The organism is Paraburkholderia fungorum, from assembly GCF_900099835.1.
GTDB classification, from domain to species: Bacteria; Pseudomonadota; Gammaproteobacteria; order Burkholderiales; family Burkholderiaceae; genus Paraburkholderia; species Paraburkholderia fungorum_A.
Genome location: NZ_FNKP01000003.1, coordinates 1,268,178 through 1,325,848, shown reverse-complemented (window position 1 = coordinate 1,325,848; position 57,671 = coordinate 1,268,178). Strand labels below are relative to the sequence as shown.

Genomic DNA, 57,671 nt, shown 5'->3' with positions numbered 1-57,671 from the left:
GTTCGATGTGATCGTGCTGGGCGGCGGCCCCGCCGGCGCGCAGGCGGCTATGGCGGCGGCCTCTACCGGATTGCGCGTCGCGCTGTTCGATGAAAACGTATCGGCGGGCGGCCAGGTGTATCGCGCGCCGATCGCCGGCGTCGCACCGACGCCAGGCGCAGATCAGGCCGCAGGCGATGCATTGCGCAGCGAGCTGGCGGCGAGCAATGTCACCGCTTTCTTCCGTCATCCGGTTTGGGCGGTGACGGGCAACTATCGCGTCGATGCAACCGGCCCCGACGGTCCGCTTCACTGCACCGCACGCGCGCTGATCGTCGCATCCGGTACGACCGAGCGTGTCGTACCGTTCGAAGGATGGACGACGCCCGGCGTCATCGGTCTCGCCGCGGCGACGATCCTGCTGAAGTCGCAGCACATGCTGCCCGGGCGTTCGACGCTGGTCGCCGGCTGCGGCCCGCTGCTGGCTGCGGTCGCCGCCAAGACGCTGGAAGGCGGCGGCAAGGTCGAAGCGATCGTCGATCTCGCCAGCACCGGCGACTGGGCGCGCGCGATGCCCGCGATGCTCGGGCGGCTCGATCTGCTTCGCCAGGGTTTCAAATGGTGGAACGCGATTCGCCGCGCAGGTACGCCCCGTTACGCACGCCATACGATCGTTCGCGTCGAACCGGCCGGCGACCGCCTGCGTGCCACGCTTGCCCCTTGCGACGCCGCTGGCCGGGTGATCGACGGCGAGCGCAAAACCGTGTTGAGCGACTGCATCGCGGTCGGCCACGGTCTCACGCCTTCCAGCGAAATCACGCGTCTGTTGCGCGCCGAGCATCGTTATTCACGTGCGGCCGGTGGCTGGGTTGCCGTAGCCGACGCCGACGGCCGCACCTCCCGTCCTCTGCTGTATGTCGCGGGCGACGGTGCGGGGATCGCCGGCGCCGCCGCGGCCGCAACCCACGGCATGCTCGCTGGACTCGCCTGCGCGCGCGATCTCGGCGCGAGCGGAGCTATCGCCGCCAAACGCGTCGCCGATCTGCGCCAGGCGCACCGGGATGCCTCCCGTTTCGGTCATGCGATGGCGAACCTGATGGCGTTGCGCGCTGGTCACGTCGACAGCATCGCGCCCGATACCATCGTCTGCCGGTGCGAGGACGTCACGCGCGCGGAGATCGACGCGGCCTGCGATGCGGGCGCACACGATGTCAATCAACTCAAGGCATGGACGCGCTGCGGGATGGGCCCGTGCCAGGGGCGCACGTGCGGCGACGTCGCAGGCGAGCTTCTGATGCGTCGCATGGGTGCGAACTCGCGCGAAGACGTCGGCTGCTTTTCTGCCCGTACGCCACTGCGTCCCGTGACGGTCGAAGCCCTGACTGGAGCATTCAAATACGACGACATTCCGATCCCGAAGGCGGCACCGCTATGAACGACCGGAACATGTCCTCGCTCGACACGCTGCACAAACCGATCGACGTCACCGTCATCGGCGGCGGCGTCATGGGCTGCACCACCGCGTTGTTTCTTGCCCGGGGCGGCATGCGGGTCACACTGATCGAACGCGATGCGCTGTGCCGCGCTGCCTCGGGCGTCAACGCAGGCACGCTGACCCTGCACATGACGCGCGCTGCGCTCGTGCCCTATGCCATCCACGCATGGAAGATGTGGATGGAAACCGACCAGTGGCTCGGCGAGGGCGTGCTCGCGACCGCTGCGCCCGGACTGTCGCTGGCATTCACTGAAAACGAACGCGACCTGCTGCGTGCGCGTGCCGCCGCGCGCCGCGAATATGGCGCGGAGATCGATCTGCTCGATGCCGAAACCGCGCTGCGGATCGAACCTGGTCTTAATCCGGCGATGCTGGAAGCCGCACATTGCACCACCGACGGCTTCGCAAGCGCGTATCTCACTGGTCGTGCCTATCGCGCCGCATTAAGCGCGGCCGGTGTGCAAATCATCGAAAACACCGCGGTGACACGCATCGAAAAGTTGAACGGGTGCTATCGCGTAGATGGATCGCAGGCGGGCAAGCAACCACTCGTCATCGACTCGACGCGCATCGTGATGGCAGGCGGCGTCTGGCTCGAACCGCTGCTCGACATGCTCGACATTCACATTCCCGTCAAAACGCTGGTCAACCAGCTGATCGTGACCGAACGGATGCCGCCCGTCATGCGCACCGTGCTGAGTATTGCCAACGGTCTTCTGTCGATGAAGCAGTTCGCGAACGGCAGCGTCGTCATAGGCGGCGGCTGGCAAGGTGTCGGAGATCGCGAACGTGGTCCGGTCGAGACCATTCCGCAAAACCTGACTGGCAATCTGCGCCTCGCACAGCACGTGATCCCTGCTCTCGCCAAAGCCCGCGTCGCGCGGATCTGGCTCGGACTCGAATCGGAAACCGCCGACGCCATGCCGATGATCGGCGCGCTGCCCGGCCTCGATCACGCCTATGTCATCGGCTGCGTCCATTCCGGTTATACGAGCGGCCCCTACATGGGCAAGCTGCTCTCGCAGGCAATCCTTGGCGAGACGCCCGAGTTGCCCCTGTTCGATCCCGCGCGGCTAATCGCGCCAACGTCCGCACACGATGCGCCAGCACTTTCCCCTCGAGAACACACGCAATGATCCCCTCGCACGACGCTCCTCTTAACGGCGTTTATGCCGCCGCACTGTGTCCGCTTGATGCACACGGCCGCCATCTCGACGAAGCCGCATTGGCGAATCATCTGGATACGCTTGCATCCGTGGACGGCATCGCGGGCCTGCTGATCAACGGTCATGCCGGCGAAAACTTCGCGCTGTCCCGCGACGACAAGCGACGCGTGCTCGACATTGCGCATGAGGTGTGCGGCGATCGTTCGATCATCGTTGCGGGCGTGAACTCGGAAGACAGTTTCGAAGCACAAGCACATACCGACGATGCCAAAGCCGCCGGCGCCGATCTGACGCTGCTGTTTCCGCCTTATTCGTGGGCTCTGTCGACCGATCTCGCGACCGTCGTCAATCATCATCAGATCGCCAACGCGAACGCACACTTGCCGATGATGCTCTATCAGGCCGGCGTCGGCACCGGTGCGATGGCTTATACCGCTGACATGCTGTCGGCGCTGGTCAAGCTTCCCGAGGTCGTCGCGATCAAGGAAGGCAGTTGGGAAACCGCCCGATACGAAGCGAACCGCCGCCTCGTGAAGGCTGCCGCACCGCACGTCGCCGTGATGGCCTCGGGCGACGAGCATCTGTTCACGTGTTTCGCGATCGGCACCGAAGGCAGCGTCGTCAGTCTTGCGGCGGTCGTGCCCGAACTGGTCGTGGCGCTATACCGCGCGTTGCAGGAGCGCAATCTTGCCGAAGCACAGCGGTTGAACGAACACGTTTATCCGCTGGCAAAGGCCATTTACGGCACCGCGCCGGGCTCGCATGCGAACGCGCGGCTCAAGGCCTGCCTGCATTTACTCGGCAAATTTCCGCATGCGTGCGCACGTCCGCCGATTCCGACCCTCACGGCAGCAGAGACTGCGCAGCTCGACCAGGCGCTGTCATTTGCCCTCTCATTTGAACTTGCGATTGACCACGACCGGAGCGACTCATGACGCAAACCACGACCCGCACGCTGATTCGCGGCGGCCGCCTGATTACCGCCATTGACGACTATGTCGCCGACATCGTTATCGAAGGCGAACGGATTGTTTGCATCGGTCATCAGATCGAAGCAGGCCCGGATACCAAAGTGATCGATGCAACAGGATTGCTGGTATTTCCCGGCGGCGTCGATGCGCACACGCACATGGAAAATACTTTCGGTCCTTCTGTCACGTGCGATAACTTCGATTCCGGCACGCGTTCTGCTGCATTCGGCGGCACGACGACGATCATCGACTTTGCGTTGCAGGACGCCGGCACGGGTCCGCTCGACGCGATCGCGCGTGCGCAGCAAAAGGCCGGCTCGGTCTCGCATATCGACTACGGATTCCATGTGATCGTCACCCGGGTCGACGATCAGGTGCTCGCCGACATGCAACATGCGATCCGGCACGAGGGCGTATCGAGCTTCAAGATGTTCATGGCCTATCCCGGCACGGTGATGTCCGATGATGCATCGATTTTTCAGGCGATGCGGATGGTCGGTCAGCACGGCGGCATGATCGCATTGCACGCGGAAAACGGCACGGTCATCGACCTGCTGATTCGCGAAGCACTCGCGCAAGGCCATACATCGCCGCGCCATCATGCGCTGACACGTCCCGCGATCATGGAAGGCGAAGCCACGCATCGCGGCATCAAGCTAGCGGAACTCGCGGAGGCGCCGGTCTATTTCGTCCACCTGTCCGCGAAAGAGGCGCTCAAACATGTGATCGAAGCGCGCGATCTCGGCATTCCGGTGTTTGCGGAAACCTGTCCGCATTATCTGTTCTTCGACGAGACCGCTTACGCCGACGATAGCTTCGACATGGCGCGCTATGTGATGAGTCCGCCGCTGCGCTCGAAAGAAGCGCAAAACGCGTTGTGGACCGCGCTGAAGACCGACGACCTGCAATTGATTTCCACCGACCACTGCCCGTATTGCATGAAGGAAGGCCATCGTGGCAACGTGAATCAGAAGCCGCTCGGTGCCGACGATTTCTCCAAGATTCCGAACGGCGTGCCGGGAGTCGAAACGCGCATGACGGTGGTCTATGACGGCGGTGTTCGTACCGGTCGCATTTCGCTGAACCGTTTCGTCGAATTGACGTCGACAGCGCCCGCCAAACTGTTCGGACTGTTTCCGAAGAAGGGCACACTCGCGATCGGCAGCGACGCGGATATCGTTCTGTTCGATCCGCGCGAAGCTCACACCATCAGCGCAGACACGCAACATAGCGATTGCGATTTCACGCTCTTCGAAGGTCACGAGGTTACGGGCCGCGTGAAGAAAGTACTGTTGCGCGGCGAATTGCTGATCGACGACGGCCAGTGGGTGGGACGCAGCGGCGGTGGTCAGTTCGTTGCGCGCGGCGAACTCGGCGCTCATTTCTGACGCTCGCCACGCCATGCCGATCTACAACTACCGTTGCGAAACCTGCGGCGTATTCGACCAGATACGCCGCGTCGCGTTGCGCGATGAACCTGCGCCGTGCCCGCAATGCGGTGCGTCATCGGCACGTTCGCAGAATGGCTTGCCCATGCTGCTCACACGCGGCGACGAGACCCCGGTCGAGAATGACGGCGCTTATTTAGGCCGGCACGCGAAAAGTTGTCTCTGCTGCGTTTAACGCGCGGCGCCTGTCGCGCTAATGCGTAGGCGCACTTTTTCCGCTTTATCAGCGGTGCCAGTGCAATCGTCAGTCTGAACGGCTTTGCAATAGACGAAAATAGACGAAGGGCGCTGTTCGGTGAACAGCGCCCTTCGGGATCTTCAGGAACTTCAGATCGCTTCGAACGTGATGTCTTGTGCACCTTCCCACAATACCTTGACGCCCAGTTCGCGAAGATTTTCCTTACCTTCGACGATTGTCAGGAAGTGATTGCCTGCGAGCTGCCCCATCTTGCTTGCGAACAGGCACGATCCGTACGCCATGATGATTTCGGTTTCGCTATAGCCGCCCGGGTAAAAAAGAATGTCGCCAACCGACGGGTGACTCGTGTGATTCTCGAACCCTACTTCTACGCCGTCATTTTCGAGTTTGAATTCGCCGAGCGGCACCCAGCAGCCCTCGCCGCTCCAGCGTACGTGAATGATTTTTTGCGTGTACGGAAGCAGCTTCATAAAAGCAGCAACAGTTTTCGGTGCGTCGGGATTGGCTTCAGCAATAAAAGTCAGGCCGCAGGATGTAATACGAAGTCGAGTCATGGGAAGGTTCTGTTGAGAATGGCTGAAGGGATGTAGACCGGAACCCTCAGCACGTGAGCATGTGACAAAGCGCAGATTGATGCGATGGTCGTCCGGTCGAATGGAGAACATTTTGTCGACGCCACTTATACATCGACATGGACAATTAATTCGGATTCCGTCAGGCCAGTTTCACAGGCATTCCCGTTAAACAAACACTTCAAAAATCGACGCTCCCCCGCTTATCCATCTACGTAACAATGCTTCAACTCGCACATGCCTTGACCGACGATCCCGATTTTGCAAGGCCGATCCATATTGTCACGAGGCTCAAAAGTGTCATGACGAAGGCGAGCATCGCGGCAACATGCAGGCCCGCGGCAAGATCGCCGGACTCGGGGCGCACGAGTGAACCGAACACGCCCACGCCTACGACCCCGCCGATCTGCCGCGCGGTGTTCAGCACGCCCGAAGCGATGCCGATAGACGACGATTCGACATGCGCGAGCACGGCGGTATTGATCGACGGCACCGCGAGCGCAACACCTGTTCCGACGGCCAGCAAGGGTAATGCGATGGCGAGCGTGCCGCTGTCGGCGTGAATGAATGCCAGCGAGACATAGCCGAGCGCTGCCAGCAACTGGCCGACGACCATCGGCAAGCGATGACCGAAGCGTGCGGTGAGGCGGCCCGATACGACGTTCGCGATGGTCACGACAGCGGTCATCGGCAGGAACGCGATGCCGGTTTCGAGCGGCGTGTCGTGACGGGCATTCTGGAAAAACAGGCTCATCGCGAACATCAACCCGTAATAGCCGAAGTTCAGCGTAAAGCCCGTGATCGAACTGACGTTCAGCACGGCGTTGCGGAACAGCGCAAGCGGCAACAGCGGCTGCGCGTGACGCGCCTCGACGGCGATGAACAACGAGCCCGCCACTAGCATCGCCGCGAGGCTCGTCATGACCGTGGCACTCATCCAGCCGAGGCGGCCGCTTTCGATGACGGCATACGTCAACGCAGCCAGCGTGACGATTGCAAGAAGTTGCCCGGCCAGATCGATGCGGCGCGCCGCGCGACGCACCGTGTCGGGCGCATGCCTGAGCGTGAGCCAGATGCCGGCGATGCCGATCGGCACGTTGATCAGGAAGATCGACGGCCAGCCGAAACGATCGACCAGCACGCCGCCGACCAGCGGACCGGCGCCGAGCGCCAGCGCCGCAGTGCCGGCCCAGATGCTGACGGCCCTGGCGCGCGCATGCGGGTCCGGAAATGCCGCGCCGAGCAGCGCCAGCGACGAGGGCACGCACAGCGCCGCGCCCACGCCTTGCAGTACTCGCGACGCAACGAGCATCGCCGCGTCGCCCGAAAGACCGCAGCCGATCGACGCGCAGGTGAACACCACGAAGCCGCTGACGAACACCCGACGCGCGCCGAAGCGGTCGGCGAGCGCGCCCGCCGTGAGCAGCAGGCACGCGAACGCGAGCGTGTATGCGTTGACGACCCATTCGAGCGCGGTTGCGTCCAGCGCGAGGCTCGCGCGCATGCGGTCGAGTGCGACGTTCACGACCGTCACGTCGAGACAGATGAGGACGAAACCGAGGCTCGTCGCCAGCAGGGCGAGCCGCGATGACTGTCGCGGCGTGGGGTGTTGTGTACGCATAGGTCCTTGCGGGAAATGACGCGCGCGAGCCGGACAGAACCGTGCAAGTCGTCGCGAAGCCCGAACTGTATTCCATAACCTACGCTTGATAAACGCAGGTGTATTTGACACAGAACCCGGTATTATTGAGGAATGGATCTTCTCAAGACGATGACGGTGTTTGTGCGTGTGGTCGAAACCGGCAGCCTGACGGCGGCGGCGGTGGCGTGCGACCTGTCGCCGACGATGGTCGGCACTCACCTTCAGGCGCTCGAAGCGCGGCTCGGTACGCGGCTCATCCATCGCACCACGCGCAAGCAGCAGGTGAGCGCATTCGGTCAGACGTACTACGAACGCTGCGTCGAGATACTCGGCCTGATCGACGATTCGGAGCGGCTCGCGCACGATCATCTCGCGACGCCGCGCGGCCGCTTGCGCGTGACGGCGCCCGTCATGTTCAACAACGAGTGTCTGATTCCGGTTATTGCCGAATACTGCGAGCGCTATCCCGAGGTGAAGCTCGATATCGTCGCAACCGACGCAGTCTCGGATCTCGTCGACGACGGCTTTGAGGCAGCGATCCGCATTGGCACGCTGGGTAATCCCGATCTGGTCGCGCGGCCGCTCAAGCCGTATCGGCTCGTGCTATGCGCTTCCCGAGCCTACCTGAAGGCGCACGGCACGCCCGCGACGCCCGACGCGTTGCGCACGCATCAGTGCCTGACCTACGCGTATCCGCCGCGCTCCGAGTGGTACGCGGCGCAGCCCGAGTGGGTGCTGCATGGTGCGGAAGGTCGCGTGGCCGTGCGTGTGGATGGGCGCCTGAAAATCGACAACTCCGAAGCGCTGCGGCGCGCCGTGTTGCGCGGTCTGGGCATCGCGATGCTGCCGGCGATTCTGGTGAACGACGATCTGCGCGCGAAACGGCTGGTGGAAGTGCTGCCTGCCTATGCCGCGCCCGAGCGGCAACTGAATCTGCTTTATTTGAGCGAGCGGCACATGTCGCCAAAACTGCGCAGCTTCATCGATTTCGTGGTCGAACACTTCGGTGCGGAAACGACGACGGATCTGGGTGATTGAACGGAAAGCGGCACGAAGCGGTTGTGCGTTATGACGCAATTGGATGGCTCGTAGCCGACTAGCGTCCGCCGACAGCGCGGCAGCTGAAATCCCTCCATACGTTCAAGTACTCACGGCGAGACGCTCTCGAAAATCGGTTAGACCCACGCAATAGACCTTCCCGATTGATCGATTTGAGCATTGGCTGCGGATATAGCGGCTTGCTCCATGGTCGTTGCTCCCTGTGGTGCCTTGAGGCGCCCCGTCGTGGGGTCCACCGCCGAGTCATGGTAGTGAAGCAACGCGATACCGGCACGTTCATCGAACCACCGATGCTGTCCTGAAAAATGCAGGTAATAGTTGGCGTTAGAAGGTGCGTGTCGGAACGGAATCTGCGCTACGTGAATCGCCAGCCACATGGCCACCTGGTCGACGTGCGTTTGTTTTTTTGCTCTTTTTAGCGGTTCGATGTTCTGCAACAGCCAGAGCGCCCAATGCCGCCATGCCGTGTCTACCTGCTCGACAAGGTGTTTGGGGATGCCGTACATGCCGCCGTTGCAATTCCCCAGGAACGTCAGATCCTGCTCGGCATGTCTCCTGGTGGACCCTACCAAGTCTCGCAGCATGAGTACCGGTTTTCGCAACAGACGGATTATTCGCCCCTTGGGCGTGCGGTCAGCGTGTATGTCCAGACGCGTTCCGCCATTGCCACTCCCTGCGAGCCCCAGTCTGCCAGACGCATCGACTTCAATCAGGCGCGGCTCTTCACGCATTCCGGCAAGCCGGGCCACCTCTCGCAATACCGGCAGCGGCGGGTTCGGACCGTCGACGACCTTAGCCGTCAACTCCGTGTTGCTGAGATGAGGGCGTAGATCATCCAGAGCGATCATGTCGGTATCGAGCAGGACAATGATCGAAAAGTCGAGGTCCTTCAGATTGCTCAACTGCGCCAGCTTGTTGCAATAGCGACCGTCGCCGAATGGCTTGATCTGGTGCGTCGTGCAGCCCAGCTCTTCGAAGCTGCGCCTGGCTTCGTCCGGCACGCTTTCCGTGAACTGGACGTGAATATCTGCTGGGTCATCGCAGCTATGCTGGCGCAGAGACAGCGCCAGTTGGTACCCCATGGAGGCGAACTTGGGGTGTCGATCGACAACGAACGAAAACAACGTCTTCCCGGCGATGTTTGGTTCGCGATAGTGGTGCGCTAAAGATGACATGGCGAATGCGTGGCTCGTCGAATTTCAGCTAGGGCAAGCGAACTGCCCGTACGGCGCGCACTGCGGCCGAGATAAATTTCGAGATCGGCTGAACCGCCGCTGGCGTTCGCGTCGGTGCCTGTGCTGACAATACGTAATGCTCGGCGTCTGTGAGCGCCGAAACCAGCGCAGGCCAGGATTCTTCCGCCTTGTGTGAAAGCGTTGCGCACAATGCCTGGAACAGGCGTTGGGCGAGTTGCGGCGCGGTGTGCGCGGCGTCGAGTTCATCAGGGGTAAATTGCCAATGCCGAAGGCGATTGTCCAGGAACTCTTGAGCATAGACAGCGACCCGCTGGGCGTTCAACGCAAGCCCCAGGCACTTGGAGACACGCGTGAGTTCCGCGACCGGCGCATCGATAAGCGTGTCGTAATCGACGAACACCCGCCGCCGCCCGTCTGTTGCGCGAATCGCGGGGGCCATGTGAGCGAGCCACAACCGGCACGATTTCTCAAGGCTGAAGCGGTCCCGGCGTTTCAGCGACCGGGCCACGCTGATCGGATTTCTGATTGCAATGACATAGAAGATGCGTAGACCGGAACGTTCGAACACTGGCATCCAGAATGGCAGCAATCGCGAAATGCGAGGGTCTTTGAGCGCGAAGATCTTCGTTCGACACTTCTCGATCAGCACCGAAGTCGCGCGCTCCCGAAAGACATCGAGCATCGCTGGAGCAATCCGATCGAGGTCGACAGGGGCCAATGCGTCCCAACTCGACCCGGCTGCGTGAAGAAGCTCGACGTTGATGCGGTGAATATCGAGATCCTCGAAAAAGCCCTTGTCGTTCTCCCCTGCAACCGGCTGACCAAGATTGGCGCCGAAATCGGCACCCATCGTCTCCATTGCCCGAGTAATGGCGCTAGTTCCGCCTCGATGCATACCTAAGACAACAATGAGCGTGGATTCGGTGTGCGGACGATTGACCGCGAGAATGTCATTTTCTAGAAGAGGATATGGATGCGAATAGACTTCCGTCACGATAAGCCCTAGTAGTGCATTAATGCGAGTCACCACGCGATTCGAGCCGCGAGACGCTTAACACAGTCATGCATAGGCCGAAGACGACTCAACGCAGAAGCGAAAGAGGTGCGGAAACCGTGGTCAAATTGAGGTGGCTGAATAGCTTTAACCATCATAGCAGCGGATCGGGCCATGAATCGTCGAATCACGATGTATAACGGTTTATTGGCGCAAGAATTCGATTACCGAATATTCGAATACTGACGGCAATATTGAATTACAGAATATTTCGCGCATCACTACAAGAAGCAAAGTGTTCCTGAAACGCCGCAATGTAATTTTATTCATGATCAGTGGGCAGATTGAATAGAGCGTTGTCTGATACTTCGAAAGATAGCGGGGTCTCATATCCGATGCCTGAATTGCCGGCTATACCGCTGATAATCCTTGCGCTCCACATCGCCCAGACTATTGAGCGTCGCTCAGGAGAGCACCGACGACATCACAGTCACGCTTTCCGTTTGCCTCGCAGCGAGACGCCTGAATTCTTCGACCCATTGCGCGACTGCGGGACGACTAAACCTCACCGGCTCTGCGATATCCGCTGCACCAGAACCGCCGCCCGCATCGTCGGCAATCTCTCATCTCCCGATCTCGCTCAGCGCGACACATAGGGATCGGCGTAAGTCGATTGCCAGCCGCCGCCGAGCGCCTTGCAAAGCGTGATCAGATTCGCGTCGGCCGTCGCCTTGCTCTGTTCTAGGTTGCTCTGCGCGTCGAGCAGTTGCTTCTGCACGTTCAGCACGTCGAGATAGTCGAGCGCGCCGCCCTTGTAGCGCTGCTGCGCGATCGAGAGTGCCCGCTGATTCAGTGCGACTACAGCGGACAGCCGCTCCTGACGCAACTGCTCCGCGTCGTAGACGACGAGCGAATCGTCCACCTGGCGCCAGGCGTCCAGCACCGTGTGCCGATAGACAATGGCCGCCTCCTGCTGCTGCGCCTCACGCAGTTGCAGCGTTCCCTTCAGACGCCCGCCCTCGAAAATCGGCATCGTGATGGATGGCCCGACTACGAACTGCCCCGACGCCCAGTTAGCAAGACTCGAAAGCTGAAGGCTTTGAAAACCCGCGCTGCCATTGAGCGATATACGCGGATAGAAATCCGCTTTCGCCATGCCAATCGAAGCGGTGGCCGCATGCAACTGCGCTTCCGCCCTTCTGATATCGGGTCGGCGTTGCACGAGTTCCGACGGAAATCCGATTGGCACTTGCGCCGGGAGTGCCGGCACATCGTGCGCGTCGCCGAGGGTTTGCTGGAGCGCTCCCGGTTCTTTGGCGAGCAGCACGCCAATCGCGTTGATCGTGGTTTCGCATCGCGATTCCAGTGTCGGGATCAGACTTTCGATCGACGCTGCCTGCGCGGATGCATTCGCCACATCCAGATCGGTGGTCACGCCCTCCTTCGCGCGTATTTGTGTGAGCTTCGCCGTATTGCGGGCAATGTCGAGATTCTCTCTCGCGATCCGCAGAAGCGACTGGGTTTCGCGCAACTCGATATAGTCTCTCGCGAGTTCGGCACGAGCCGAGAGCAGAACGGCGTTCCGATCCTCGTATGAAGCATCCGCTGAGGCCGACGCGGCCTCTACACCACGCCGGACGCCGCCCCAGATATCGAGTTCCCACGATGCGTCGAAGCCAGCCTGATGGAGGTTGTAAGCGGGCGAACCCGACGACCCCGGCAGCGGCGCGACGCCAAGCGGCGTGCTCCCCGATGCGGATTGCGATTGACTCCCGTTCGGGCTAACCCCGAGCAGGCCCAGAATCCCGTTGGGGCTGCCGCGCTCGCGGTTGTACGACGCAGCGCCGTCGAGCGTGGGATATTCCGCCGCGCCCGCTACGCGCTGCTCGGCGCGGCTTTGCCGCAGTCGCGCCGAAGCCGCGGCCACATCGAGATTCGCATCGGCCAGTTGTTGTTCCAGCGCGCTCAGCGTGGGATCGTCGAACAGTGTCCACCATTGCGTGTCGAAATCGGATTCGACCGGCTTGCTGGCCGCCTGCGCCGCCTGGGTCCGATCGAAAACCTGCGGCGTGGCCGACACCGGGCGTTCGAAATCCGGGCCGACGGTGCAACCCGCCATCACGAGACAGGCCAGCAATTCGAGTGCGATTGCGCGGAAAGAATAGTCGGTCGGGTTCATTTTTCGGCACCTCCCTTTGTATGCGCGTCGCTATTACGCCCGACCGCCACTTCAGTTTCGACAGACAGCCCCACGCTCAACCCCGACGCCGCTTCCTGGCCTGGATTGATAGCGATCTTTACAGGCACGCGCTGAACGACCTTCGTGAAGTTGCCCGTCGCGTTATCCGGCGCGATGGGTGCAAAGGCGACGCCAGTTGCGGGCGCGAGACTGTCGACATGACCGTGGATCGTCACCCCGGGAAAACTGTCGACCTTGATGCTCACACTTTCTCCCGGCCGTATGCGGGTAATCTGGTTCTCCTGAAAATTGGCGACGACATAGGCGTTGGAAAGCGGCACGATCGCCAGCACCGGCGTGCCGGGCGTGACGAACGCGCCCACCCGCGCCGAGCGCCGCCCGACCTTGCCATCGACCGCCGCGCGAATCTCCGTGTATGACAGGTTCAGCCTTGCCTGATCGAGTGCCGCTTCGGCACGCGCCTGCGCGCCCGCCGCCTTATCGCGCTGCGTATTCAACACGTTCAGGTTCTGCTGGGTCGATGCAAGCACGGCGGCATCGTGCGCCTGCTGCGCCAGCTCTCCGGCGAGCGTGCTCGACGCGTGCTGCTGTTCCTGAGTTGTGCCTGCGCCGGCGTCCGAGAGGTTCTGGTAACGCGCGGCATTGGCGCGCGCGAAGCCGAGTGATGCATCGTCGGATTTGAGCGTGGCGCGCGCCTGCTCGACGAGCGAAGGCTGCCGCGCAATCTCGGCGTCGTAGTTCGCGACGGATGCTTTCGCCGCGGCCACGTCCGCTTCCGCGCTCGACAACGCGGCCCTGAAATCGCGGTCGTCGATACGCACCAGTAATTGCCCGGCTTTGACCGACTCGTTGTCTTCGACGAACACGTCGGCAATCTGGCCCGCCACGCGCGGCGCCACGAGCGTGAAATCGGCTTCGACGTACGCGTCGTTCGTCGATTCGGTCGTCGAGCCATCTGTCAGACTGGAACAAGCCCACACGCCGACACCGATCGCAACAGTGGCAGCAGCCACGGAAATAATCCTGAGAGGAAATCGAGTAACGGATGACATGATTGCCGTCCTTAGCGAGAAGAAGGGGGCGTGGTGCACCACGGCGGATAAATACGCACGGGCAACACGGGCACGAGAAAGAGAAGAGCAATGGCGACCCCGGCCATCACCCGATAGAGATCCGCCGACGTCAACACCACCGCCTGCACATGGACCCGATGCGCGAGTTCGGCGAGGCTATGCGCCGCGTCGATACTTTGACTGGTCACGAGCGAGTGATTGCCCAGCTGATCCACGAGCATGTTCGAATGGAGACGTTCGCGATCCGTACCCAGTCCTTCGATAAGACCCGTTGCCACGGCGGCGGAAAACGTCTTGAGCGAGTTGAACATCGCCGAAGCAAACGGGCCGTCCGTGGGCGGCAAACCGGTCGTCACGCCCATCAGGACCGCCAGGATCACCATGGGTTGCGCGATGATCTGCAATGACTGGAGCCAGTAGAAGTTGTCGCGGATCCACTCGGACGTGATGAAGCTACCCATCGCGCACGTGGCGATCATCAGACACAGACCAACGGCCATGACCCAACGATGATCGACGCGGCGCAGGTTCAGAACCGCCGCCGTCAAGGGAAGCACGAAGAGCAGCGGCACGGCCACCAGCAACGACAAAGGCGCGGTTTGCAGCGGCCTGTAGCCGTGAACCTTGGCGAGATACTGGCCTGGTATCGCGGCCACGCCGACCAGCAGGATGACCGCGCCCGCAAGGGTCGTGAGTCCGTGAGCGAAGTTGCGGCGCGACAGCATCTGCAGCTTGAAAAACGGCAGCGGGTGAAACCACTCGTTAGTAAGGAATGTCACCAGCAGAATCCCGCCACCCGCAAACATCACGCGAATCAAACCGGAATCGAGCCCGTCGAGACGATCACCTTGAAGCAAGCCGGTCACCAGCATGGCGACAGCCGGGAATCCGGTCAAAAAGCCGCTCCAGTTGAATGACCCGAAACGTTCGAGTTTGAGCGGGTCCGCAGGCAGCCCTTTCTGGATCGCCACACAACTGATGATGCCCAACGGCACGATCTGCCAGAACGCCATCTGCCAACCCGCGTACTCGGTCCACAACGCGGCCAGCGGCGTGCCGAGCGCGGGTCCGAAGGTGGCCGTGAGCGCATACCCCGCGAGCCCGTACAGCTTCACCCTGGGCGGAAGATAACGCAGCGCCACGATGATCAGCATGGGCGGCAGACACCCACCCGCGATTCCTTGCAGCACACGCAACAGATAAAGAGTCGGCAGGTTCGGTGCCAATGGGCACAGGAACCCGAAGAGCATCGTCGCGAGCACGGCACCGATCGTAAATCGCTTGAGCGTGAACGTGATTCCAAACCACGGTGCAAATACCATGGTGGCCACATTGGCTGCTTCGAACAAAGCGGTCAGCCACGTTCCATCGTCGTGTCCGATTGACAGCGCCCCCTGGATGTCGGGCAGCGCCAGCGCAGTGACCTGTTCGTTGAGAATGGCCAGCAGCGACGCCAGCAGCATGCCGAGCAGACCGGTAGCCAGCCGCAGTGAAAGCGCGGACGATCTGGTCACCGGCTGCACAGAAGCCTCCGTGACCGGCACAGAATCGACTGCCGCCGATTGCCCATCAACAGGCGTTGCCGTTCCAGTTGCTAGAAGATTGCCTGGGTTCATGGAGACTCCGTTTCCAGTCGTGTTCGATTGAACATATGAAGGTCTTTTCATCAGATATCCGAAATATAAAGACCGTTCACATCGATGCTGTAATGCGCGCAGCTCACGCCGTGGGCCGCACCTCCTCGAAGTACTGCGGTGCTTCGCGACGGTCGAACATTCCATACTCGCGGATAATTCGGATACTCCGGCGACGCGAACCGTCGGCCGTCACCCGATCCCGCTCGAACACTTCCATCGCCTGCTGGTCGCGCCACGTCGCCACCACGATTACATCGCCGGGCGTGAGCAGCGCATCGAACACATCCCACGACACGAGACCGGGTGCATCCGTATCGATTCCAAGGGCGTTCACCGCCGCTTCGGCTCCGGTTTGCCTGAGCCACTCCGGCGAGCATGTCGCATCGAGCAGCATCACGGCGGTCCCAAGACCCGTTTCCGTGACATCGAGGCGTTGCTCGCGCAACATCTCTCCGGCAGGCAACTGGTTATCGCTGACGATTTGACCGATGCGCAGACGATAGTCCGCGAATACGCGGTCCCGCGCCGCTTGCTGTATCTTGTGATGCGCTGTCGTGGTCCGCCAACGCACGAGCGATTTTTCATCGCGCCAACTGGACAGCGAAAGAAGCCACCCTTCGCGCGTGAGACTGGCGTAACGGGTGTTATCGATAAAGCCGTCGATCTTCTCCAGTTCCGGGCGCAACATTCTGGCCATGCCGAGATAGGCATCGAACTGTGCGGGGATGGGGTTCACTTCGAGCATGGCGGAAAACATGGGTAACTCCTGCGTTTGATTGACTATCTGACGTGACGGAACGCAACGTGATGACGCGTATCGCGCGCCCTGCGGGCCGGTTCATTAAGGCCTTACCGACATCTGCCGCGTGAAGTCATTGTGCGGGTTACCCCTGATTCCTTCGAGTTCTCGCTAGTTGGTTTTCCGGCCAATAAGTGGATGAATTCTGCCAACCGGCCACGAATGTGCCGATAAGCTTCACGGCCGGAAACAGTGTCTTTCCGGCGGCAAAAAAGATCACGTCAAACGAGGGAAAATAGCGAGCACCGCCGACTGATCGACGGAAAAGAATCCGCGCGAGCCAATAAGTGGCTTCTTTGAGCCAGACCACCGGGCGAGTCGCCGCCCTGCAGATCACAGCGCATAGAATGGGTCACACAGACGCGATCATCAGAGAGCAAGGCAATGGAAAAACTGCGTGAAATGGAAATCTTCGTCGCGATCATCGATCAAGGCAGCTTCACCGGCGCGGCCGAAAAAGTCGGTATGTCAGCGGGTGCAGTGTCACGTGCGATCAATTCGCTGGAGACCCGTCTCGGGACACGTCTGCTCGCGCGAACGACGCGGTCGGTCCGTTCGACGGACGCCGGTGTCGCCTATCTCGAAGCGTGCAGGAAGGTGCTGGACACCATCACGGATGCCGAAGCCAGCATTGCAGCGGATCGGCTCAATCCAGTCGGCACGTTGACCATTTCCGCTCCGGTCCTGTTCGGCCAGCGCTACGTTGCGCCGCTGGTCAACGCTTTCGCGCTGCGTTACCCGGATGTCCGCGTCAACGCCGTGTACGTCGATCGAACCACGCGACTTCTTGAAGAAGGCGTGGACATCGCAATCCGCGTCGGCCATCTTGGAGATTCGTCGACATTCGCGATTCCTTTGGGCTTCGTGCAACGCCGGACGTATGCCGCGCCCTCCTATCTCGCTGCGCACGGAGAGCCGCTTCACCCGAGGGATCTGAACAATCACTACTGTGTGTCGTTCACCGGCGTCTCGGCGCCGCTCGAATGGGTGTTCTACGAAGGCGGTATCAGAGTGCCTATCAGACTTCAGCCGCGCATGATCGTCGACCTTGGTACCGCTGCGGTTCTCGCCGCCGTCGACGGTGTGGGCGTCATCCAGTTGCTGTCCTATCAGGCGGCTCCCGAAGTGCTCACGGGCAAGCTCCAGACTATCCTGTCATCATTCGAGCCCGAGTCGATTCCGGTGAACCTGCTTCATGTCGAGCGACGAAGCAGCAGCGGCAAGATTCGGGCTTTCGTCGAGTTCGTGACCGACGCGCTTCGCGATAACGCGCATCTTCAGGGCGTGGCTGCGACCGCGGCACGAACCTCTCCGTAGGCGGTCACTAGCGAAGCCAGGTCGAACGCGCGGTTCAGTCCGCTCGGGTTCGGCACGACCCACGCGTGTGCGCCGCCAAACAGGTCGGCCTGTGGTCCCCACTGGATATTGCGCGAGCCCGACATCGCCAAGATCGCCATCTTGCCGAGGAAAACAACGTGACGCGGCGCGTATCGCTCTATCTTCCGCCGGAAAGTCTCTCCCGCCAGTTCGATCTCTTCGCGCGATAACTCGGCGGCCTGCGCAGTTGGTCGTGCAACCACCGTGGTGAGGCCGTACCCATAGCGAAGAATCGTGCGATCGTTTTCGGGGCGAATTTGTTCTGACGTAAAGCCTGCGAGATGAAGCACGCGCCAGAAACGATTCCCTCTGCCGTCGAAGTGATGCCCCGACGACGCGGCCCGCACGCCCGGGTTGATTCCGCAAAATACAACCGACAGGCCAGGCGCAAGAAGATCCGGCAGAGAGTGCGGGGCATCGCGGGAAGCGACGAGAGTTTCGCTCATTGAACGGTCAGCCGCTGCTCAACAGCGTTACCGGCGCGCGACTCGCTACCAGCATCGCCGCGAAATCGTTGCCGGTACTGTTTCGGTGTGACCTCCAGCCGCCGCGAGAAAGTCGTGCGCATATGCGTGGCGCTGCGAAAGCCGCATTTGAATGCCACGGTCTTGAGCGGCGCATCCGACTCCTCGAGTAACTTTCTCGCAGTGTCGACCCGAACCTGCTCGACGAATACCGACGGCGTGACGTTCGCGTACTTCTCGAATAATCGCGAGAAGGTCCGACGGCTTACTGCAACTGCGCCCGCGAGCTGTTCGATCGACAGCACGTCGGTGATATGGTTGGTCACGTAGCGGTGGATTTTGCCGATAATCGGATCTTCATCGCTGCCCGCTCCGATATACGGACTGTATTGGGACTGCCCGCCCTCGCGCTGGATGTAGACGACCAGGCGTTTTGCAACCCGCACGGCCAGTTCGTGTCCCCAGTCTTCCGCGACCAGCGACAGGCACAGATCGATTCCAGCCGTCACACCTGCAGACGTGAAGAGGCGCCCATCGCGAACGAAAATCTTGTCGGGCTGAACGCTTACCTGCGGGAATTCCTGCGCAAGCCGGCCGGCGTCAGCCCAATGTGTCGTCACCTCCTTGCCGTCGAGCAGTCCCGCGTGCGCGAGCACGAATGCTCCATTGCAGACGGAGCCAAAACGCGTCGCGTCGTGGGCCTGCTTCAGCAGCCACGTGAGAAATTCAGCAGGCGGCCTGGTGTCCGGAAGCTGTGGACCGCCGGCGATCAGCAACAGGTCCCAACGCGTGTCGATATCCGCATAGCCAAACGGCACCGAAAGTTGCATCCCGTTCGAGCAGATTACCGGACCAGCTCGCGGGCCCACGAGAGAAACCTCGTATTTCTGCTGCCCGGAGAGGAACGTGTTTGCTTCCGCAAATACGTCGAGAGGGCCCGCCACATCGAGCGCCTGCACACCATCGAATATAACAATGGCGACTTTCATGCCGTGACCTTGTTGGATTAAATGAGCCTGTTCAATACCGGTGGTTTATCAGCACCGAGCCGAAGGGCTGGTCGGGCCGACTAGCCTCTATTGAAGAGCGATGGCCCAGATTACCCCAATGTCCTGAAAACGGTGACTCACTAGCCGGCAATTGACTTTTGCGTCTGTGTAATGAAAGACGGCCTCGGGGAACGTCGCGCGGACCGACGTCGTTAGCCGGAAACGGCATGCAGCGTGGCCTCTGCGAGTCCGTTGGCACAAAATCAAGCCCGTTTGGCCGGGTACTGAGACATCCGCCTGTTTGCACGTCCGGGCTGGCTGACTAGACTGGAACACCCGAATACGGCGACATCCGCTGCACCAGAATTTGCAGAGCAGGTTGCTTCGCGACCATTGGCGAAGACGCTTTCATCATGTTGAAAATGCGACGTATAAGTTGCCGCCACACGAGCGAGGCGCGACCGTTCGTCGTCGACAGATTCCCGGAGTAATGGCATATGCATGTTGCGATGATGCTGTACACAGGCTTCCGGCTGCTCGAAGTGAGTGGGCCAATGGATGTTTTCCACGAGACGAATCGCCTGTGCGGAGAAACGATGTATGAACAGCATCTCGTAGGTCCATCACCGGGACCCGTTCAATGTTCGAGCGGCATTTCGGTAGATACAACGGAATGCTTGCGGGATGCACTTCCTTCATTCGATATCGTCGTCGTACCGGGTTCTCCAATGGCCGACCCGGGGCGGCTGCATCACGAACTCGTGGATTGGCTCAGCGATGCGGGACGTGGCGTCCGAAGGCTCGCCTCGGTATCCAACGGAGCCTGCCTGGTCGCACGCGCCGGCCTGACCGATCCGCGTTGCGGACGAGATGGCCAGCTCTACTTGTCGCGAGGCGCCACCGACAGTATCGAAATGGCGCTACGCCTGGTCAGCCAGGATCTGGGAGAGGAGACCGCGTTAGGCGTTGCGAAGTCACTCTCACGCCAGTGCAACTGGGTGCGACTTTGACGCTGCCTGGATCTGGCAATCGCTGCCCACAGGGCCGGCTACCATCAGACGAATTTCCTCATTCCATGATCGATGACAATCTGATTTACAAGGCACTCGCGAATCCGTTTCGCCGCGATATCCTGAAGTGGCTGAAGACACCAGATCAATACTTCACGAGCGGGTATGTCGATGTCGGGCGCGGAGTACCGTTGAACGCGATTCTCGCGTTGAGTTGCCTGTCGCAATCTACCGTATCGGCGCATGTCACGGCATTGATCGAGGCGAGACTGCTCGTGTCCACCCGCGTCAGTCAGTGGCTATTTCTGACGCGCAACGAGGAAGTCATTCGTGCCTTTACGGCGGGACTCGGCAGTCATCTTTAGCCGATAAGCGCGGAGTCGCTCGCCCGTCTCCTATCAGATGATGCGGGTCATTCAGACACAGCGCGAATTTCCAGAAAAGTCCCCACCAAACCTTTCAACTCCCCTTCCGCAAAATCCCGTCAGGGCGTTTAGACATGCCTTCTGGCGCGTCTTGTTGCAGTGACGAGATGACGCAAGCTGTAATCGGTAAGAAGTGTGGGCCGGCACTAGTGAAAGCGCTCCCACTCGTCGACGCTCGCTAATTAACATGCCTTATTAACCAACCTGTTCATATTAAGAGATCGATCATCACAGCTCCGCGCACGAAACTTAGCCGTTAAAAACACACAAATTGCCTGCTTTTAGCCGAAATTATCAGTTTTGCGCTCAACAAGGCGAAGCCGTCTTTTTTGTATTAAAATGTACGAACTAGTTAGTTGCTAGCACAAAACGTGAGTGCTGTGACTCATCCGCGTCAACGTCACGCAGCCCGCGGAAACTGGGCCGATGCACGTGCGCACTGCTTCGTCCAACCTTCGCGAGCCACCCGTTCGTCCGATCAGCCTGCGGTGCAATGCCCGCCCGGGCCTCGGCGAAATCAGAGGCGATGGTTAGCTTCGATCCGGTGCCGGCATCGCAATACACGCGATGCCGCCAGCGTCACGGCGCAGACGGGACTCATCCTCGTCCAGAGTATGTGCAGCAGAACGCGATGACCTGGCGCCATCACCCGGAAGCCCTGACCGGCTTCCGGCACGAGCCGATTCATCACCGCCGGAGCCAGTGCGCGCCGGCTTTACGACCTGGCCCATGCACGCCGCCGCAATTCGGGCGACCGCTTGCATGCGCTATTTTTTGCGTATTAATGAAGACAAGTAATGTCCAAGCAAACTCAAACTAAGCCACCATCTACGGCGGCCCGTGTCGGCCTGTCCGTCGTGGGTGGAGTGGGCCTCCTGCTCGGCCTGTATTTCGCCATCGGCGGCGGCATGCTGATCGCCCGCGGCGGCAGCTGGTACTACCTGCTGATGGGCCTCGCCGTCTGCGCGGCCGGCATCCAGTTCGCGCGCCGCCGCTCGAACGCCTACCTGATCTTCATCGTCGCGGTCATTGCAACTGCGCTGTGGGCTCTCTGGGAAAGCGGTATCGACTTCTGGCCGCTGCAAGCTCGCATCTTCATGTTCACGATGCTGGCAATGGTGCTCGCGCCGGTCTATCCGGCGCTGCGCCGTTTCGAGGGCAAGAGTTCTGCGAAGGGCTTTGCGTGGACGGTCGGCGTCGTGCTGCTCGCCTGCAATGCACTGTTCGTGTATGGCATGTTCATTCCGCACGGCACGTTCGGCACCGAGTCGAGCATCCCGCTCGCGAGAAATCACACCGGTGGTGGCGACTGGTCCGCGTACGGCCACTCGGCTGGCGGCGACCGCTTCGTCGGCATTCCGCAGATCAATCGCGACAACGTGAAGGATCTGCAGGTTGCGTGGACCTATCACACCGGCGACGTGCCGCTCAGCCCGACCGGCGGCGGCGCGGAAGATCAGGAAACGCCGTTGCAGGTTGGCGATACGCTTTACGTGTGCTCGCCGCACAACACGGTAATCGCGCTCGACGCCGCGAGCGGTCACGAAAAGTGGCGTCATGCATTCCCGAGCAAGACGACCGTCTGGGTGCGTTGCCGCGGCCTCGCGTACTTCGATACGACGAAGCCGGTGCAACAGCCGAGTGTCAGCGGTTCGACGCCGATCACGCCGGTTGCGTTGCCGGCTGACCAGGCCGTCTGCCGTCGCCGCATCTTCATGAACACGATCGACGCCCGTCTCGTCGCGCTCGACGCGGACACGGGCAAGCTCTGCCCGGACTTCGGTCAGAACGGCATGATCGATCTGAAGGCAGGTCTCGGCAGTGCGACCGACCCGCTCTATGAACTGACCTCCGCGCCGACCGTCGCGGGCACGACCATCGTGGTCGGCGGCCGCGTCGCGGACAACGTGTCGCTCGACATGCCGGGCGGCGTGATCCGCGGCTTCGACGTGATCACCGGCGCGATGAAATGGGCATTCGACCCGGGCAATCCGCAGGACAAGCAGGCGCCCGCAGCCGGCAAGACATTCACGCGCTCGACGCCCAACGTGTGGGCGCCGATGTCGTACGACGCGACGTCGAACACCGTGTACATGCCGGTCGGCAATGCGGCAATCGACCTGTGGGGCGTGAAGCGCACCTCGCTCGACGAGTCGTACGGTGCGTCGATCCTCGCACTCGATGCGACGACCGGCGTCGAGAAGTGGCACTTCCAGACCGTCCACCACGATCTGTGGGACTACGACGTGCCGATGCAGCCGACGCTGATCGACTTCCCGGTCGAAGGCGGCAAGACGGTGCCGGCGCTGGTGGTCGGCACGAAGATGGGCCAACTGTTCGTGCTCGACCGTCTGACCGGCAAGCCGCTGACGAAGGTCGTCGAACAGCCGGTGAAGACCGCGACGATCCCGGGCGAGCCGTACTCGAAGACCCAGCCAGTGTCGGTCGGCATGCCGCAGATCGGCGCGGAAGTGCTGAAGGGCTCGGACATGTGGGGCATGACGCCCATCGACCAGATGATGTGCCGGATCATTTTCCACGGCATGCGTTATGACGGTAAGTTCACTGCACCGGACACCGACACGTCGCTCAGCTTCCCCGGCTCGCTCGGCGGGATGAACTGGGGTGGTCTGTCGTACGACCCGGACGCGGGCATGATCTTCGTGAACGACATGCGCCTCGGTCTGTGGGTGCGCCTCGTCAAGGAAGCGACTCGCAGCGGCACGTCGGACGGCAACGAAGCAGTGAACGCGGGCATGGGCGCGGTACCGCTCGGCGGCACGCCGTACTCGGTGACCAAGGACCGCTTCTTCTCGCCGCTGGGCATTCCTTGCCAGAAGCCGCCGTTCGGCAGCCTGACGGCAATCGACCTGAAGACGCGCAGCGTCGCGTGGCAGGTGCCGCTCGGCACGGTGAGCGACACCCGCCTCGCCGGCGTGCAGATGCACATGCCGGCCCCGATCGGGATGCCGACAATCGGCGGCTCGCTCAGCACCGGCGGCGGCCTCGTGTTTTTCGCCGCGACCCAGGACTACTATCTGCGCGCGTTCGACAGCTCGACCGGCAAGGAAGTCTGGAAGGCTCGTCTGCCCGTGGGCAGCCAGGGCACGCCGATGAGCTATCAGGTCAACGGCCGCCAGTACATCGTGATCTCGGCGGGCGGCGCACGTCAGTCGCCGGATCGTGGCGACTACGTGATCGCCTACGCGTTGCCGCAATAACTCGCGACGCGAGAGCCTGAAGCGCGGTTAGCTTTTCACGCGCTTCAGCGCACGCAATCCTGGCAACGGCATGCCGTCGACGCAGTTCCGCGTTGGCCGCATGCCGTTTTTTCTTGCGATCCCCGCAGCGCATTGCGTGCGGTTCTTTTCCAGCTTTTATGAACGACTCACCAATCGCGCCGTATGCCGCGCGCCGTGAAGCCTCGCCTTTACGTCACCCACTTCGCGAACCCGCAGGATCACGCACCGCGCTGCGCGCGCTCAGCCGATTCGCACGGCGTAGCTCGGCAATGCTGGCCGTGTTCGCCGCATCCGCGGTGACGGCCCACGCGCAAAGCTCGGTCACGCTGTACGGCGCGATCGACACCAGCATCGAAATCACCAACCCCGGCGCGGGCTACGTTGCGCGCATGGACTCCGGCGCCTATCGCGGCTCACGCGTCGGCGTGCGCGGCGCGGAAGACATCGGCAACGGCGTCAAGATTCTGTTCGACCTGGAAAACGGTTTCAGCTCGAGCAATGGCTCGCTCGCCGTTGCCGGCTCGATCTTCAATCGTCAGGCCTGGGTCGGCGCTTCGACGCCCTACGGCACGGTCCGCGTGGGCCGTCAGTATTCGCCGATCTACATCCCGTTCAAGGGACAACTCGACGCGTTCGGCGCCGGCACGATCGCCTCGGGGCTCGACAATCTGTCGAAGATCACCCCGTACGAGAGCAACGCAATCACGTATCTGTCGCCCGAATTCCACGGCTTCTCGACGACGTTGATGGCCTCGCTGCGCGACTCTACCGACGGTGACGGCAACGGCGTCGCCGCCCACATCGAAACGCTCGCGTGGCGCAACGGACCGTTCCGCATTTCCTACGCGCATCAGCAGACGCACGGCGACGGCGCGTTGCGCGCCAATCTCGGCGGCGTCTCTTATGTGTACGGACCCGTCACCGGATTCCTGTCATTCTTCAACGGCGACGGCGGCACGCCGCGCTATCACAACGACGGCGCATCGGTGTCGGCGCGCTACGCGCTCAGCGACCGCTTCCGCGCGTCGCTCGGCTATACCTACATGCGCGACCGCTCGGGAGGCGACGACAACGCCGACCAGTTCAGCGCCGCGTGCGAATACGATCTGTCGAAACGTGTGCTGCTCTATGCGAGTGCGGGCTGGCTGCGCAATCGCGGCGACGGCGAAATGACGCTCAAGGGGGTGAACGTCACCGGGCTTACGCCATCGTGGCCCGGCGCGAGCGTGCGAGGCGTGCAGTTCGGGATGATTAACCGCTTCTAGGCGATGCGCGGATGAAGTCCGGGCGTGCCGCCGGCAAGCACTCGCACACAGGCTTACATAGCGCCTGTCGAATCAGCCGCGCTCACCCGTTGCCTGTCCGCGCTTACAGATAACACTCGCCATCGAGATACGCTTTGCGCCAGCGCGTGATCGTCACGCGCTCGAACAATCCGACCAGAAAGAACGGATCGGCAGCGATAAATTGTTCGGCTTCGTCGCGCGTTTCCAGATCGACGACATACACGCCGCCGCCCGCGCCACTGCCGTCGTCGTTCAGCTTCGCGCCGCAGGCAAGCAGCAGCGCCTTGTGCTTTTCCAGAAACGCCAGGTGCGTGTCGCGCTCGCGAGCGCGCATGTCGGCGTGACCCGGCTTATCGAATGTTTCGATGATGTAGGGCATGCGACTCCTTTCAGTTCGACGCAATAGCGGACGGGTGCTGCGCCAGCGGCGTGACGTCGAGCACCATATAAGGAAACAGCGGCAACGCACTGAGCAGCGTATGCAGCTCGTCGTTCGACTCCACGTCGAATACGCTGTAATTCGCGTACTGGCCGGCGACGCGCCACAAATGGCGCCACTTCCCTTCGCGTTGCAGATTTTGCGAGAACGCTTTTTCTTCGGCTTTCAGACGATCGGTGAGCGCCGTGTCGGCGTCGGCAGGAATCTGAACCTGCATGTGAACGAGATACAGCATTCGAACCACTCCATTCCATTGAACAGGCCGCCTTTGCGGGCGGCCATGTGTTGCCTCAACCCCAGGCGAGAACCGCCACCGTGTACACAATGCCGATCCAGAACATCATGATCACCGTATAGCCCATGATGTCCTTCAGTTTCAGCTTCGATAGCGCGAGCGCCGGCAGAATCCAGAACGGCTGGACCAGATCGTTCCACGCATTGCCGAGCATCACGGCCGTCGCGGTATGTCCCACCGAAGCGCCGATCGACTTGGCCGCCTCGATCATGAACGGCCCCTGAATCACCCAGTGACCGCCGCCCGACGGCGCGAAAAAGTTGATGAAGAACGAACTGACCAGCCCCCAGAACGGCAACGTGGCGGGCGTCGCGATCTTCACGAAGAAATGCGAGAACGTGTTCACCAGACCCGACGACGCCATGATCGCCATGATCCCCGCGTAAAACGGATACTGCAGAATGATGCCGCTAATCGTCCTGATACCTTCGTTCAGTTTCTCCACGTAACGAATCGGCGTACCGAGCAGAATGATGCCGAGGAACAGGATGATGAAGTTGATCAGGTTCAGATCCATCGAACCGCCGCCGTGGAAGTACAGCACCACGTAGACCACGCCGATTGCGCCGATCACATAGCTCAGCAGGCGGCTGTTGTTCAGGCGATTGGCGATCGTATTGCTTTCGTCGATATCGACGGCCGGCGCCGCCGTTTTCGGTGCCTCGTTCAACGCGCGGTCGATTTCCGTCACGGGCTGACCCGGCTTCGGATGCAGCCACGCATTCAACAGCGGCAGCGTGATAATGACAACGAGGCTCGTCAGAAGCATCGCGGGCGAGAAGATGGTTTCCGACAGCGGAATCACGCCCATCTGCGCTTCCATCGGATGCCCTTTGGTCGAGATCAGCACCGGAATACTCGCCGACAAACCGAGGCCGTACATCGTAAATCCGCTATAGGCCGACGCGATGATCAACGGGTAATGCACGCCCTTGATGCTCAGCGCTAGCTTGCGCGCGACGATGCCGCCGATCACGAGACCGAAGCCCCAATTCAGATAGCTGCCGATTCCGCCGACCAGCGTGGCGACGATCACCGCCATGCGAGGATCGTGCACGCGTGCGACGAGACGGTCGAGGAAGCGCTCGGTAAGCGGCGCGGTGGCGAGCACGTAGCCCATCGCCAGAATTACCGCCATTTGCGTGGTGAACGCGAGCAGTGCCCAGAAGCCCTTGCCCCAACTCAGCGTGAGTGCGCTGACTGCCTGCCCCTGAACCAGCACGGCGAGAATCATCGTGAGCAACGTGAGGCCGATGGCGAACACGAACGGATCGGGCAGATACTTGCGCATCAGCTCCGTGAAGAATGCGGTGATTTTCTGCATGTGACTGTCTCTGGCTTGGTCAAATATATTTATCGGGTCATGCGGTGATACAGCGAATGAAGCTGGGTCCTACGGATACTCCCTACGATTCGTTTTGCGCGGAGTCTTTGCGATAACGCGTCAAGCCCATCAATGCGCGGTCGCGCCACGCGACGCGTTCTTCCCACTGTTCGAGCGGCATCGCGCTGCGACGCGCGGCTTCCACTGCAGCGACGAGTTCCGGTGTCCACGGATCGTTCTGGCCGCGTTCTGCGCCCATACGCGCATACGACGGCCCCATCTTCTGTGCATGCGAAGCGATGCCGCCGCGCGTGTTCAGATCCGCCGTCTCGAACGGGCCGATCACAGACCAGCGCAATCCGAGACCTTCACGCACCACGGTGTCCACATCGTCGACGGACGCAACGCCATCGCGCACGAGGCAATACGCTTCGCGTAGCAACGCGCCTTGCAGCCGGTTAAAAATGAAACCTTCCACTTCTTTGGCCACGCGAACTGGCTTCAGGCCCGCTTCGGTGTAGAGACCGATTGCACGCGTGACGGCCGCGTCGTCGGTAAAAGGCGCGGGCACGATTTCGACCACGGGAATCAGATACGGAGGATTGCCCGGATGCGCGACGACGCAGCGTCCGCGACCCGGCAGCGTTTCATCGACAAAGCGCGACGCCGCGAGAAACGAGGACGCGCTCGCCAGAATCGCGTGCGGTGGCGCAGCGCGATCGAGTTCGAGAAACAACTCGCGCTTGAGCGCTTCGATTTCCGGCGCGCACTCCTGCACGAGATCGGCGTCTGCTGCTGCCGCTTCCAGACTCGTTACGATTTCGACACGGGCGGCGATGTCGTGGGCGGCCTCATCGAGTAAGCCGAAATGCGTCAACTCGTTCAGGCGTTGCATGATTTCCGCGAGCGCAAGGTCGCGCCGCCCGGCGGCCGGATCGAACAGGCGCACCTGCCAGCCGGCCCGCGCAAACACCACCGCGAACGCAATGCCGATACTGCCCCCGCCCACAATGCCCGCCCGCCGCGCCGCCCGTGCGTTCATGCTCACACTCCCGCGACGCCGACGGTCATGCCGCCGCACACGTACAGCACCTGGCCGGTCACGAAGCCGCTGCGCGCATCCAGCAGATACGACGCGGCGTGCGCGATATCGTCCGGCATCCCGACGCGTTTGACCGGCACGCTTTCGATGATCGCGCGCGTACGCGGCGCATCCGGCGGATTCGCGCGATCGAACAACTCGGTGCGGATCGGGCCGGGACCGATCGCATTGGCGGTGACGCCGAACGCGCCGAGTTCGAGCGCCCACACGCGCGTCATGCCGATCAACGCGGCCTTGGTCGCCGAATACGCGGTGCGCAATTCCTTGCCGAGCGCCGCGCGCGACGACATATTCACGATCCGACCGAAACCCGCCGCCTTCATGCCCGGCAACAAGGCCTGCATGCATTGCAGCGAACAGCGCACGTTGAGCGCCCACGCGCGTTCGAGTTCTTCGGCCGATTGATCTTCCGCGCTCGCCGGCACCACCACGCCGACGTTATTCACGAGGCGCGTGATGGGACCATCCGCGAGTGCTTGTGCGAGCGCGTCGGCGGTGGCCTGCTGATCCGACAGATCGGCGATCAATCCATTGCCGACGCGATCGATCACGACCACGTCGTAACCGTCTTCCTTGCAACGTTCAGCGCACGCAGCACCGATGCCGGCGGCACCGCCGGTAATCAAAACTCGTTCTTTGGCCATGTTCCGGATTCAGGGTGATAAAGAGGAAAGACTCAGACGGTGGCGATCGGCGTGACAGGCGAACCCATCGCGCCTGGCAGGCGGAGCGGCGGCGCGGTCAGCATGAAATGCGAGCGGCCATTTGCGCGCAGCCACGCGGCGAGATCGCGCAGATACCAGAGTTCGCCGAGCGGCAAACCGAGTTTGAAGAGGCAATGGTGATGCAGCGGCATCAGCGGATGGTCCCCCGGCGTGGCCGGGGCGCGCGCGGGATAACGCTCCACCGCGTAGTTGTCCGCGGCGAGGGCGGCGATGCCGGAATCGGTGATCCATTGCAGCAGCCGTTCGTCGCGGCCGTCGAGTGCGCAGCAGTGGCTGTCGAGCACCGCTTCGTCGGGCTGGCGGTTCATCTCCAGCACCATCTCGGCGAAGCCGGTGCGGAGCACCAGCATGTCGCCGCGCTCGATCTCGACGCGATCGGCTTCGATGGCAAACATCAGGTCGTCGTAGCCCACCGTGCGATGTTCGCGCGCGAAGTGCGCGACCAGATCGACCAGCACGCCGCGTCCCTGCATGCCCTTCACCGCGAGATTTTCGATGCCGAGCACGTCGGCGTGACTGTGTTCGCCGCCGCACGCGTGCGCTGCAAAGCCTTCGTTCGCGCGATATTCGACCGGGCCGACAATATCTTCGTTGGCGCGATAGCCGTTGTAGTAGACGCTCTCGGGCACGCCGTCGCCGTCCGCGTCGAAGCGCGCGCCCACATGCGCGAGCGAGTCCCATTGCGTCGAGTATTGCAGGCTCAGCAGTACCTGGTCGTCGCTGACCACGTCGGTCGCGCCCGCTTCGTTGCGCGCGAACGGGAAGTTGACGTAAGGCAGGCCGTCCCTGAAAGTCGGCCGCAACACGGGCGGATGTCGGCGCACGTTCAGCTTGTTGTCGCCGGGAAAATCGAGCGGCAACGACAGGCAAAAACTCAAACCCGCGCGGATTTCACGCGCGCCCTTGAGGACCTGTTGCGTGCCGATCAGATTCGGCCTGCCGAGTTGGTCGTCGGGACCGAAGTCGCCCCAGTTCGATCCTTCGGGTTTGTTCTTCCAGCGCATGTCAACTTCCTATGGCAATCCAGGCTGCGTGTTTTGTCCATGTGCGGACCGCGAACAGCGGACAGTGAAGCACTCCGTCACGCGAGCAGGGCGGGCGGAATCTGGCCGTAAATTTCAAGCAGCGCTTCGACCGCGCGCGCTTCGTTTTTCAGCAGCCGCGCTTTCGGGCCGCCGATCACGAGCGCGAATGCCTCGCCGTGAATCAGGAAACCGCGCGCCAGCCCCGCCACGTCTTCGACGTTCTCGCCGGTCGAGCGATGCCAGCCTTTTTTCACGCCCTCTTCCACTTCGATCTCGAGCGTCTTGCGGTCGATCACCGAACCGTCGGTCGATGCGGTCAACGGTTCGCAACTGTCGAGCAGCCTGCAGCGCGCATCCACCGACAGCGCGCCGAGCAAGGCCTTGCCGGCCGCGCTCGCATGCACGTACATGAAGCCGCCGGGTTCGTCGCTGTAGCGGATCTTTTGCCGCGACTCCATCACGTCGAGGTAGACCACGCGATTTCCGGCCAGCGTCGCGAGCGCCGCGGTTTCGCCGGTGGCGTCGCGCAGCGAAGTGAGCAACGGCTGGAACAGCAACGTCAACGGGTCTTCGCTGCAGATGTCGCGGGCGACATGAAGCAGCCGTTGCGTCGGGTAGTAACCCGCCTTCACGCCCGGCGCGTACAGGTAGCCCTTGGCCACCATGGTCTGCAAAAGCGCGTGACAACTCGACAGCGGGATCTCGGTGCGACGCGCGATCTCGCTGTAAATCATGGGTTGCCGCACTTCGGCAAAGAGGTTTATCACGTCAAAGACGCGCACTGCAGTTTTCACATCCATGACAACATTATCGGCATATCGATACCAAGATTACAATGGGTTGACGGGTTTACACCTACTCGCTCGATGTTTCCAGTTAAGCGAACGCAGGGTAATCACTTAATTGACGCGTTTGACGGGCCGTCCCTATAGTCGCGCTTTCCGTTCGCCAACGGACCTTAAGTTCTTTTGGCGAACAAACTGCAGACGGACATCAAGTCCGCAACGTGCATTCGCGGCACAAAACCGGAGACGTACCAGGATGGCGCTCACGCTCGACACGCAGCACCGCAACGCCCGCAAAGCGGGGATTGCCTCTTTCGTTGGGACAACGATCGAATGGTATGACTTCTACGCGTACAGCACGGCGGCAGCGCTTGTGCTCGGCAAGATATTCTTCCCGACAACGTCCGCGCTAGCCGGCACGCTCGCGGCTTTTGCGACTTTCTGGGTGGGCTTCCTGGCGCGGCCAATCGGCGGGATCATTTTCGGCCACCTCGGCGACAAGGTCGGCCGCAAGAAAACGCTGATCATCACGCTGATGCTGATGGGATGCTGCACGACCGGCATGGGCTTGCTGCCCACCTATAACCAGGTCGGGCTGCTCGCTCCGGCTCTGCTGATTCTGCTGCGCTTGATGCAGGGCATTGCGATGGGCGGCGAATGGGGTGGCGCGGTGGTGCTGTCGTCGGAACATGCGCCGAAGGGCAAGGAGATTCTTTATTCCGCGTTCGCGCAGCAAGGTTCGCCTGCGGGCAATCTGCTGGCTACCGTCGCTTTCCTGCTGACCTCGATGCTGCCGGATCACCAGTTCATGACGTGGGGCTGGCGTATTCCGTTTCTGTTCTCGGCACTGCTGGTCGTGGTGGGCATGTTCATTCGGATGAGCGTCGACGAATCACCGGCCATGCAGGAATTGAAGGACAAAAACAAGGTGGCGAAGCTGCCGATCGGCGAAGTCCTGCGTAACCACAAGGGGCTGGTAGCGATGGGCGTGGGCGCTTGCGTGATCGGTCTGTCGGCGACTTACTTCAAGACGACGTTTGCGCTGTCGTGGGCTGTCACGAGCATCGGTTTCGACCGCACGCAGTTTCTCACGGTGATTACCGGGGCGATCGTTGTGCAACTCATCGTGCAACCGTTCGGCGCGGTGCTTGCCACGAAAATGGACCTGAAAAAAGCGGTCATTTACATGCTGGTGCCGGAAATCGTCGCGCTGCCGTTGATGTTCTCGCTGATCGCCACCGGCTCCACCAAACTCGCGATGCTCGGCATGGCGCTCGCTTCGATTCCGCATTCGCTGTATTACGCGGCGATGGCCGGCATCCTCGCCAAATCGTTTCCGGTTCAGGTGCGCTACACGGGTATTTCGCTTTCCTATCAGATTTGCGGCATGGTGTTCGCCGGCACGACGCCGATTCTCGGGCAGTACCTGCTCGGCGCAACCGGATCGATTCTTTCGGTCGTCGCGCTGGGTATCCTGCACGTACTGATTACGCTGTTCTGCGCGCTCGGTTTGATCACACGCATGCATCAGGAAGGCGCGCGCGACGCGGCGCGTTCGGCGGCGCTGGCGGAGGTTTGATGGGTGCGGGGCGGCTGCGGCGAGAGTAGGCAGTAGATATCGCGGACGGGACGCGGGCACGTTGAATTGTTCGCGACGCACCATGCAACGTACCGCAGCCGAACCCGTCTCCCGTATCGATCCGCCGCGACCGGCTACTGGCTGCCGCGCCCCGCAATTTCACTGCGTACCGCAAGCCGGTTATTAACCGACTGCACGCCCGGTACATTCCTCGCCGCGTTGATCGCGAGATCGATCTGCCGCACTTCAGGCACGCTGCCGCTCAACGACACGACGCCGTTATTCGCGCGAACAGTAATGTTGCGAAAGCGTAGCCCCTGATTCCGCGCATCCTTCAACGCGCGACGCACATCTCTCGCAAGCTGCCGGTTTGCGTCCTTCGCGACTCGTGCGGAATTCGATGTGCTCTGCGCGGGCGCGGCCGGTTGAGCGTGTGCGTCGAGACATCCCAGTACGATGGCTGTGCTGCCCACCAGTTTGACGAACCGAACCGCATTCATTGTCTTTCTCCTTTTATCTGTCTTTGGATGAACATGTCGTTCTTCTCGAAGCGAAATATCAACAGCTAGTCTTGCGAAGCGAACGCGAGTTACGCGTATTGCGCGGCTGGACAAACATCGCCAGCCGCGTTCGCCATCGACTTAGAACAGGTGATAAACACCGACCGATGCCGTCAACGGCGTCGTCCCCAATTCGGGTGACGCGGTGCCGGTTTGCAGCGGCAAAGGATTGCTGTTCAGGATGATCGACGAAATGCCGTAATTGCGGATGAACCCGGCGCGCGCATAGAGCGACGTGCGTTTCGACAGCGAATAGTCGTAACCGAACATCATCCCCAGCGCCGAATCTTTCGCCGGATTGCCGGCAGCATCGCGCACGCCGGACGTATCGCGATAGACCACCGACGCGCGCAACGCGTTGCGTCCCCACGGCAGCGTCGCGCCCACCAGATACGAACGCGCGATGCCGTTGCCGGCCAGGTCCGGCGCAACCTGCGCGAATGCCGCGGACAGCACGTAACTGCCGACGTCATAGATCGCCGAGACGCCGTAAATGTCGTTGCGAACCGTCTGCGTGCCGCTTGCGGTTGCGACCGGCGCGCTCCACACGCGGTTATAGGCGCCCGACAGATACAGCGCGCCGTTCGTCCATGACGCGACGACGCCCTGATTCGACGCATACGGGGACACACCCTGCGTGCCGTTGAACGCGTACATGAACGTCGCGCCAAAACCCGCGACGCGCGGCGTGGTCCACGTTACCGAATTGCTCTCGCGCACGAGAATCTGACTGGACCCCGGGCCCAGGTCCGAGTTGTAGCCGACGCCCTTCGGCGTCTGCACTGCCCCGCCCGCGAGCCAGGTGACGACCGAATTCGTGGTCACTTCGCCGAATGGGTCGATGAACTCGGGCAGATTCGCGGTGGGTTGCAGACCGAGCCGCAGCTGCCCCCAACTCGCGGAATTGAGTCCCACCCACGCCGCACGATCGAACAGCGTGTTGCTGGTAGACAAGCTGCCCGTGTTCGCCATGAAACCGTTTTCGAGGTTGAATTCCGCCTTCAGGCCGCCGCCCAGATCTTCACGGCCGAAAATCCCGAACTGCGAGGTGTGGACACCGCCGCTCTGCGTCTGCCAGCGCGAATTGCCGCTGACGCTCTGGTAATTCAACCCCATGTCGACGGCACCATAGAGCGAGATGCCGCTTTGCTGCGAGCTTTCGATTTGCGGCCACGCGGCCAGCTCATCCAGCAGATAAGACTCGGCGAATACCGAGTGAGAGAGCAGCGCCATGCCCGCTGCGCAAACAGTCTTTTTGTATTTCATCTGAACCCCGATATGGACTTGATAGTGCGAGCAACCGGGCGCGACACCCGGCATGCAATGGCGAATCTCAGACGCTCAGGTATTGCTCGACCAGCGCGGCCCAGTAGCCGGCGCCAATCGGCAACGCCTGATCGTTGAAGTCATAGCCGGGGTTGTGGATCATGCAGCTGCCGTGACCGGTCGCGCCGTTGCCGAGCGCGACATAGCAGCCGGGGACCTTTTCGAGCATCCACGAGAAGTCTTCGCTGCCCATCATGCCGGGCGGCATCGGCAGGATATTGTTCGCGCCGACGACCCTGGCGATCGCCTGACGCGCCTGCGCGGTTTCTTTTTCCGTGTTGATCAGCACGCGCGTCACCGCCTGATAATCGATGTGCGCGGTCACGCCGAAGCTGCGCGCCTGGCTCTCGACGATCTCGCGCAAGCGCGTTTCGATCAGTTGCTGGACGCCGTTGTTGAGCGTGCGCACCGTCATCAGGATGGTGGCGGTGGACGGCACGACGTTGTGCGCCGTCCCGGCCTGGATCGCGCCAACCGTCACGACTGCGGACTCGGCCGGGGAAACGTTGCGCGACATGATGGTCTGCAATGCCATCACGATGCTGGCGGCGGCCACTACCGGGTCGCGTCCGAGGTGCGGCATCGCGCCATGCATGCCCTCGCCGCTTAGCGTGATCGTCACGAGGTCGGCGGACGCCATCATCGCGCCGCTCTGCACGACAAAATAGCCGACCGGCACGCCCGGTGCGTTGTGCAGCGCGTAGACGGCGTCGCACGGAAAGCGCTCGAAAAGGCCGTCTTCCATCATCCGTACCGCGCCGCCCATGCCCTCTTCCGCCGGCTGAAAAATCAGGTTCAGCGTGCCGTCGAAACGACGGGTCTCCGCGAAATAACGCGCGGCAGCCAGCAGAATCGCCGTGTGTCCGTCGTGCCCGCACGCGTGCATCTTGCCGTGCACCTGGCTTGCATACGGAAGGCCGGTGTCTTCGATAATCGGCAGCGCGTCCATATCCGCGCGTATGCCGATCGATCGCGGTCCATCGCCCACCTTCAACCGGCCGACCACACCCGTGCCGCCAACGCCCTCCGTCACTTCATAACCCCAGGCCTTCAGTCTTTCCGATACCAGCCGGCTTGTTTCGAGTTCCTCGAAACCCAGCTCGGGATGTGCATGAATACGTCGGCGAAGTTCGACAAACTCGGTTGCCTGCTCGCGAATTGCGGGGTCGATATTTATTGTTTGGGACAACACCTTTCTCCTCGTACAGTCTCGTCGGACACATGGCGCGCAATTGATGCCAGCGCGTGTTGTGGAGCGAGTCTACGAGGTCGGCGGTGAATAAAAACATGATAAAGTTTTATACCAATAACCGTTAGTTATAGTATTTTCCCTAGGGTAATAGTGGCGATCAGGCTCCATCAACTCCGTGCTCTTGTAGCGGTCGCCGACCATGGCAGCGTGATCGGCGCATCGCGCGCGCTCTTCGTCAGTCAGCCTGCCGTGACCAAGGCGATTCGCGAACTGGAAACCGATCTCGGCATTACGCTTCTCGGACGCAGCGTGAGCGGCGTCACGCTGACGCCGAGTGGCGAATCGCTGTTGCAACGCGCTCGCCTGATCGTCGGCGAGCTGGAGCGCGCCGAGCAGCAGATGGCGACGGAGCGAGGCGCGCTGGAAGGCAAGGTGACGGTCGGCGTGTCGCCGCTCGCCGCGCTGACGCTTTTGCCGCACGCCTATGCGCGGTTCCGGCAGCATATGCCGGAGGTCAACGTGGAGTTCCTCGAGCAATCGGCATCGCGGCTGGTGGAGGGTTTGCGCCAGGGATCGCTCGATTTCGCGCTGGCGGCGTCGTACGAGGGCGTGTCGGACGCGTCGATCGAGACGACCGAGATGCTGACGATTCCAATCGCGTTCGCCGTGCGCAAGAACGGCAAGCTCGCCAGCGCAACGTCGCTCGCCGACCTTTGCGACGCCGAATGGATTCACTCCGACACGACCAACGCGTATCCGCACTTCATCGATACGCTGTTCAGCGAGCACGGCTTGCCCGTGCCACGCCGTATTACGCGGTGCACATCGCAATCGCTGCTTTACAGCCTCGCAATTTCAATCGATACGGTCATGTTGTGGACCTCGCACACCCTCGAACTCGTCAATACGACGGGACAGTTTCATCAACTCGACTTTATCGATATTTCAAAGCACGTGAAGTTGCAATTGATGCTGCGGGAAGGCGCGATATTGACGCGGCCTGCTGAATTTTTCATTCGTTGTATCGAGAATACGAACGAAATATTTTCGCTTCCGTTGAAATAAGGCAGGCCATGTTTTGAGTGCAAGGCTCTGCCACTTCAAAACACCAAAAAACGGCCGCTAATCAGATCGTCAAACTCATCACCGCCCCGGGCCGGGCGCTCGCCTGACTTTCCAACGCCTGCTCGATAAAGCCAATAAACGCGCGCACGCGCGCATTCAACGCCGACCGCTCGGCGACGCATGCGTAGAGGTCCATCGGCTCAGGTTCGGCATAAGCCTTATTGCGTCCATCCTGTCTGAACAACGGCACCAATCGTCCGCTGTCGATCAGCGGTTGCGCGACGAAACTCGCGAGCCGTGCGATACCGCCGCCGTTCGCCGCGATCTGCGCGAGCATGTCGATGTCGTCACAAACGAAGGCCGGATTCACTTGCGCGTCGAAGCGCAGGCCGTTCCGCACGAATCCCCACGGCAGAAAACGACCATCGGTCGGATATCGAAACACCACGCACGCGTGGTCTTTCAGATCCTCAGGAGAGCGCGGCACGCCCGCGCGTTCGAGATACGCGGGCGACGCGCAGAACACAAACGGGCGCGACGCAATTCGCCGCGCGACCAGTCGATCATCGAGTTGCGCGAATATACGAATGCTTACATCGACGCCCTCAAGCCGATGATCGACGGGCCGGTCGGTGCCGATGAGTTCAATGTCTATGCGCGGATAAGCAGCCTTGAATGCCGGCATCAGCGGCGCAAGAACGTGGCGGCCGAACGCCGCTGTCGTGGCCACGCACAACCGCCCCTTCGGCGACGCTTCCAGAGTTGCCGCCTGCGACGCGAGATCGATATCGCCCGGGATATGGCGCACCTTCGCGTAGTACCGTGCGCCGCTTTCGGTGAGCGCCATGCTGCGTGTGGTTCGCGAAAGCAGACGCACGCCCACGTGCGTTTCGAGCCGCGCTATGCCCTGACTGACGGCGGCCGCGCTCACACCCTGCGCGCGTGCAGCCGCTGCAATGCTGCCGGTCTCCACGACACGAATGAAGCCGTTGATCAAGCCCAGAATGTCCATTGCCCCTCGTTGCTTCTGTCGTCCATTTCGTAAATTTTACTTAAGAATGAATCAAGCATCAGAGCGCTACCGACTTGTTTGCCGGCTTGCTACGCTGGCCCTCTCTTAACCAGCCAGCACTAACGAGGTTCGATCCATGCCATCAAAAACGACATACGGTCGCCGTATTCGCTTTCCAACGGCGGCCACGCCCTATGTCTTCGCGCTTTACATGGCGACTATTATGGCGTTTCTCATGTGTCTCGTGATCACCGTCGCGGAATTCGGTATCGATGTGCATTACATGGAAAATGTGACGAATGCGTATCGTGTGGCAATGCCTGCGGCGTTTGTCTGCGTGCTGATCGTGCGTCCGATAGTCGCCCGGCTCGTTGCGTGGACAGTGCATCCGCACTGATGAACTCCGCACGTAGCGTCGAGACGTCCTTAAGCGCGAAACCTCGGTTCCGCCCAATCCGCTTTGCGCGCCGACGCGACAAATGCCTGGAGGTAGTCGATCGAGTCGTCCGACTCGCGTGTTCCAAGGAAGATCTGTTTGGCGATGCCCTTCTTGCCGAGCCGCAACGGCGTAAGCGGCATCCATCCCGCGTATTCCTCTGCCAGCCAGCGCGGCAGTGCCGCCACGCCGCGCCCGCTCGCGACCATTTGCAACATGATGTCGGTGGTTTCGATCACCTTGTGGCGCCTCGGTACAACGTTGGCGGGCATCAGAAACTGCGTGTAGACGTCGAGCCGATCGGTTTCGACGGGATACGTAATCAGCACCTCCGAAGCAAGCTGATCGGGCGTGATGTAGGGTTCGCCCGCAAGCGGGTGCGCGTCGGCGACAACCAGCACCTGCTCATAATCGAACACCGGCTGAAATGTCAGCCCTGCCTTTTTCAACGGATCAGGCGTGACGAGCACGTCGATGTCATAGCCGAACAACGCGCCAATGCCGCCGAACTGGAACCGCTGCTTCACGTCGACATCGACATCAGGCCAGTTGGCAAGATAGGGCGACACGACCTTGAGCAGCCATTGATAGCACGGGTGACACTCCATGCCGATTCGCAGCGTGCCCCGCTCACCTTGCGCGTACTGCTTCATACGCTCTTCCGCCAGTTCGAATTGCGGCAACATCCGGTTCGCGAGGCCAAGCAGATACTGTCCGGCCTGCGTGAGTCTGAGCGAGCGTCCCTCACGCGCCCACACAGCCGTGCCCAACTGCTGCTCCAGCTTCTTCACGGTATGACTCAACGCCGATTGCGTCAGGTGCAGCTTGTCGGCGGCGGCGGTGAGCGAGCCCTGCCGCTCCACCTCTCTGATAACCATCAGATGACTACGCTCCAGCATCACGGTCTCACATGAACATAATTGATCGATGCATGAAATAAATCCATTTTTATTCATGCACGTAAAATTCTATCATCGCCTCCAGTTTGTTTTCTTTGGACGGCGCACAAAAAATGGTCACCACACATAATCTGGGTTTTCCGCGCATCGGCGCTAAACGCGAACTGAAGTTTGCACTCGAGAAATACTGGAAGGGCGAGTCGTCGCGTGACGAGTTGAAAGCCGTCGGCGCGCAGCTTCGCGAGCGTCACTGGAACGACCAGGCAGCGCTCGACTTCGCCCCTGTCGGCGACTTTGCGTTCTATGACCAAGTGTTGGACATGAGCTTCACGCTCGGCAATCTGCCAGAGCGCGTGCGCGATTTTCACGGCGATACGCTGGATAACTACTTCCGCGTGGCGCGCGGCCGTTCGGCTCACGGCACAGACGATCACGACGCCTGCTGCGGCGGCGTGGCAGCCGGTGAAATGACGAAGTGGTTCGACACGAACTACCACTACATCGTCCCTGAGTTCGACGCGAAAACGCAATTCTCGCTCGACCCGTCGCGCCTGCTGCAACAACTTTCGCAAGCTCGTGAGAACGGTGTCAACGCGAAGCCCGTGATCATCGGACCGGTGACGTATCTGTGGCTCGGCAAGTCGAAAGACGGCTCCGACAAGCTCGATCTGCTGCCGCGCCTGTTGCCCGTGTATGCGGCATTGCTCGACTATTTCACCGCGCAGGGTATCGAGTGGGTGCAGATCGACGAACCGGCGCTCGTCACCGAACTCGACCCGGCATGGCGCCAGGCTTTCGCCACGGCCTATGAGGCGCTGTCGACGCGCCGCATCAAACTGCTGCTGGCAACATACTTCGGCCCGCTTCAGGACAATCTCGAACTCGCATGCAAACTGCTTGTTGACGGCATTCATATCGACGCGATCAATGCGCGCGATGAAGTCGCCAGGGTCGTCGCGCATCTGCCTGATCTGTCGGTGGTGTCGGTTGGTGTCATCAATGGCCGGAACATCTGGAAGACCGATCTGACGGCCGCGCTGGAATGGCTCGAGCCGCTACATGGGTCGCTTGGCAACCGACTGTGGATCGCGCCGTCGTGCTCGTTGCTGCATACGCCCGTCGATCTGAATAGCGAACAGAAGCTCGATGCTGAAATCAGATCGTGGCTGGCATTCGCGCTGCAAAAGCTCGACGAACTGAAGACGCTCGCCGGTGCGCTGAACAATGGCCGTGCCTCTGTCGCCGCCGCGCTTGAAGCGAACGCGGCGGCGATTGCGAGCCGCCGCGCGTCACCGCGTGTGCACAACCCGGCCGTCAAAGCAGCGATTGCGCGGATCGACGCAGCACTCGGCAAACGCGTCAGCGCGTACACGCAGCGTGCAGAAAAACAGGCAGCGCTTCTCAAGCTGCCCGCGTTCCCGACTACGACAATCGGCTCGTTCCCGCAGACCAGCGAAATCCGCCACGCGCGCAGCCAGTTCAAGGCGGGCGAACTCGATCAGTCCAGCTATCGAACAGCGATGGAACGCGAGATCAAACGCGCGGTGCAAGAGCAGGAAGCGCTCGGTCTGGACGTGCTCGTGCATGGCGAAGCGGAACGCAACGACATGGTCGAATACTTCGGCGAGCAACTCGACGGCTATGCGTTCAGCCAGTTCGGCTGGGTCCAGTCGTATGGCTCGCGCTGCGTGAAGCCGCCGATTCTGTTCGGTGATATCAGCCGCCCGAAAGCGATGACCGTCGAATGGACCCGGTACGCGCAATCGCAAACCGTCAAGCCGATGAAGGGCATGTTGACCGGCCCTGTCACGATCCTGAACTGGTCGTTCGTGCGCGATGACCAGCCGCGTTCGGTGTCGTGCTACCAGCTCGCGCTGGCAATCCGCGAAGAAGTACTCGATCTGGAAAAGGCCGGTGTACGCGTGATTCAGATCGACGAAGCCGCACTGCGTGAAGGACTCCCGCTGCGCCGCACGCGATGGAATGAGTACCTGCGATGGGCGGTCGAATCGTTCCGTATCACCGCAAACGGCGTGCAGGACGAGACGCAGATTCACACTCACATGTGCTATTCGGAGTTCAACGACATCATCGCGTCCATCGCCGATATGGACGCGGACGTGATCACGATCGAAACATCGCGTTCGGACATGGAACTACTCGACGCATTCGACAACTTCAACTATCCGAACGAGATCGGCCCTGGCGTGTACGACATTCATTCGCCGAATATCCCGAGTGAGGAACACATCGTTCAATTGATGAAGAAGGCAGCTGAGCGGATTCCGGCGGAGCGTCTGTGGGTGAATCCGGATTGCGGTTTGAAGACGCGTGCGTGGGCTGAAGTGATTCCGGCGCTGACCAATATGGTCGCTGCGGCCAGAACTTTGCGCTCGGCTGCCTGATCTCACGCGAATATAAACCGGCAAACGATTGATGCCTGATCGAGAGTCGCGAATGACGGCCGCCTCCTGGCGGCCGTTTCATCTTTAGTCGTCACAGTTGCCTGTTTTAAGAAGTGGATCGCCGCCGATTTCATCGAGCATTAGCGTGATCCAGCCCAGCGGGTATTCGAGCGCGACCGGCGTACTACGACGAGTAGTGCACATCGAAACTACAACCTGCTTTCAACTCTCGCCATGAAGCGGCAAAGAGAAAGGATTGCCTTTCTCAAGCGTAAGACTATCAATCGCTATGTCCATCCCGCTACGCAATTGATCTCCTACGACCACGGTCCGCTCCTTTCAAACCAGTCGAACGGGTCGCGCGCTCTTCTATTCGTACGCAGGCACAGCAGCCGCGCCGCCCCCCCGCTTCTACCCCGCATCCGATTAGTCAATACCTGTTGCGATCAGACGACGCCTAGCCCAATTTATTACTGCGCTTTTGTTTCTGGAAATATCATTCGCACCATTGCGCGGACCTGACTCGGCGCATCACCTTTAGTTACCGCCGCGACGGGGAGCATTTCTCACCGACGGCTTCTATAAAAAATATCGCTACTGCCATGAAAAAAACGACTGCGGCAATCGGCGCCGCTCTGCTCGCCCTTGCCACCCAATCCGCGTTCGCACAAAGCTCGGTCACGCTGTACGGTCTGGTCGATACCAGCGTGCGTTACCTGACCAACGCAAACGCCAATAACGACGCTCAGGTTGCAATGGGTGAAGGCGTCGAAACGCCGAGCCGTTTCGGCTTGAAAGGCTCTGAAGATCTGGGCGGCGGTACGTCGGCGATCTTCAAGCTCGAAAATCAGTTCCAGTTGTGGTCGGGCAAGCTCGACAACAGCAACAATCAACTGTTCCAACGTAATGCTTACGTCGGTCTGTCGAACCAGCAATACGGAACGTTGACCTTGGGCCGTCAGCAAACGCCGTTCTTCGAGGCCATGGGCAACACCTACGACCCGATGACGGTCGGCGACTTCTGGCAGGACAGCTGGATCTATAACGGCATCGGCCCGTTCCTGTTCACCAACAGCTCGGTGAAGTACACCAATCAGTTCGGCGGCCTGCATCTGAGCGGCATGTATGGATTCGGCGGCGTGGCGGGCAGCACCGGCGAGAACAGCATGTACGGCTTCACCGCGTCGTACGATCTGGGCAATCTGTCGGCGGTCGTCGGATTCCAGCAGAACGACGTGTCGGGCAAGAAGTTCAACCTGTTCAACATCGGCGCGGTCTACGCGGTGACGCCGTCGCTGAAGCTGCTGGGCGGCTGGCTGCACGCACAGGACAACACGGGCTTGACCGACGTCGACATGCAGCAGTCCGGCGCTCCCGCGCTGGCCCACGTGAGCCCGAACCGGATCGACGACAGCTTCTACGTCGGCTCGACGTGGCAGGTCACCTCGCCGCTGGCTCTGACGCTGGCCGGCTACTACGATCACGCGCGTAACGCAGCGAACGTCGACGGCACGCTCGGCACCGGTGTCAACTATTCGGCTACGATCCTCGCCGAGTACTCGCTGTCGAAGCGGACCGAAGTGTACGGCACGGTCGACTTCACCCGCGGCAGCGGCGCGTTCGTGGCGGACTACCCGGGTCGCAACAATCAGACGGGTGTTGCCATCGGTCTGCGCAATATTTTCTGATCGGGCGGCCTGACCCGTCAGGCGCGACGTTCAGCGAAAACCGCCCGCATCGTGAGATGCGGGCGGTTTTTCTTTGCCGGTACTGTTTGCGTTGCGTCTCCTGAATGGGTCAGCCGAGCCACGTCCTGATTTGCGCTGCCATCACCGAACTCGAGATGCCATAGCGGTCGTGCAGCGTCGGCAACGCACCGGCATCGAGGAACTGATCCGGCAACGCGACCTGGCGGAACTCGGGCGAAACCCGCGCGCGCATCAGCGTGCTCGCCACGGCTTCGCCGAGGCCGCCGACCACGCTATGGTTCTCCGCGACGATCACGAGCCGGCCCGGCCTCGCGCATTGCTCGATAATCGTCGCTTCGTCGAGCGGCTTGATGGTGGGTACGTGCAGCACGGCCACGCTCGCCGAGCCGTCGTCGAGCAGCTTGGCGGCTTCGAGCGCGCGCATCGTCATGAGGCCGGTCGACACAATCAGCACGTCGCGGCCGTCGCGCAGCAGCTTCGCCTTGCCGAGTTCGAACGTGTAGTCGTATTCGTCAAGCACCACTGGCACCTTGCCGCGCAATAGCCGCATATAAACCGGCCCATTGTGCGCGGCAATTGCACTCACTGCCTGCTCGGTGTCGAGCGCATCGCACGGATCGACAATCGTGAGCCCGGGGATGCCGCGCATCATCGCGATGTCTTCGGTCGCCTGGTGGCTCGGACCGTAGCCCGTCGTCAAGCCCGGCAGCGCGGCGCAAATCTTCACGTTGAGGTTTTCTTCGGCGATCACCTGGTGGATGAAGTCATAAGCACGACGCGTCGCGAACACGGCGTAGGTCGTGGCGAACGGGATAAAGCCTTCCTTCGCCATGCCGCCCGCTGCGCCCATCAACAGTTGCTCGGCCATTCCCATCTGGAAGAACCGCTGCGGATGTTCCTGCGAAAAGACGTGCAGGTCCGTGTATTTCGACAGATCGGCAGTCATGCCGACGATGTTCTGACGCTTGCGCGCTTCGGCTGCGAGTGCGTGACCGAACGGCGCAGGTTGAGTGCGCTGGCCTTCGCTGGCAATCGACGCGATCATCGCCGAGGTCGTCAGGCGAGGCTTGTTTTCCGCAGGTTTGTCGATGACGTTGCTCATGCTCCGGCTCCTTTCGCATGCAGTTGGTCGAGCACGTCGATGGCGTGTTGCCACTCGTCCTGCTCGACGCGGATAAAGTGGTTTTTCTCGCGCGTTTCGAGAAACGGCACACCCTTGCCCATCAGCGTGTCGGCGAGAATCACGCGCGGCTTCGCATCGGCGAGATTGCGGCAGCGATCGAACGCCTGAACCACAGCAGCCAGATCGTTGCCGTCCACGCGTTCGACGTGCCAGCCGAACGACGCCCACTTGTCGGCGAGCGGCTCGAAACCGAGAATCTCGTGCGATACGCCGTCGGCCTGCTGGCGATTGACGTCGACAATCGCGATCAGGTTGCCGAGCTTGTGGTGAGCGGCCGACATCGCGGCCTCCCACGTTGCGCCTTCATCCAGTTCGCCATCGGACATCGAGTTGTAGACGAACGCCGGATTGTTCTTCAGACGCAAGCCGAGCGCCATGCCAACCGCGATCGTCAGGCCTTGCCCCAGCGAGCCGCCCGAGATTTCCATACCCGGCGTGTAGGCGGCCATGCCCGACATGGGCAGGCGGCTGTCGTCCGATCCGTAGGTTTCCAACTCGTCTTCGGGGATGATCTTCGCTTCCAGCAACGCAGCGTAAAACGCAATCGCGTAGTGGCCGTGCGACAGCAGAAAGCGGTCGCGCCCTTCCCACTCGGGTTCATCGGCGCGGAAGGTCAGCGCGTGGCAATACGCGGCGGCGAGAATGTCCGCGTAGCCGAGCGCCTGGCCGATATAACCCTGCCCCTGGACTTCGCCCATCCGCAGCGCGAAGCGGCGGATCCGGTAGGCGGAGTTGGCGAGCGCGGTGGTCGCATCAATGGTGTCGGTGTCCATCATGGCTCCAGTGTTCATTGAGAAAAGTGCAGCGTGCTCAGCGGTTGACCACTTTCGCGGGCACGAGGAAGACGAGCAATGCGCCGATCGTCACGGCGGTCGAGATAAAGATGAGTCCGGCAGTCGACTTGCCGGTGAGGTCGTTCAGCCAGCCGACAATCGCCGGCGAGAAGAATCCGGCCAGATTGGCGAAGCAGTTGACCGCAGCGATGCCCGCCGCCGCCGACATGCCGCCAAGCACCGCGGTAGGCAGCGACCAGAATTGCGACGACGACGCGAGAATTCCCGCAGACGCAATGCTCAGGCAGATGATCGACGCGCTGACGCTGCCGAGCAAAGGCAAGGTCGCGAAGCCGCCTGCCGCGATCAGCATCGGCACAGCGAGATGCCAGCGGCGTTCGCGTTGGCGATCCGCGCTCATGCCGATCAGCGGCAGCACGACGATTGCGCACAGGTATGGAATTGCCGTGAAAATACCGACCCACAACGGATCCGCCACACCGGATTTGCGAATGATGGTGGGTAGCCAGAACGTCAGGCCGTATTGTCCGAGCACGACGCAGAAGTAGATCCCGGCCATCAACCACAAGCGGCGATCACCGATAAACGCGCGGATCGAAATATGCGCGACCGTATGCTTCGCGTCGGCCACGACGTTGCGTGCAAGCAGTGCCTTTTCGGACTCGCTCAGCCACTTCGCTTTGGCGATGCCGTCGTCGAGATAGAGCAGGATCGCGATGCCGAGCACGAGCGAAGGTACGGCTTCGAGCACGAACAACCACTTCCACCCTTGCATCGACATCACGCCTGCCAGCGAGTGCATGATCCAGCCAGAAAGCGGGCCGCCGATAATTCCCGCAAACGGAATAGCCATGAAGAACATCGACAGGGCTTTGGCGCGGCGGGTCGATGGAAACCAGTAGGTGAGATAGAGAATGACGCCGGGCGCGAAACCCGCTTCCGCCACGCCGAGCAGAAAGCGCAGGCAATAAAACGCAGTGGGGGTCTTCACGAAAATGAAACTCGCGGAGATCACGGCCCATGTCAGCATGATTCGCGCAAGCCATCTGCGTGCGCCCACGCGATGCAGGATGAGGTTACTCGGTACTTCGAACAGAAAATAGCCGAGGAAGAAAATGCCCGCGCCCATGCCGTACACGGTCTCGCTGAAATGCAGGTCGCTCAGCATCTGCAGCTTCGCGAACCCCACATTCACGCGGTCGAGATACGCGCCGAGATAGCACAACATGAGAAACGGAATCAGCCGACGCACGACCTTCGCGTAGGTCCGCGCTTCGAAAGTCGCGGACTCGACATGCGGCGTCATATCGCCCACCACGGGCGAAGCAGTGAACTTCGATTTCATGCCTGTCTCCTGTGGATCGACGTTAGCGCTTTGCGTGCGGAATCGGAGTCAGCGCAAATGCAGCGAATCCGACTGACCGTTCAAGCGATAACGTCAATCTCATGCAAGATGGTCTTCACCATGCCTTGCAAAGCGTCCCAAGTTTTTCTTGAGTACGCGAATCAACCGGCTTATTGCCGGCGTCGGCGTCAATGGATCAGCATGCCACCATTCACATCCAGCGTGATGCCCGTGAGATACGTGGACAGGTCGCTCACGAGGAACAGACACGCATTCGCGACATCGGCGGCGTCCCCGAGACGGCTGAGCGGAATGCCCTTGATGATGTCCGCCCGCATTTCGGTCGTCAGCTTGCCGCCGGTGATGTCGGTCTGGATAAGTCCGGGCGTGATCGAGTTGACCCGAATGTTGTTGGGACCAAATTCGCGTGCCATCGCACGCGCCAAACCCAGCACGCCTGCTTTCGCGGCGCTGTAATGCGGGCCACCGAAAATGCCGCCGCCGCGTTGCGCGGAAACGGACGACATGCACACGATGCTGCCGCTGGTCTGCTCTTTCATCACCGGCAAGACTGCCTGGCTCATATAGAGCGTGCCACGCAGATTGACGTCCATGATGGCGTCGAAGTTCTCCGCGGAAATGTCCAGTGTGCGAACCGGTTGGGTAATGCCCGCGTTATTGATCAGTCCGTCGATACGGCCATACTTCTCGAGCGTCGCACGCGCGGCAGCGACGCAGGCCGCTTTGTCGGTCACGTCGCACGCGAGTCCGAGATGACCGTCCCCCAGATCCGCTGCGGCATTTTTTGCCTCTTCTTCGCGGAGATCGAGAATCACGACCTTGGCGCCCTGCGCAACCAGCGCCCTGGCCGTCGCTTTGCCGATGCCTCGCTGCGATGCAGCACCCGTTACGATCACCACTTTGTTGTCGAGCAACATCTCTGTCTCCTGAGTTTGATTTGATGGACAGAGTGTCTAACTCGGGGCGGCTGCGATCAACGCACTACGGCTCAATCGTCATTGAGAAAAATTCAGATGAGCCCGGGTACAGGAAAACCCTGGCGCAATGATCGGGCTCACTCACGCAGAGTGCGGGATTCAAGTGCAATTTCGCGTTCGATCCACGCGACGAAACGCTCGACTCGCGGCAACTCTGCATGCTGCCTCGGGTAAACAAGGTGATGCGCGCCAACCTCGACGGCATGGGTGTTGTCGAAGACCGGCACGAGCACGCCTTCACGCACTCTCACCGACGCCAGCATCAGACTTTCGAGCGCAATGCCGAAACCGAGGGCAGCCGTCTCCAGCGACATGTAAGAGCGGTCGAACGAGAAATCAAACGTTTTGTGTGCCGCCGACACGCCGGCTCGCCCAAACCATTGCTTCCACTGAACGTGCGGCGTTTCCGAATAGATGAGCCTGTGTTGCAAAAGATCTTCAGGCGAATTCACGGGATGCTGAGCGAGATATTTTGGCGAAGCCAGCGGCGCAATGAACTCGTTGCGCAGCGTTTTAACTTCGAGGTCGCTCCAGTTTGCATAGCCATGACGCAGATCGACGTCGTAATAGCCGCTGGTAAACGACACATCTTCATAGGAACACGCGAGGTTCAACTGGATGTCGCCATTCGATTCGTGAAACGACGCGAGCCGCGGCAGCAGCCACATCAGACCGAAGCTCGGGCTCGAATGCACCCGCAGTATGTCGACGTCCGAACGGCTCGACGCGCGCTCCGTGGCGCGGCTCAGATCGGCCAGCGAGCCCGTCACGTCGGACAGATAACGCTCGCCCGTAGGCGTCAGCACGAGTCCACGGCCGGATCGATAGAACAGCGACTGGCCGATGATCGATTCGAGATTGCTGATCTGGTGACTCACCGCCGACGCGGTCAGGCCGAGTTCCTCGGCCGCACGGTTGACGCTCTTCGTTCGGGCCACGCTTTCGAACGCGACGATGGCCTTGACCGGTGGAATGCGCATAGTGAATTTTTTTCAGACGAAGTTGAATGAAACCGCCTTGTTCGCAAGTGTTCCGTACTGCCATTCTGTCTACAAGCCTCGCAGAACCACGCGTTTTCATACGCGAATGACGCGGCCAATCATAAGCATACGTTGCGCAGTGCAGCAACCGCGCAGGAGACAGCAATGAATTATCCGACTTTCCTCCCGGAAGCGCGATTTATCATCGGCCACCCGATTCGTCCTCACTCCATCTGTCTCCCCTTCCGGTCCAACGTTCACGCATTGCGTCGAGCCGCGCCGTATTCGTTCCGATAGTTCGCCGCAAGGAGACAGGAGATGGATCAACCTCGCTATTTATTAGCCGCACGTTCAATAGTCAAACGCTTCGGTCCTACGAGCGTGTTGAACGGCTTCGATATTTCGATTGCGCCCGGTGAGGTGCATGCTTTTCTGGGCGGAAACGGAGCGGGAAAATCGACGCTAATCAAGATCATTTCAGGGCAGTTCGATCGCGACGGCGGCACGCTCGAATTCGACGGACAGGACATCGGCGCGTCGGCGAGTTCGCATGTTGCGGACGGCTCGCTCGCGGTAGTCAATCAGGAACTCGCGCTGTTGCCGCACCTGACAGTGGCCGAGAACATTGCGATGCCGCGACTGCGGCGCGGGACCGCGCGTTATAGCGAACGTGCTTCGATGACCATTGCGATCGAAGCGCTGTCGCTAATCGACGCGCAATTCGCGCAGGTATCCGCAGGCCGTCTGGTTGGCGACCTGACCTTGCACGAGCGCCAACTGGTTGAGATCGCTCGCGCATTGGGGTCGGGCGCAAAGCTGCTATTACTCGACGAGCCGACCGCGAATCTCACCGCCGCCGAGACGACACGTCTGTTCGCCGTGATACGCCGTCTGATTGCCGATACCGGTCTCGCTGTTCTGTTCGTTTCGCACCGCATGCGTGAGATACGGCAGATCGCAGACGTGTGCACGATTATTCGCGATGGCAAAACCGCCGTCGATCGTGCTGCAATCGATGCGATCACGGACCGCGAAATTGTCGAGTGCATGGGACAAAGCATCGTCATCGACGAGGCGGTCGCGAACATCGCCGTCACGACGGAAATCGCCCAGCCCGCGAATGTCGCGGATCATGCGGGCCATCAACCATCACAGCGAAATGCTGGCACGCTTCGCATCGAACGCGACGGCATATCGGTCGATGTGAGTGCCGGCTCGATCATTGGACTTGCCGGTGCGCCGCTGGGACCTTCATCGCTGATCGATGCATTGACAGGCATTGCACCAGTCGACGCCTGGAACATCACGCGCGACGGCAAACGCATCAACTATCCGCATCCATGCGCGGGCGCACGCGACGGCGTCGGCTTCGTATCGGGAGATCGCTCGAACAAGGGTGTGCTTGCCACGCTGCCTATCGTCGACAACCTCGTCGCTGCGGCACGCGTGGTGAGCCGGCGCGGCATCGTCAGACACGCAGAGGTCGAGCAAGCCACCCAACTGCTCGACGCGCTAAAAATACGCGCGGGATCACTATGGGATTTGCCCGCGACGCTCAGCGGCGGTACGCAGCAAAAGCTGCTGATCGCCCGCTGGCTGCTGCTACGCCCGAAGCTTCTCGTTCTTGAAGAACCCACACGCGGCGTCGATATCCGAACCAAACGCGAAATCTACGCGTTGATCCGAAAAATGGCCCAGCAGGGTACGACGATCATCTGGTGGTCTACCGAATACGTCGAGCTTGTCGAACTGTGCGACACGGTGCTCGCATTCGATCTGGACGGCAAACCCACTGACGTATTGCGTCACACCAGCGTCAACGAAACCCAACTCGCTACGTCGACCGGCATGGCGGCCTAAGCGGATGCACGTCGCGAAACAGGTCGTCATATCGACCGGCGGACGTGCAGGAAAGATCGATCAGGAGACACTTATGAAATCAGTTACGCATCCCATCGCGGAGCAGCGTTTGCAACGTTCCGGTGCAGGCCGTCGATTGTTGTCGACATATCGCTCTGAAATTGCGATTGCCATCGCGATCATCGTGATCGAACTCGCTGTCGGCATGATCGTGCCGGCCGCGCTATCCGGTGGGAACATCTCGAACGTGACGCAGGCGGCCGCCCCGCTCGTCATCATGTCCTTTGGCGTTCTGCTCGTCATCATCACGGGCGGTATCGATCTTTCGGTCGGCTCGGTGTTTTCGCTGACCGGCATGGTGACGGGACTTGCGATGTCGCACGGCTACGGTGCGATTGCGAGCAGTGTCGCGGGATTGTCGGTCGGTGTGCTGATCGGCGCCATCAACGGCGCGCTGGTCACTTTCGTCGGACTCGCGCCGTTCGTCGTAACGTTGAGCACTTATGCAATCGCGGGCAGCCTTTCGTTCATCGTCACCGACGGCCACTCACTGCCTATTTCGAATCCCGACTACTGGCTGCTCGATTCCGGCACGCTGATTCCGGGTCTGCCTAATTACGCGCTGTGGTGTGTTTTGCTGCTGATCGCAATCGAATTCTGTTTGCGAAAAGTTGTCGCGGGGCGTTGGCTATACGCAATCGGCAGCAGCAGTTCGTCAGCGCGCGTCATCGGGATTCCGGTGAATCGCGTCAGATTGGGCGCTTATCTGATGTCCGGATTGCTGGCGTCGTTTGCGAGCATCGTCAGTGTGTCGTACATCAGCAATGCGGAAGCGACCGCGGGTTCCAGCCTGATGTTGCAGGCAATAGCAGCAGTCGTGATCGGTGGCGCGAGCCTGTTTGGAGGCACCGGGTCAGCGGTCGGCGCGATGCTCGGCGCGCTGATGATCACGATCATTCAGAACGGCGCGAACCTGATCGGCGTCAACAGTTTCTGGCAAGGCACGGTGACGGGCGTTGTCATTCTCATTGCGGTTCTGGTCGACCGCGCTACCAAGGCCCGGCGCTAACAGCGGGTCAATCAGACAATCGTCAAGGAGACAGATCATGTTCAAGGACAATTCAAGCACGCTCGATAACGCGCCCGTCCGTCCGCTCAAACGTGCACTCGCGGCCTCGATACTGGTGCTTCTCCCGGTAATAGCATCGCAGCCGGTTGTCGCTGCGGACAAGCAGACTGTCGCCTATATTGCGCCGTCGCTCGATATTTCGTACTGGCAATGGGTCGCCTACGGTGTCAAGCAAAGAGCAAAAGAACTCGGCATGGACTACGTCGAATTCACCTCGGAGAACTCGCCGGCCAAACAGATGGACAACGTGCGTACCGCGATGACGCGTGGCGTCACTGCCATCGTGATGGGCCCGGTCAGTTCGACCAGCACGCCGCCTGTGCTTCGTCTGCTGAAGAGCAAATCGGTGCCGATCGCTTTCACCGGTATCGGACCGCAAGCGGGAGAAACCGACTTTACGTCGGCAGTGACCGCCAACAATTACGATACGGGTAAAGCACAGGGCACTTACGTGTGCAAACTTGCGAAGGACCGTGGCAGCAACAAGGTTGCGATGCTTTCGCTGCCACAGGATCGCGAGAACGCGCAGAAGTACATGAAAGGCGCGCAGGAGTCGTTCAAGGCCGACGGTTGCGATCTCGTTCAGGTACTGGAAACGCACGGCCTGACCGTCAACGAGGCGGTGCAGCAGGCTAACGACGTACTCACCGCGCATCCCGATGTGAAGGCGATTTATGGCATGTACGACGAAGCCGCGACCGGTGCTGCCAAAGCGCTGCAAACGCGTGGGATTGTCGGCAAGGTGGCGGTCGTCACTGCCGACGGCAGCCCCACTACGATCAAGCTGTTGCGAGACGGCACGATTCAGGGCATTTTCCTGCAGGAGGCCGTCGGACAGGGAATCGATGCAACCACCCAGGTGTACAACGCGTTGAACCATAAGCCGACGACCCAGCAATTGGCACTCAAGGAGCCGCTCGTGACGAAGGAGACAATCGATCATCCCGAAGCTCAGGCAACCGTCAAACGGGTCTATCCGCCGTCGGCCGGCAGCTACTGAGAACTTTATCGGAGAGACGCAACGCCGCTCGCGCAGCAACGAGCGGCGCAGGCTCATCAGCATTGCCTATGAGGAGACGACGTGGACAACCTGCCTATCATCGACCCGCATCATCATCTATTCGACCTTGAGCACGGCAACTATCCGTGGCTACAGGGCCCCATGCTGAAACGCGTATTCGGCGATTACTCCGCGATTCGCCGGGACTATCTGATAGACGATTTTCTGGCTGATATTCGCCACCAGAATGTCGTGAAGACCGTGCACCTTCAGGTCGAATACGATCACAACGACCCGGTCGCGGAGACGCGATGGTTGCAGAGCGTGGCCGATGTGCACGGCTATCCGCACGGTATCGTTGCATTTGCCGATCTGGCGTCGCCGACTGTTCAATCGGTGATTGAAGAGCATTGCCAATATGCGAACGTGCGCGGCATCCGCCAGTGCCTTAACTTCCATCGCGATCCGGTCAAGACATTCATCGACAGCCCTCATTTAATGAGCGATCCGCAATGGCGTCGCGGCTATGCGCTGCTGAAGCAGTTCGATCTGTCATTTGACCTGCAGCTTTACTACACGCAGATGGAAGAAGCGCTCGCCCTCGCCCGTCAGTTCCCTGATACGCCGATGGTGCTCAATCACACCGGCATGCCGGTCGACCGTTCGCCGGAAGAGATCGACGGATGGAAAAAAGGCATGACGCTGCTTGCATCGGCGGAAAACGTGTTCTGCAAAATTTCTGGGCTGGGAATGGGCGACTGGAAGTGGACGGTATCGAGTATTCGTCCGTTCGTGCTTCACGCGATCGAGGCGTTTGGTGTAAAGCGCTGCATGTTCGCGAGTAATTTTCCGGTCGATAAACTCTTTAGCAGTTATGACGCGGTATTCGATACATTCAAGGAAATTACCGCCGATTTCTCAGTGCTTGAACGGCAGGCGCTGTTTCATGACAACGCGGAACGTGTGTATCGTCTGTGAGATTGAGCGTGAGCAAAGATCTGGTTGGCGGTTGACACTGGTCCGCTATCGCGCGTGACGGCCGCTTTCTGGCGGCCGCATAAGAAGCATGGCCTGTGGCCCTCTAAAAATAAAGAATCCTTCATCTTTGCGCCAGTTTTTCCCGCAAACGCTATGCGTATTCTTCTACGGCATCACTTGCCGGAGCGTCGGCGCATGGCGTTCTTCGCGACACAAGAATCAGGATCACGCCTGACCCTCCGGCATGAAGGACCAACCGCTACCAAGGGATCTTCATGTCCAACTACAAGCCGTTCATCGCCGCCAGACAGAAGTTGGCACTCGTCGCGAGCATCGTCCCGCTGACTCTGATTCCTTTTACGACTGCATCAGCGGCATCGGCCGCACCGGCCGACACCCCGCCGCCGTACGAAAATCTCTCTACGCTGCACGTCAAATCATCTGCGCTGAAGCCGTTCGAAACTGTCTTGCGTCAGAACGCGGCAGATGCGCGTCATGCGCCGGGCAATATTTCGTTCACGATATTTCAATCGCTATCGACTCCGTCGACGCTCTATGTACTAGAACAATGGAGCACCGAAGCCGCGTATAAAGTGCATATGCAGCAGCCTGCACTGCTCGCGATGCACAAGGCGGCGCAGGACGATCTGGACGGTCCGATCAGTCACATGCGCATTGCACCGGTTAGCCCCGGCGACGACTCCCAGCCCAAAGAGATTACCCACGCGGATCAGACCAGTAATGTGCTGGTATTCCTGAGCGTAAAAAGCGCCGCAGAAAAGCAGTTCCGCACTGACATCGCCAATGTGACGCCGACCTTTCGCGCCGCGCCCGGCAATATCTCATTCGATGTCTTCGAGGACACGGGGCATGCCGATTCGATGGTGCAACTGGAGCGCTGGACCAGCGACGCCACTCATCAGGCAAATCTGAAACGACCGATCATCGGCACGATCCGCGCGGACTATGCGCTCACGCTTGCCACACCGATGATGAACGGACGGGTCCTGCTCAAGGACATCACCAACGGCTAACAGGCCGTCATCACTACATCGCGGAATAAGCTCGAAGCCGTACTGCAAATCGGCGAGCTGGAGCGGATAGCCGCACGACATTCCGCTCCAGGATTTCCCGGCTATCGACGCGTGCATGCGTGCGTGCCACACCAGCATGTACGCGTCGAACCCGCTCAATCCCACCCACCGCCCAACGCCCGGATCAGATTCACCGCTGCCAGCAACTGCCCCGTCCGCGCCTGAATCAACGAACGCTGAGCATCGAGCGCCGACGTCTGTGCCGCGACCACATCGAGATAACTCACCGCGCCATCGCGATACTGCCCGGTAGCGAGCGTGAGCGCGCCCTGCGCATCGTCGGCGGCGGCGCTTTCGTGCTGCGCTTCGCTGCGCAACTCGCGCACGTTCGCCAGTTGATCCTCGACCTCGCGAAACGCCTGGAGCGCCACCTGCCGATAATCGGCGCTACGTTCGTCGAAGACCGCGCGAGCGCGATGGTCCATTGCGTTGCGTCGGCCGCCATCGAAAAGATCGACCGCGAGTTCGGGACCGAGCGACCAGAACGACGCAGGCGCGCTCAGCCAGTTACCCGGATCGTCGGACTGGAAGCCGCCCGCCAGGCCAAGCGAGATATCGGGGAACCACGCTGCGCGCGCCACACCGATTGCGTAATTGGCCGCGACAGCCCGTTGCTCCGCAGCGGCGATATCGGGCCGCCGTTGCAGCAACTCGGACGGTACGCCCGCAGGCACATCAGGCACCGTCGCCGACGTCTGGGCAACAGGAAGCGTAAACAGCGATGCCGGTACGCCGGCCAGCGTCGCCAGCGCATGTTCGGCAGCAGCCCGTGCGCGACGCACGCGGGCCTGATCGGCGGCGACGTTTTCGAGTTCGGTGCGAGCGCGGTACACGTCCAGTTCCGACGAAATACCGCCTGCATGACGGTTCTCGGTGAGCTTCAACGCTTTCGCATCGGCGACCTGGGTGCGCGTCAACAGATCGGCCTGTTCGTCGAGCCCGCGCGTGTCGAAATAGGCGTTTGCCAGATCGGCTTGCAGCAGCAATTTAACGGCGGCCAGATCGTCCACGCTCGCCGCCTGCTGCGCGGCCCCGGCGCGCACTTCGTTGCGCACCTTGCCCCACAGATCCAGCTCATACGACACGCCGATTGAAGCCGTGTGCGACCCATACGTGGCAGGTTGCCCAGAACCGCGCAGCGGACGATAGTCCGACTGACGGTTCTGCTCGCTATCCACCTCGAGCGTCAACGATGGAAACAGCCCCGAACGCGCAGTATCGAGGTCGGCGCTGGACTGGTCGTGCCGCGCCACCGCAGCAGCCAGTTGCGGATTGTCCTTCACAAGCTGCGTTTCGAAACGATCGAGAGTTGGATCGCCGAATGCTCTCCACCATTCGTCGTGACGCACTTTCGCCGGCCATTGCGCGTAGTGCCAGACACCGGACGGCGCGGGCGCCTCCTTGAACGCGGCAACCTGCGGCAACGCCGGCGCGTGATAAACCGGCGCGAACGAACACGCGGCGAGCGTGGCCGCCATCGCGCACGCCGTCATGCGAAGCACTCTATGCATGACCCTGGCTCCCATTGCCTGCATCCTTCGACTCGACGATCTTCACCGCCTCGCCCGCCACGATCGAATCGGGCGGATTGTCGATCACACGGTCGCCATGCTGCACGCCGCTGGCAATATCGAGCGCCGTGCCGTAGTCGGTGCCGATCACGATGTCGCGCAATGCGACACGGCCGTTCGCATCGACCACCGCCAGTTGCGGATGGCTGCCGCGAAATAGCAACGCGCTGGCCGGCACACGCACATTACCCGCTGCCGCAGGCAACGTGAAATGCACCTGCGCGTATTCGCCTGGAATCAACAGGCCGTCATGATTGTCCGCGTTCAGTTGCACCAGCAGCGTGCCGGATTGCGCGTCGACATCGTCATTGCTCGACGCCACGGTTGCATCGAACGACTTCCCGGCCCGCTCCGGCACGTCAAAAGTCACATGCATGCCCGGCACGATCCGTCCCGCGTAGTCTTGCGGCAAGCGCACGTACAGCCGCAATTGCGCGGTCGATGCGACCGAAAAAAGTTCCGGGCCGCCCGTATCGCCCGCACTCACCAGCGCGCCGATATCGGCGTGACGCGCGGTCACGATGCCGTCGAACGGCGCGGTCAGCGTGCGGAACGATTCGAGTGCCTGCAGGCGACGAACGTTCGCTTCACCCGCCGCGTAATCGGCGCGTTTGACGGCGAGTTCCGAACTCTTCTCGTCGGCGGCCTGTCGCGAAACGGAGTCCTGCTTCAGCATCGCCGACCAGCGTCCTGACGTGCTCGTCGCGAGCGCGAGGTCGGCCTTCTCGCGAGCGAGATCGGCCTGCGCCTGCGCCAGTTGTTGATCCAGCTCGGGCGTATCGATTGTCGCGAGTTTCTGACCTTGCTTGACCTTCGCCCCGATATCGACGTACCACGCTTTCATATAGCCTGACACGCGCGCATGAATCGACGCGTCGTCATGCGCTTCGAGCCTGCCCGGCAGATCGAAACTCGCGCCGCCGGTTTCCGCGACGGGCAACAGCACGCGTACCGACGGCACGGCTTGCGCATTGGTCCAGGCGGACAGGCTGTGGTCGGTATGAAGCCGGCTCGACACCCCTTCGGCATAGACGCCGACTGCCAGCAGCACCGCAATCACGCCGGCAATACGCAGACGACGCAGACGCTTTGCCGTGCCGTCGTCGGATGAAGCTCGGATCTCATTGGTTGACATGGTTTTCCTCGTTGACAGTCACGTCGTCTTTTTGGTCATGGCCACTCGCGGCGCTATCCGCAGTCTTGCGTCGATGCACGAAGCTGAACACCACGGGCACGAACATCAGCGTGGCCATCGTCGCGCAGATCAAGCCGCCGATCACCGCGCGTCCCAACGGCGCGTTCTGCTCGCCGCCGTCGCCGAGACCGAGCGCCATCGGCGCCATGCCGATGATCATCGCGAGCGCCGTCATCAATACCGGACGGAAGCGGGTGAAGCCTGCTTCCAGTGCGGCCTTGACGGAGTCCTGCGTCGCCACCAGCCGCTCGCGCGCGAAGCTGACGACCAGAATGCTGTTCGCAGTCGCGACGCCCATGCATAGAATCGCGCCGGTCAGCGCCGGGACGCTGATACTCGTGTGCGTAACGAACAGCATCCACGCGATGCCCGCCAATGCAGCGGGCAGGCCCGAGACGATCACGGCGGCGTCGAGCCACGACTGGAAGTTGACGACGATCAGC

Annotated in this window: 51 protein-coding genes (2 of these 51 cut by a window edge); 21 read left to right on the top strand and 30 right to left on the bottom strand. The window is 60.9% G+C overall.

The window, feature by feature from the left end; all coding sequences use genetic code 11:
• The 5 genes in view from BLS41_RS35085 to BLS41_RS35065 are tightly spaced (at most 13 nt apart) and all read left to right on the top strand, a layout consistent with a single transcriptional unit that may run on beyond the window.
• Positions 1-1,414 carry the 3' portion of an FAD/NAD(P)-dependent oxidoreductase gene (locus BLS41_RS35085; protein ID WP_253189884.1) on the top strand. It extends 11 nt beyond the left edge of the window, so 1,414 of the gene's 1,425 nt are visible here — the last part of the coding sequence; the start codon falls outside the window, past its left edge; it ends in the stop codon at positions 1,412-1,414.
• Between the two features lie 11 nt (positions 1,415-1,425).
• On the top strand, positions 1,426-2,610 hold the full coding sequence (locus BLS41_RS35080) for an NAD(P)/FAD-dependent oxidoreductase (protein WP_143026467.1): 1,185 nt from the start codon (positions 1,426-1,428) through the stop codon (positions 2,608-2,610).
• Complete coding sequence (locus BLS41_RS35075; RefSeq protein WP_074772789.1) at positions 2,607-3,575, top strand: dihydrodipicolinate synthase family protein; 969 nt, start codon at positions 2,607-2,609, stop codon at positions 3,573-3,575. The genes BLS41_RS35080 and BLS41_RS35075 overlap by 4 nt, the downstream gene beginning before the upstream one ends.
• The gene (gene hydA / locus BLS41_RS35070) at positions 3,572-4,999 is read left to right on the top strand and encodes a dihydropyrimidinase (RefSeq protein ID WP_074772786.1); all 1,428 of its coding nucleotides are present in this window, start codon (positions 3,572-3,574) and stop codon (positions 4,997-4,999) included. The genes BLS41_RS35075 and hydA overlap by 4 nt, the downstream gene beginning before the upstream one ends.
• Positions 5,000-5,012: 13 nt before the next feature.
• Positions 5,013-5,234 (top strand): FmdB family zinc ribbon protein, encoded by a 222-nt coding sequence (locus BLS41_RS35065; RefSeq protein ID WP_074772781.1) that lies wholly within the window; start codon positions 5,013-5,015, stop codon positions 5,232-5,234.
• 152 nt (positions 5,235-5,386) lie between these two features.
• Here the strand turns inward: BLS41_RS35065 and BLS41_RS35060 are convergent, their stop codons facing one another.
• Together BLS41_RS35060 and BLS41_RS35055 are read right to left on the bottom strand one after the other, a co-directional pair.
• Positions 5,387-5,812, bottom strand: coding sequence for a DUF3830 family protein (locus tag BLS41_RS35060; protein WP_074772778.1), 426 nt, complete (start codon positions 5,810-5,812; stop codon positions 5,387-5,389).
• A 244-nt stretch (positions 5,813-6,056) separates the two neighbouring features.
• Positions 6,057-7,451: an MFS transporter gene (locus BLS41_RS35055; protein WP_074772775.1), complete on the bottom strand. Its 1,395-nt coding sequence runs from the start codon at positions 7,449-7,451 to the stop codon at positions 6,057-6,059.
• A 132-nt stretch (positions 7,452-7,583) separates the two neighbouring features.
• Here BLS41_RS35055 and BLS41_RS35050 point away from each other — a divergent pair, with 132 nt between their 5' ends.
• On the top strand, positions 7,584-8,510 hold the full coding sequence (locus BLS41_RS35050) for a LysR family transcriptional regulator (RefSeq protein ID WP_074772772.1): 927 nt from the start codon (positions 7,584-7,586) through the stop codon (positions 8,508-8,510).
• A gap of 137 nt (positions 8,511-8,647) precedes the next feature.
• Here BLS41_RS35050 and BLS41_RS35045 read toward each other — a convergent pair whose 3' ends face one another.
• The 6 genes from BLS41_RS35045 to BLS41_RS35020 all read right to left on the bottom strand — a co-directional run bounded on the left by BLS41_RS35045 (position 8,648) and on the right by BLS41_RS35020 (position 16,388).
• Positions 8,648-9,706, bottom strand: coding sequence for a hypothetical protein (locus tag BLS41_RS35045; protein WP_074772769.1), 1,059 nt, complete (start codon positions 9,704-9,706; stop codon positions 8,648-8,650).
• A gap of 28 nt (positions 9,707-9,734) precedes the next feature.
• Positions 9,735-10,721, bottom strand: a complete 987-nt coding sequence (locus tag BLS41_RS35040; protein ID WP_143026466.1) for a sulfotransferase family protein — start codon at positions 10,719-10,721, stop codon at positions 9,735-9,737.
• Between the two features lie 640 nt (positions 10,722-11,361).
• On the bottom strand, positions 11,362-12,900 hold the full coding sequence (locus BLS41_RS35035; protein WP_074772763.1) for an efflux transporter outer membrane subunit: 1,539 nt from the start codon (positions 12,898-12,900) through the stop codon (positions 11,362-11,364).
• Positions 12,897-13,973, bottom strand: coding sequence for an HlyD family secretion protein (locus tag BLS41_RS35030; protein WP_074772760.1), 1,077 nt, complete (start codon positions 13,971-13,973; stop codon positions 12,897-12,899). The genes BLS41_RS35035 and BLS41_RS35030 overlap by 4 nt, the downstream gene beginning before the upstream one ends.
• Before the next feature lie 11 nt (positions 13,974-13,984).
• Complete coding sequence (locus BLS41_RS35025) at positions 13,985-15,610, bottom strand: MFS transporter (protein ID WP_074772756.1); 1,626 nt, start codon at positions 15,608-15,610, stop codon at positions 13,985-13,987.
• Between the two features lie 103 nt (positions 15,611-15,713).
• Complete coding sequence (locus BLS41_RS35020; RefSeq protein ID WP_074772753.1) at positions 15,714-16,388, bottom strand: antibiotic biosynthesis monooxygenase family protein; 675 nt, start codon at positions 16,386-16,388, stop codon at positions 15,714-15,716.
• A 426-nt stretch (positions 16,389-16,814) separates the two neighbouring features.
• Here BLS41_RS35020 and BLS41_RS35015 point away from each other — a divergent pair, with 426 nt between their 5' ends.
• The gene (locus tag BLS41_RS35015) at positions 16,815-17,747 is read left to right on the top strand and encodes a LysR family transcriptional regulator (RefSeq protein WP_074772750.1); all 933 of its coding nucleotides are present in this window, start codon (positions 16,815-16,817) and stop codon (positions 17,745-17,747) included.
• On the opposite strand, the gene mug is transcribed toward BLS41_RS35015, so the two are convergent.
• On the bottom strand, positions 17,708-18,253 hold the full coding sequence (mug, locus tag BLS41_RS35010) for a G/U mismatch-specific DNA glycosylase (protein WP_074772747.1): 546 nt from the start codon (positions 18,251-18,253) through the stop codon (positions 17,708-17,710). The genes BLS41_RS35015 and mug overlap by 40 nt on opposite strands.
• Complete coding sequence (locus BLS41_RS35005) at positions 18,250-19,260, bottom strand: GlxA family transcriptional regulator (RefSeq protein WP_074772744.1); 1,011 nt, start codon at positions 19,258-19,260, stop codon at positions 18,250-18,252. The genes mug and BLS41_RS35005 overlap by 4 nt, the downstream gene beginning before the upstream one ends.
• 497 nt (positions 19,261-19,757) lie before the next feature.
• Here BLS41_RS35005 and BLS41_RS35000 point away from each other — a divergent pair, with 497 nt between their 5' ends.
• The 4 genes from BLS41_RS35000 (at position 19,758) to BLS41_RS34985 (ending at position 25,202) form a co-directional block, all read left to right on the top strand.
• Positions 19,758-20,270 (top strand): DJ-1/PfpI family protein, encoded by a 513-nt coding sequence (locus BLS41_RS35000; protein ID WP_074772742.1) that lies wholly within the window; start codon positions 19,758-19,760, stop codon positions 20,268-20,270.
• Positions 20,271-20,335: 65 nt separating this feature from the next.
• Positions 20,336-20,635: an ArsR/SmtB family transcription factor gene (locus BLS41_RS34995; protein WP_074772739.1), complete on the top strand. Its 300-nt coding sequence runs from the start codon at positions 20,336-20,338 to the stop codon at positions 20,633-20,635.
• 857 nt (positions 20,636-21,492) lie between these two features.
• Entirely contained in the window at positions 21,493-23,916 is a 2,424-nt protein-coding gene (locus tag BLS41_RS34990; RefSeq protein ID WP_074772735.1) for a membrane-bound PQQ-dependent dehydrogenase, glucose/quinate/shikimate family, read from the top strand.
• A gap of 158 nt (positions 23,917-24,074) precedes the next feature.
• The gene (locus BLS41_RS34985) at positions 24,075-25,202 is read left to right on the top strand and encodes a porin (RefSeq protein WP_083380241.1); all 1,128 of its coding nucleotides are present in this window, start codon (positions 24,075-24,077) and stop codon (positions 25,200-25,202) included.
• A 103-nt stretch (positions 25,203-25,305) separates the two neighbouring features.
• On the opposite strand, the gene BLS41_RS34980 is transcribed toward BLS41_RS34985, so the two are convergent.
• From BLS41_RS34980 to BLS41_RS34950, 7 genes are all read right to left on the bottom strand, one after another.
• Positions 25,306-25,602, bottom strand: a complete 297-nt coding sequence (locus BLS41_RS34980) for a YciI family protein (RefSeq protein WP_074772729.1) — start codon at positions 25,600-25,602, stop codon at positions 25,306-25,308.
• A 10-nt stretch (positions 25,603-25,612) separates the two neighbouring features.
• Positions 25,613-25,897 (bottom strand): muconolactone Delta-isomerase, encoded by a 285-nt coding sequence (gene catC, locus BLS41_RS34975; RefSeq protein WP_074772726.1) that lies wholly within the window; start codon positions 25,895-25,897, stop codon positions 25,613-25,615.
• A 55-nt stretch (positions 25,898-25,952) separates the two neighbouring features.
• Positions 25,953-27,281, bottom strand: a complete 1,329-nt coding sequence (locus tag BLS41_RS34970; RefSeq protein WP_074772723.1) for a short-chain fatty acid transporter — start codon at positions 27,279-27,281, stop codon at positions 25,953-25,955.
• A gap of 82 nt (positions 27,282-27,363) precedes the next feature.
• Positions 27,364-28,323, bottom strand: a complete 960-nt coding sequence (locus BLS41_RS34965; RefSeq protein WP_074772720.1) for a 3-hydroxyacyl-CoA dehydrogenase — start codon at positions 28,321-28,323, stop codon at positions 27,364-27,366.
• Between the two features lie 2 nt (positions 28,324-28,325).
• The gene (locus BLS41_RS34960) at positions 28,326-29,027 is read right to left on the bottom strand and encodes an SDR family oxidoreductase (RefSeq protein ID WP_074772717.1); all 702 of its coding nucleotides are present in this window, start codon (positions 29,025-29,027) and stop codon (positions 28,326-28,328) included.
• A 32-nt stretch (positions 29,028-29,059) separates the two neighbouring features.
• Positions 29,060-30,112, bottom strand: coding sequence for a cyclase family protein (locus BLS41_RS34955; protein ID WP_074772714.1), 1,053 nt, complete (start codon positions 30,110-30,112; stop codon positions 29,060-29,062).
• A gap of 77 nt (positions 30,113-30,189) precedes the next feature.
• Positions 30,190-30,933 (bottom strand): IclR family transcriptional regulator, encoded by a 744-nt coding sequence (locus BLS41_RS34950; protein ID WP_074772711.1) that lies wholly within the window; start codon positions 30,931-30,933, stop codon positions 30,190-30,192.
• A gap of 241 nt (positions 30,934-31,174) precedes the next feature.
• Here BLS41_RS34950 and BLS41_RS34945 point away from each other — a divergent pair, with 241 nt between their 5' ends.
• Positions 31,175-32,497 carry an MFS transporter gene (locus BLS41_RS34945; RefSeq protein ID WP_074772708.1) on the top strand — a complete coding sequence of 441 codons (1,323 nt, stop codon included), beginning with the start codon at positions 31,175-31,177 and terminating at the stop codon, positions 32,495-32,497.
• A gap of 134 nt (positions 32,498-32,631) precedes the next feature.
• Here the strand turns inward: BLS41_RS34945 and BLS41_RS34940 are convergent, their stop codons facing one another.
• The 3 genes from BLS41_RS34940 to BLS41_RS34930 form a co-directional block, all read right to left on the bottom strand.
• Positions 32,632-32,997, bottom strand: coding sequence for a BON domain-containing protein (locus BLS41_RS34940; protein WP_074772705.1), 366 nt, complete (start codon positions 32,995-32,997; stop codon positions 32,632-32,634).
• Positions 32,998-33,138: 141 nt separating this feature from the next.
• Positions 33,139-34,323: a porin gene (locus BLS41_RS34935; RefSeq protein ID WP_074773520.1), complete on the bottom strand. Its 1,185-nt coding sequence runs from the start codon at positions 34,321-34,323 to the stop codon at positions 33,139-33,141.
• Between the two features lie 67 nt (positions 34,324-34,390).
• Complete coding sequence (locus BLS41_RS34930) at positions 34,391-35,572, bottom strand: M20 aminoacylase family protein (RefSeq protein WP_074772702.1); 1,182 nt, start codon at positions 35,570-35,572, stop codon at positions 34,391-34,393.
• A 153-nt stretch (positions 35,573-35,725) separates the two neighbouring features.
• Between BLS41_RS34930 and BLS41_RS34925 the strand changes: the two genes are divergently transcribed.
• Positions 35,726-36,640 carry a LysR family transcriptional regulator gene (locus tag BLS41_RS34925; RefSeq protein WP_083380240.1) on the top strand — a complete coding sequence of 305 codons (915 nt, stop codon included), beginning with the start codon at positions 35,726-35,728 and terminating at the stop codon, positions 36,638-36,640.
• 61 nt (positions 36,641-36,701) lie between these two features.
• Here BLS41_RS34925 and BLS41_RS34920 read toward each other — a convergent pair whose 3' ends face one another.
• Positions 36,702-37,652, bottom strand: a complete 951-nt coding sequence (locus BLS41_RS34920) for a LysR family transcriptional regulator (protein ID WP_074772699.1) — start codon at positions 37,650-37,652, stop codon at positions 36,702-36,704.
• A 136-nt stretch (positions 37,653-37,788) separates the two neighbouring features.
• Between BLS41_RS34920 and BLS41_RS34915 the strand changes: the two genes are divergently transcribed.
• Positions 37,789-38,049 (top strand): DUF2798 domain-containing protein, encoded by a 261-nt coding sequence (locus tag BLS41_RS34915; RefSeq protein WP_074772696.1) that lies wholly within the window; start codon positions 37,789-37,791, stop codon positions 38,047-38,049.
• A 29-nt stretch (positions 38,050-38,078) separates the two neighbouring features.
• On the opposite strand, the gene BLS41_RS34910 is transcribed toward BLS41_RS34915, so the two are convergent.
• Positions 38,079-38,987, bottom strand: a complete 909-nt coding sequence (locus BLS41_RS34910; RefSeq protein ID WP_074772692.1) for a LysR family transcriptional regulator — start codon at positions 38,985-38,987, stop codon at positions 38,079-38,081.
• Between the two features lie 113 nt (positions 38,988-39,100).
• Here BLS41_RS34910 and metE point away from each other — a divergent pair, with 113 nt between their 5' ends.
• Positions 39,101-41,392 (top strand): 5-methyltetrahydropteroyltriglutamate--homocysteine S-methyltransferase, encoded by a 2,292-nt coding sequence (metE, locus tag BLS41_RS34905; protein WP_074772689.1) that lies wholly within the window; start codon positions 39,101-39,103, stop codon positions 41,390-41,392.
• A 602-nt stretch (positions 41,393-41,994) separates the two neighbouring features.
• Complete coding sequence (locus tag BLS41_RS34900; protein ID WP_074772687.1) at positions 41,995-43,080, top strand: porin; 1,086 nt, start codon at positions 41,995-41,997, stop codon at positions 43,078-43,080.
• A gap of 109 nt (positions 43,081-43,189) precedes the next feature.
• Here the strand turns inward: BLS41_RS34900 and BLS41_RS34895 are convergent, their stop codons facing one another.
• The 5 genes from BLS41_RS34895 to BLS41_RS34875 form a co-directional block, all read right to left on the bottom strand.
• Positions 43,190-44,203, bottom strand: a complete 1,014-nt coding sequence (locus tag BLS41_RS34895; RefSeq protein ID WP_074772684.1) for a transketolase family protein — start codon at positions 44,201-44,203, stop codon at positions 43,190-43,192.
• The gene (locus tag BLS41_RS34890) at positions 44,200-45,057 is read right to left on the bottom strand and encodes a transketolase (protein ID WP_074772681.1); all 858 of its coding nucleotides are present in this window, start codon (positions 45,055-45,057) and stop codon (positions 44,200-44,202) included. Before BLS41_RS34890 ends, BLS41_RS34895 begins: the two co-directional genes overlap by 4 nt.
• 37 nt (positions 45,058-45,094) lie before the next feature.
• Positions 45,095-46,423, bottom strand: coding sequence for an MFS transporter (locus BLS41_RS34885; protein ID WP_074772678.1), 1,329 nt, complete (start codon positions 46,421-46,423; stop codon positions 45,095-45,097).
• Positions 46,424-46,611: 188 nt separating this feature from the next.
• Complete coding sequence (locus BLS41_RS34880) at positions 46,612-47,361, bottom strand: SDR family NAD(P)-dependent oxidoreductase (protein WP_074772675.1); 750 nt, start codon at positions 47,359-47,361, stop codon at positions 46,612-46,614.
• A 137-nt stretch (positions 47,362-47,498) separates the two neighbouring features.
• A complete protein-coding gene (locus BLS41_RS34875; protein WP_074772672.1) occupies positions 47,499-48,401 on the bottom strand; it encodes a LysR substrate-binding domain-containing protein in 903 nt (300 codons plus the stop codon).
• A gap of 318 nt (positions 48,402-48,719) precedes the next feature.
• On the opposite strand from BLS41_RS34875, the gene BLS41_RS34870 reads away from it, so the two are divergent.
• The 5 genes from BLS41_RS34870 (at position 48,720) to BLS41_RS34850 (ending at position 54,402) form a co-directional block, all read left to right on the top strand.
• The gene (locus BLS41_RS34870; protein ID WP_074772669.1) at positions 48,720-50,261 is read left to right on the top strand and encodes an ATP-binding cassette domain-containing protein; all 1,542 of its coding nucleotides are present in this window, start codon (positions 48,720-48,722) and stop codon (positions 50,259-50,261) included.
• Between the two features lie 73 nt (positions 50,262-50,334).
• Positions 50,335-51,330, top strand: coding sequence for an ABC transporter permease (locus BLS41_RS34865; protein ID WP_074773514.1), 996 nt, complete (start codon positions 50,335-50,337; stop codon positions 51,328-51,330).
• Between the two features lie 37 nt (positions 51,331-51,367).
• A complete protein-coding gene (locus BLS41_RS34860; protein ID WP_074772666.1) occupies positions 51,368-52,390 on the top strand; it encodes a substrate-binding domain-containing protein in 1,023 nt (340 codons plus the stop codon).
• Positions 52,391-52,471: 81 nt separating this feature from the next.
• Complete coding sequence (locus BLS41_RS34855) at positions 52,472-53,368, top strand: amidohydrolase family protein (RefSeq protein ID WP_074772663.1); 897 nt, start codon at positions 52,472-52,474, stop codon at positions 53,366-53,368.
• A gap of 275 nt (positions 53,369-53,643) precedes the next feature.
• Entirely contained in the window at positions 53,644-54,402 is a 759-nt protein-coding gene (locus tag BLS41_RS34850) for a putative quinol monooxygenase (protein ID WP_074772660.1), read from the top strand.
• A gap of 155 nt (positions 54,403-54,557) precedes the next feature.
• On the opposite strand, the gene BLS41_RS34845 is transcribed toward BLS41_RS34850, so the two are convergent.
• The 3 genes in view from BLS41_RS34845 to BLS41_RS34835 are tightly spaced (each overlapping or abutting the next) and all read right to left on the bottom strand, a layout consistent with a single transcriptional unit that may run on beyond the window.
• A complete protein-coding gene (locus BLS41_RS34845) occupies positions 54,558-55,973 on the bottom strand; it encodes an efflux transporter outer membrane subunit (protein WP_143026465.1) in 1,416 nt (471 codons plus the stop codon).
• Positions 55,966-57,168 (bottom strand): efflux RND transporter periplasmic adaptor subunit, encoded by a 1,203-nt coding sequence (locus tag BLS41_RS34840; RefSeq protein WP_074772657.1) that lies wholly within the window; start codon positions 57,166-57,168, stop codon positions 55,966-55,968. Before BLS41_RS34840 ends, BLS41_RS34845 begins: the two co-directional genes overlap by 8 nt.
• Positions 57,155-57,671, bottom strand: the end of a protein-coding gene (locus tag BLS41_RS34835; RefSeq protein WP_074772654.1) for an efflux RND transporter permease subunit. It continues 2,705 nt past the right edge of the window; 517 of the gene's 3,222 nt are visible here — the last part of the coding sequence; the start codon falls outside the window, past its right edge — the gene reads right to left on this strand; its stop codon occupies positions 57,155-57,157. Before BLS41_RS34835 ends, BLS41_RS34840 begins: the two co-directional genes overlap by 14 nt.

Coding starts and splice junctions, on each gene's coding strand:
- BLS41_RS35080 (WP_143026467.1), top strand. CDS start 1,426: ATGTCCTCGCTCGACACGCTGCACAAACCGATCGACGTCACCGTCATC.
- BLS41_RS35075 (WP_074772789.1), top strand. CDS start 2,607: ATGATCCCCTCGCACGACGCTCCTCTTAACGGCGTTTATGCCGCCGCA.
- hydA (WP_074772786.1), top strand. CDS start 3,572: ATGACGCAAACCACGACCCGCACGCTGATTCGCGGCGGCCGCCTGATT.
- BLS41_RS35065 (WP_074772781.1), top strand. CDS start 5,013: ATGCCGATCTACAACTACCGTTGCGAAACCTGCGGCGTATTCGACCAG.
- BLS41_RS35060 (WP_074772778.1), bottom strand. CDS start 5,812: ATGACTCGACTTCGTATTACATCCTGCGGCCTGACTTTTATTGCTGAA.
- BLS41_RS35055 (WP_074772775.1), bottom strand. CDS start 7,451: ATGCGTACACAACACCCCACGCCGCGACAGTCATCGCGGCTCGCCCTG.
- BLS41_RS35050 (WP_074772772.1), top strand. CDS start 7,584: ATGGATCTTCTCAAGACGATGACGGTGTTTGTGCGTGTGGTCGAAACC.
- BLS41_RS35045 (WP_074772769.1), bottom strand. CDS start 9,706: ATGTCATCTTTAGCGCACCACTATCGCGAACCAAACATCGCCGGGAAG.
- BLS41_RS35035 (WP_074772763.1), bottom strand. CDS start 12,900: ATGAACCCGACCGACTATTCTTTCCGCGCAATCGCACTCGAATTGCTG.
- BLS41_RS35030 (WP_074772760.1), bottom strand. CDS start 13,973: ATGTCATCCGTTACTCGATTTCCTCTCAGGATTATTTCCGTGGCTGCT.
- BLS41_RS35025 (WP_074772756.1), bottom strand. CDS start 15,610: ATGAACCCAGGCAATCTTCTAGCAACTGGAACGGCAACGCCTGTTGAT.
- BLS41_RS35020 (WP_074772753.1), bottom strand. CDS start 16,388: ATGTTTTCCGCCATGCTCGAAGTGAACCCCATCCCCGCACAGTTCGAT.
- BLS41_RS35015 (WP_074772750.1), top strand. CDS start 16,815: ATGGAAAAACTGCGTGAAATGGAAATCTTCGTCGCGATCATCGATCAA.
- mug (WP_074772747.1), bottom strand. CDS start 18,253: ATGAGCGAAACTCTCGTCGCTTCCCGCGATGCCCCGCACTCTCTGCCG.
- BLS41_RS35005 (WP_074772744.1), bottom strand. CDS start 19,260: ATGAAAGTCGCCATTGTTATATTCGATGGTGTGCAGGCGCTCGATGTG.
- BLS41_RS35000 (WP_074772742.1), top strand. CDS start 19,758: ATGCATGTTGCGATGATGCTGTACACAGGCTTCCGGCTGCTCGAAGTG.
- BLS41_RS34995 (WP_074772739.1), top strand. CDS start 20,336: ATGATCGATGACAATCTGATTTACAAGGCACTCGCGAATCCGTTTCGC.
- BLS41_RS34990 (WP_074772735.1), top strand. CDS start 21,493: ATGTCCAAGCAAACTCAAACTAAGCCACCATCTACGGCGGCCCGTGTC.
- BLS41_RS34985 (WP_083380241.1), top strand. CDS start 24,075: ATGAACGACTCACCAATCGCGCCGTATGCCGCGCGCCGTGAAGCCTCG.
- BLS41_RS34980 (WP_074772729.1), bottom strand. CDS start 25,602: ATGCCCTACATCATCGAAACATTCGATAAGCCGGGTCACGCCGACATG.
- catC (WP_074772726.1), bottom strand. CDS start 25,897: ATGCTGTATCTCGTTCACATGCAGGTTCAGATTCCTGCCGACGCCGAC.
- BLS41_RS34970 (WP_074772723.1), bottom strand. CDS start 27,281: ATGCAGAAAATCACCGCATTCTTCACGGAGCTGATGCGCAAGTATCTG.
- BLS41_RS34965 (WP_074772720.1), bottom strand. CDS start 28,323: ATGAACGCACGGGCGGCGCGGCGGGCGGGCATTGTGGGCGGGGGCAGT.
- BLS41_RS34960 (WP_074772717.1), bottom strand. CDS start 29,027: ATGGCCAAAGAACGAGTTTTGATTACCGGCGGTGCCGCCGGCATCGGT.
- BLS41_RS34955 (WP_074772714.1), bottom strand. CDS start 30,112: ATGCGCTGGAAGAACAAACCCGAAGGATCGAACTGGGGCGACTTCGGT.
- BLS41_RS34950 (WP_074772711.1), bottom strand. CDS start 30,933: ATGGATGTGAAAACTGCAGTGCGCGTCTTTGACGTGATAAACCTCTTT.
- BLS41_RS34945 (WP_074772708.1), top strand. CDS start 31,175: ATGGCGCTCACGCTCGACACGCAGCACCGCAACGCCCGCAAAGCGGGG.
- BLS41_RS34940 (WP_074772705.1), bottom strand. CDS start 32,997: ATGAATGCGGTTCGGTTCGTCAAACTGGTGGGCAGCACAGCCATCGTA.
- BLS41_RS34935 (WP_074773520.1), bottom strand. CDS start 34,323: ATGAAATACAAAAAGACTGTTTGCGCAGCGGGCATGGCGCTGCTCTCT.
- BLS41_RS34920 (WP_074772699.1), bottom strand. CDS start 37,652: ATGGACATTCTGGGCTTGATCAACGGCTTCATTCGTGTCGTGGAGACC.
- BLS41_RS34915 (WP_074772696.1), top strand. CDS start 37,789: ATGCCATCAAAAACGACATACGGTCGCCGTATTCGCTTTCCAACGGCG.
- BLS41_RS34910 (WP_074772692.1), bottom strand. CDS start 38,987: ATGCTGGAGCGTAGTCATCTGATGGTTATCAGAGAGGTGGAGCGGCAG.
- metE (WP_074772689.1), top strand. CDS start 39,101: ATGGTCACCACACATAATCTGGGTTTTCCGCGCATCGGCGCTAAACGC.
- BLS41_RS34900 (WP_074772687.1), top strand. CDS start 41,995: ATGAAAAAAACGACTGCGGCAATCGGCGCCGCTCTGCTCGCCCTTGCC.
- BLS41_RS34895 (WP_074772684.1), bottom strand. CDS start 44,203: ATGAGCAACGTCATCGACAAACCTGCGGAAAACAAGCCTCGCCTGACG.
- BLS41_RS34890 (WP_074772681.1), bottom strand. CDS start 45,057: ATGGACACCGACACCATTGATGCGACCACCGCGCTCGCCAACTCCGCC.
- BLS41_RS34885 (WP_074772678.1), bottom strand. CDS start 46,423: ATGAAATCGAAGTTCACTGCTTCGCCCGTGGTGGGCGATATGACGCCG.
- BLS41_RS34880 (WP_074772675.1), bottom strand. CDS start 47,361: ATGTTGCTCGACAACAAAGTGGTGATCGTAACGGGTGCTGCATCGCAG.
- BLS41_RS34875 (WP_074772672.1), bottom strand. CDS start 48,401: ATGCGCATTCCACCGGTCAAGGCCATCGTCGCGTTCGAAAGCGTGGCC.
- BLS41_RS34870 (WP_074772669.1), top strand. CDS start 48,720: ATGGATCAACCTCGCTATTTATTAGCCGCACGTTCAATAGTCAAACGC.
- BLS41_RS34865 (WP_074773514.1), top strand. CDS start 50,335: ATGAAATCAGTTACGCATCCCATCGCGGAGCAGCGTTTGCAACGTTCC.
- BLS41_RS34860 (WP_074772666.1), top strand. CDS start 51,368: ATGTTCAAGGACAATTCAAGCACGCTCGATAACGCGCCCGTCCGTCCG.
- BLS41_RS34850 (WP_074772660.1), top strand. CDS start 53,644: ATGTCCAACTACAAGCCGTTCATCGCCGCCAGACAGAAGTTGGCACTC.
- BLS41_RS34845 (WP_143026465.1), bottom strand. CDS start 55,973: ATGCATAGAGTGCTTCGCATGACGGCGTGCGCGATGGCGGCCACGCTC.
- BLS41_RS34840 (WP_074772657.1), bottom strand. CDS start 57,168: ATGTCAACCAATGAGATCCGAGCTTCATCCGACGACGGCACGGCAAAG.